Origin of the sequence: Tenacibaculum agarivorans (assembly GCF_001936575.1) — a bacterium.
GTDB classification, from domain to species: Bacteria; Bacteroidota; Bacteroidia; order Flavobacteriales; family Flavobacteriaceae; genus Polaribacter; species Polaribacter agarivorans.
This window is the reverse complement of sequence record NZ_MSMP01000017.1, coordinates 1-57,671: the sequence shown is the minus strand read 5'-3', so window position 1 is coordinate 57,671 and position 57,671 is coordinate 1. Positions and strand designations below refer to the sequence as shown.

Annotated in this window: 48 protein-coding genes and 1 pseudogene (1 of these 49 running past the window's edge); 32 read left to right on the top strand and 17 right to left on the bottom strand. The window is 31.2% G+C overall.

Annotated elements, in window-relative coordinates; all coding sequences use genetic code 11:
• Both BVC87_RS13815 and BVC87_RS13810 read right to left on the bottom strand, forming a co-directional pair.
• A protein-coding gene (locus BVC87_RS13815) for an aspartate kinase (RefSeq protein WP_075342979.1) crosses the window boundary here: on the bottom strand, positions 1-696 show its 5' portion. Its footprint begins 666 nt before the window's first position; only the first 696 of its 1,362 coding nucleotides appear in the window; its start codon is at positions 694-696; the stop codon falls past the left edge of the window.
• A 497-nt stretch (positions 697-1,193) separates the two neighbouring features.
• The gene (locus tag BVC87_RS13810; protein ID WP_075342978.1) at positions 1,194-1,718 is read right to left on the bottom strand and encodes a UpxY family transcription antiterminator; all 525 of its coding nucleotides are present in this window, start codon (positions 1,716-1,718) and stop codon (positions 1,194-1,196) included.
• A gap of 630 nt (positions 1,719-2,348) precedes the next feature.
• Here BVC87_RS13810 and BVC87_RS23430 point away from each other — a divergent pair.
• The 19 genes from BVC87_RS23430 (at position 2,349) to BVC87_RS13725 (ending at position 25,887) form a co-directional block, all read left to right on the top strand.
• A complete protein-coding gene (locus BVC87_RS23430; RefSeq protein WP_159439362.1) occupies positions 2,349-2,507 on the top strand; it encodes a putative periplasmic lipoprotein in 159 nt (52 codons plus the stop codon).
• Between the two features lie 478 nt (positions 2,508-2,985).
• The gene (locus BVC87_RS13805; protein ID WP_075342977.1) at positions 2,986-4,812 is read left to right on the top strand and encodes a glycosyl hydrolase family 18 protein; all 1,827 of its coding nucleotides are present in this window, start codon (positions 2,986-2,988) and stop codon (positions 4,810-4,812) included.
• Positions 4,809-5,150 carry a hypothetical protein gene (locus BVC87_RS13800; RefSeq protein ID WP_075342976.1) on the top strand — a complete coding sequence of 114 codons (342 nt, stop codon included), beginning with the start codon at positions 4,809-4,811 and terminating at the stop codon, positions 5,148-5,150. The genes BVC87_RS13805 and BVC87_RS13800 overlap by 4 nt, the downstream gene beginning before the upstream one ends.
• A gap of 6 nt (positions 5,151-5,156) precedes the next feature.
• A complete protein-coding gene (locus BVC87_RS13795) occupies positions 5,157-5,735 on the top strand; it encodes a DUF4255 domain-containing protein (RefSeq protein WP_075342975.1) in 579 nt (192 codons plus the stop codon).
• 6 nt (positions 5,736-5,741) lie between these two features.
• Positions 5,742-6,770: a hypothetical protein gene (locus BVC87_RS13790; protein WP_075342974.1), complete on the top strand. Its 1,029-nt coding sequence runs from the start codon at positions 5,742-5,744 to the stop codon at positions 6,768-6,770.
• 18 nt (positions 6,771-6,788) lie between these two features.
• The gene (locus tag BVC87_RS13785; RefSeq protein WP_075342973.1) at positions 6,789-8,456 is read left to right on the top strand and encodes a phage tail sheath family protein; all 1,668 of its coding nucleotides are present in this window, start codon (positions 6,789-6,791) and stop codon (positions 8,454-8,456) included.
• A 53-nt stretch (positions 8,457-8,509) separates the two neighbouring features.
• Positions 8,510-8,971 carry a phage tail protein gene (locus BVC87_RS13780; protein WP_075342972.1) on the top strand — a complete coding sequence of 154 codons (462 nt, stop codon included), beginning with the start codon at positions 8,510-8,512 and terminating at the stop codon, positions 8,969-8,971.
• A 5-nt stretch (positions 8,972-8,976) separates the two neighbouring features.
• A complete protein-coding gene (locus BVC87_RS13775) occupies positions 8,977-9,423 on the top strand; it encodes a phage tail protein (RefSeq protein ID WP_075342971.1) in 447 nt (148 codons plus the stop codon).
• Between the two features lie 3 nt (positions 9,424-9,426).
• The gene (locus BVC87_RS23425; RefSeq protein WP_159439361.1) at positions 9,427-9,585 is read left to right on the top strand and encodes a DUF5908 family protein; all 159 of its coding nucleotides are present in this window, start codon (positions 9,427-9,429) and stop codon (positions 9,583-9,585) included.
• On the top strand, positions 9,586-10,266 hold the full coding sequence (locus tag BVC87_RS13770; protein ID WP_083629478.1) for a CIS tube protein: 681 nt from the start codon (positions 9,586-9,588) through the stop codon (positions 10,264-10,266).
• 8 nt (positions 10,267-10,274) lie between these two features.
• Positions 10,275-12,074: a type VI secretion system tip protein VgrG gene (gene vgrG / locus BVC87_RS13765; protein ID WP_075342970.1), complete on the top strand. Its 1,800-nt coding sequence runs from the start codon at positions 10,275-10,277 to the stop codon at positions 12,072-12,074.
• 2 nt (positions 12,075-12,076) lie between these two features.
• Positions 12,077-12,592 carry a GPW/gp25 family protein gene (locus BVC87_RS13760; protein ID WP_075342969.1) on the top strand — a complete coding sequence of 172 codons (516 nt, stop codon included), beginning with the start codon at positions 12,077-12,079 and terminating at the stop codon, positions 12,590-12,592.
• Positions 12,593-12,615: 23 nt separating this feature from the next.
• The gene (locus tag BVC87_RS13755) at positions 12,616-16,254 is read left to right on the top strand and encodes a hypothetical protein (protein ID WP_159439360.1); all 3,639 of its coding nucleotides are present in this window, start codon (positions 12,616-12,618) and stop codon (positions 16,252-16,254) included.
• Positions 16,255-16,277: 23 nt separating this feature from the next.
• On the top strand, positions 16,278-17,030 hold the full coding sequence (locus BVC87_RS13750) for a hypothetical protein (RefSeq protein ID WP_083629476.1): 753 nt from the start codon (positions 16,278-16,280) through the stop codon (positions 17,028-17,030).
• 15 nt (positions 17,031-17,045) lie between these two features.
• Positions 17,046-19,919: a hypothetical protein gene (locus BVC87_RS13745; RefSeq protein ID WP_075342967.1), complete on the top strand. Its 2,874-nt coding sequence runs from the start codon at positions 17,046-17,048 to the stop codon at positions 19,917-19,919.
• Positions 19,916-23,683: a contractile injection system tape measure protein gene (locus BVC87_RS13740; protein WP_075342966.1), complete on the top strand. Its 3,768-nt coding sequence runs from the start codon at positions 19,916-19,918 to the stop codon at positions 23,681-23,683. Before BVC87_RS13745 ends, BVC87_RS13740 begins: the two co-directional genes overlap by 4 nt.
• Positions 23,671-25,020, top strand: coding sequence for an AAA family ATPase (locus tag BVC87_RS13735; protein WP_075343015.1), 1,350 nt, complete (start codon positions 23,671-23,673; stop codon positions 25,018-25,020). Before BVC87_RS13740 ends, BVC87_RS13735 begins: the two co-directional genes overlap by 13 nt.
• Before the next feature lie 10 nt (positions 25,021-25,030).
• Complete coding sequence (locus BVC87_RS13730; RefSeq protein WP_075342965.1) at positions 25,031-25,420, top strand: DUF4280 domain-containing protein; 390 nt, start codon at positions 25,031-25,033, stop codon at positions 25,418-25,420.
• A gap of 230 nt (positions 25,421-25,650) precedes the next feature.
• Positions 25,651-25,887, top strand: coding sequence for a hypothetical protein (locus tag BVC87_RS13725; RefSeq protein WP_143569784.1), 237 nt, complete (start codon positions 25,651-25,653; stop codon positions 25,885-25,887).
• Positions 25,888-25,910: 23 nt separating this feature from the next.
• Here the strand turns inward: BVC87_RS13725 and BVC87_RS23110 are convergent, their stop codons facing one another.
• The 4 genes from BVC87_RS23110 to BVC87_RS23100 form a co-directional block, all read right to left on the bottom strand.
• Positions 25,911-28,292 (bottom strand): eCIS core domain-containing protein, encoded by a 2,382-nt coding sequence (locus BVC87_RS23110; RefSeq protein WP_083629472.1) that lies wholly within the window; start codon positions 28,290-28,292, stop codon positions 25,911-25,913.
• A 108-nt stretch (positions 28,293-28,400) separates the two neighbouring features.
• Positions 28,401-30,761, bottom strand: a complete 2,361-nt coding sequence (locus tag BVC87_RS13715) for an eCIS core domain-containing protein (RefSeq protein WP_075342963.1) — start codon at positions 30,759-30,761, stop codon at positions 28,401-28,403.
• Positions 30,762-31,120: 359 nt separating this feature from the next.
• Positions 31,121-33,595 carry an eCIS core domain-containing protein gene (locus tag BVC87_RS23105; protein ID WP_083629470.1) on the bottom strand — a complete coding sequence of 825 codons (2,475 nt, stop codon included), beginning with the start codon at positions 33,593-33,595 and terminating at the stop codon, positions 31,121-31,123.
• 249 nt (positions 33,596-33,844) lie between these two features.
• Positions 33,845-36,001, bottom strand: coding sequence for an eCIS core domain-containing protein (locus BVC87_RS23100; RefSeq protein ID WP_083629468.1), 2,157 nt, complete (start codon positions 35,999-36,001; stop codon positions 33,845-33,847).
• 277 nt (positions 36,002-36,278) lie between these two features.
• On the opposite strand from BVC87_RS23100, the gene BVC87_RS13700 reads away from it, so the two are divergent.
• From BVC87_RS13700 to gmk, 3 genes are read left to right on the top strand one after another with little or no spacing between them, the layout of a single operon-like run.
• The gene (locus tag BVC87_RS13700) at positions 36,279-37,181 is read left to right on the top strand and encodes a DMT family transporter (protein WP_075342962.1); all 903 of its coding nucleotides are present in this window, start codon (positions 36,279-36,281) and stop codon (positions 37,179-37,181) included.
• A 43-nt stretch (positions 37,182-37,224) separates the two neighbouring features.
• Positions 37,225-38,079, top strand: coding sequence for a YicC family protein (locus BVC87_RS13695; protein WP_075342961.1), 855 nt, complete (start codon positions 37,225-37,227; stop codon positions 38,077-38,079).
• Between the two features lie 2 nt (positions 38,080-38,081).
• A complete protein-coding gene (gmk, locus tag BVC87_RS13690; RefSeq protein WP_075342960.1) occupies positions 38,082-38,666 on the top strand; it encodes a guanylate kinase in 585 nt (194 codons plus the stop codon).
• A gap of 52 nt (positions 38,667-38,718) precedes the next feature.
• Here the strand turns inward: gmk and BVC87_RS23420 are convergent, their stop codons facing one another.
• Positions 38,719-38,865 carry a hypothetical protein gene (locus BVC87_RS23420; protein WP_159439359.1) on the bottom strand — a complete coding sequence of 49 codons (147 nt, stop codon included), beginning with the start codon at positions 38,863-38,865 and terminating at the stop codon, positions 38,719-38,721.
• 137 nt (positions 38,866-39,002) lie between these two features.
• Between BVC87_RS23420 and nadD the strand changes: the two genes are divergently transcribed.
• The 4 genes and pseudogenes from nadD to bla all read left to right on the top strand — a co-directional run.
• Positions 39,003-39,590 (top strand): nicotinate (nicotinamide) nucleotide adenylyltransferase, encoded by a 588-nt coding sequence (nadD, locus tag BVC87_RS13685; RefSeq protein WP_075342959.1) that lies wholly within the window; start codon positions 39,003-39,005, stop codon positions 39,588-39,590.
• Positions 39,591-39,639: 49 nt separating this feature from the next.
• Positions 39,640-40,506, top strand: coding sequence for a M23 family metallopeptidase (locus tag BVC87_RS13680; RefSeq protein WP_075342958.1), 867 nt, complete (start codon positions 39,640-39,642; stop codon positions 40,504-40,506).
• A gap of 54 nt (positions 40,507-40,560) precedes the next feature.
• A complete protein-coding gene (locus tag BVC87_RS13675) occupies positions 40,561-42,054 on the top strand; it encodes a GH3 auxin-responsive promoter family protein (protein WP_075342957.1) in 1,494 nt (497 codons plus the stop codon).
• A gap of 21 nt (positions 42,055-42,075) precedes the next feature.
• A pseudogene (gene bla / locus BVC87_RS23795) lies at positions 42,076-42,804 on the top strand (subclass B1 metallo-beta-lactamase); the annotation flags it as partial.
• Between the two features lie 637 nt (positions 42,805-43,441).
• On the opposite strand, the gene BVC87_RS13665 reads toward bla, so the two are convergent.
• The 10 genes from BVC87_RS13665 to BVC87_RS13620 all read right to left on the bottom strand — a co-directional run bounded on the left by BVC87_RS13665 (position 43,442) and on the right by BVC87_RS13620 (position 51,443).
• Positions 43,442-44,680: an RNA polymerase sigma factor gene (locus BVC87_RS13665; protein WP_075342955.1), complete on the bottom strand. Its 1,239-nt coding sequence runs from the start codon at positions 44,678-44,680 to the stop codon at positions 43,442-43,444.
• Positions 44,680-45,030, bottom strand: coding sequence for a YciI family protein (locus BVC87_RS13660; RefSeq protein WP_075342954.1), 351 nt, complete (start codon positions 45,028-45,030; stop codon positions 44,680-44,682). Before BVC87_RS13660 ends, BVC87_RS13665 begins: the two co-directional genes overlap by 1 nt.
• Positions 45,031-45,157: 127 nt before the next feature.
• On the bottom strand, positions 45,158-45,889 hold the full coding sequence (locus tag BVC87_RS13655) for a DUF4097 family beta strand repeat-containing protein (RefSeq protein WP_075342953.1): 732 nt from the start codon (positions 45,887-45,889) through the stop codon (positions 45,158-45,160).
• A 185-nt stretch (positions 45,890-46,074) separates the two neighbouring features.
• Positions 46,075-46,896, bottom strand: coding sequence for a DUF4097 family beta strand repeat-containing protein (locus tag BVC87_RS13650; RefSeq protein ID WP_075342952.1), 822 nt, complete (start codon positions 46,894-46,896; stop codon positions 46,075-46,077).
• Between the two features lie 8 nt (positions 46,897-46,904).
• On the bottom strand, positions 46,905-47,660 hold the full coding sequence (locus BVC87_RS13645; RefSeq protein ID WP_075342951.1) for a HEAT repeat domain-containing protein: 756 nt from the start codon (positions 47,658-47,660) through the stop codon (positions 46,905-46,907).
• Positions 47,657-48,217: an RNA polymerase sigma factor gene (locus BVC87_RS13640; protein WP_075342950.1), complete on the bottom strand. Its 561-nt coding sequence runs from the start codon at positions 48,215-48,217 to the stop codon at positions 47,657-47,659. Before BVC87_RS13640 ends, BVC87_RS13645 begins: the two co-directional genes overlap by 4 nt.
• A gap of 109 nt (positions 48,218-48,326) precedes the next feature.
• Positions 48,327-49,919 (bottom strand): S41 family peptidase, encoded by a 1,593-nt coding sequence (locus BVC87_RS13635; RefSeq protein WP_075342949.1) that lies wholly within the window; start codon positions 49,917-49,919, stop codon positions 48,327-48,329.
• Complete coding sequence (locus BVC87_RS13630) at positions 49,906-50,340, bottom strand: deoxycytidylate deaminase (protein ID WP_075342948.1); 435 nt, start codon at positions 50,338-50,340, stop codon at positions 49,906-49,908. The genes BVC87_RS13635 and BVC87_RS13630 overlap by 14 nt, the downstream gene beginning before the upstream one ends.
• Before the next feature lie 47 nt (positions 50,341-50,387).
• Positions 50,388-50,969: a HupE/UreJ family protein gene (locus BVC87_RS13625; protein ID WP_075342947.1), complete on the bottom strand. Its 582-nt coding sequence runs from the start codon at positions 50,967-50,969 to the stop codon at positions 50,388-50,390.
• A 12-nt stretch (positions 50,970-50,981) separates the two neighbouring features.
• On the bottom strand, positions 50,982-51,443 hold the full coding sequence (locus tag BVC87_RS13620) for an Lrp/AsnC ligand binding domain-containing protein (RefSeq protein ID WP_075342946.1): 462 nt from the start codon (positions 51,441-51,443) through the stop codon (positions 50,982-50,984).
• 210 nt (positions 51,444-51,653) lie between these two features.
• Between BVC87_RS13620 and BVC87_RS13615 the strand changes: the two genes are divergently transcribed.
• From BVC87_RS13615 to BVC87_RS13590, 6 genes are all read left to right on the top strand, one after another.
• Positions 51,654-54,461, top strand: a complete 2,808-nt coding sequence (locus tag BVC87_RS13615; RefSeq protein ID WP_075342945.1) for a hypothetical protein — start codon at positions 51,654-51,656, stop codon at positions 54,459-54,461.
• A complete protein-coding gene (locus BVC87_RS13610) occupies positions 54,461-54,925 on the top strand; it encodes a hypothetical protein (protein WP_075342944.1) in 465 nt (154 codons plus the stop codon). Before BVC87_RS13615 ends, BVC87_RS13610 begins: the two co-directional genes overlap by 1 nt.
• Positions 54,926-55,014: 89 nt before the next feature.
• Positions 55,015-55,407, top strand: a complete 393-nt coding sequence (locus BVC87_RS13605; RefSeq protein WP_075342943.1) for a hypothetical protein — start codon at positions 55,015-55,017, stop codon at positions 55,405-55,407.
• A 52-nt stretch (positions 55,408-55,459) separates the two neighbouring features.
• Positions 55,460-55,657 (top strand): hypothetical protein, encoded by a 198-nt coding sequence (locus BVC87_RS13600; RefSeq protein WP_075342942.1) that lies wholly within the window; start codon positions 55,460-55,462, stop codon positions 55,655-55,657.
• Positions 55,658-55,823: 166 nt separating this feature from the next.
• Complete coding sequence (locus BVC87_RS13595) at positions 55,824-57,080, top strand: Y-family DNA polymerase (protein WP_075342941.1); 1,257 nt, start codon at positions 55,824-55,826, stop codon at positions 57,078-57,080.
• A gap of 106 nt (positions 57,081-57,186) precedes the next feature.
• Entirely contained in the window at positions 57,187-57,615 is a 429-nt protein-coding gene (locus BVC87_RS13590) for a LexA family protein (RefSeq protein ID WP_075342940.1), read from the top strand.
• The last annotated feature ends 56 nt before the right edge of the window (positions 57,616-57,671 follow it).

Sequence of the window (57,671 nt, the reverse complement as noted above, 5' to 3'; positions counted from 1 at the left end):
AGTCATAATACCATTCACATCTGTCCACTTAGTTATTTTATCTGCTTTTAAAATAGCCCCTAAAACTGTAGCTGTATAGTCTGAGCCTCCTCTACCTAAAGTAGTAGTATCTCCATAAATGGAACGGGCTATAAATCCTGAAACCACACAACTTTTTTTACTTTCACTGAAGAAAGATTTAGTTATTAATGTAGTTAAATCCCAATTCACTTTAGCACTTGAAAATGAATCGTCAGTTATAATAAGATCTTTGGCATCTTTAAAACAAAAATCAAATCCATTACTTTTTAGATATGCTGTTATAATTTGAGCAGAAAACAACTCTCCAAAGCTTACAATTTTATCATAGTTTTTGTCTGATAGTCTACCTGACTTTAGCACAGATGATACATAAACTACAAGATCATTTTCAATTTGCTTTATTTTCCTGAACAAATCGAAAGGTTCATCTTCAAAAATAGTATGTATAAAACTTTTATGTTTTTCAAATATAAAAGCAATTGTCTTTACGTACTCTTGATCTTTATTTGCGAGTAAACCTGTTAACTTAACAAGTTCATTTGTTATTCCTTTTAATGCAGAAACAACGATAATTAGAGGTTCATTATTCAAATCATATTCTCCAATTATCTTTATCATATTCTTTAACGATTCTTCAGAACTTACTGAACTACCGCCAAATTTTAAAACCTCCATTAGGCTATATTTTAATTTATATTATTAGTTTTAGATGCATTCGCTTCTAAAATTTAATTATATCTCATGCTTGTATTAGCAGTCATGAAACCAATAATAACGTGTTTTTTATTTGTATTTAATCTTCTTATTTTTCTATGAGACTTTATCCAATTCTTCTCAAGTAAGATTTAAATAACATTTTAAGTAATAGAGATACCATCAACAGATAAGTTACAACAAAAAGCTAACCACTTACGCAAAAGAATGAGAATTTATATTATTTACTTTCAACAGCAATTGGAACATGAATATTCCCTCATAATAAACAGCTCCAAAAGCAATCAAAAAGTTACAATCATATCCTTAGTAAAAATAACTTTATCTCATCTTTGTTTTTTTGAAGTAGATCTTTTAATACTATCTCTATTGCTTATTTATTTTATAAATTATTGGTAAAAAATAAATCAAAAAACACTATTCAAAAATAAAATAGTGTAATATGATTTATATTTCCACTAGGCATATGCACCCACTTCACAGAAATAATCTGTAGGTACAGTAGCTATAAAATTCTGTTGTAAAGAATCTAATCTTACTACAACTTTATTAAGGTTATTTACTCGTAAAACTTCACATTCAAAATCGCAAAGTGGTCCTTTCATAATTCGTTTAATTTCACCTATTTTAGGAACACGTGAACTGGATTCTATATCTGAAATATTTTCATCGTTTATCATAAATTTTAAACGTTCAATTTCCGTTTCTGTAACTCTAGCATAATCTTTCCCAAAACAGATATATTTGCACGCTCCGCTCACTGATAGAGCTCTATATAATTCTGTTGGCGAGTTTAAATAAACGAAAACATAAGATGGTAGCAATGGTTGTGTTACCTTCTTTTTTCTATCACTCCATTGTTGTATTTTGGTTATTTGTGGTAAAAAAGCTTCTAATCCAATCTCAATTAGTGATTGGAATACCCTCTTTTCCCAACGAGACCTGACATATAGCACATGCCAGCCGTTAGCATAGTTTTTCATTAGATTTATTTTTAGTAAGTTGGTTGGTTATTTTCTCTGACAAATAAGACTAATCTTATTTAAGTGAGGGTTTTCAGAGAAACATGTGTACAAAGAATTAAGTAACTTAATCTTTAAATTAGATAGAGATTAGGAAGAATTCTTTTCTTTAATTGGGTCTAGCATTGGAGAAATGCCAGTTGTTAGCACGTTTTTCATTTGATAGTTACATTTTAGTAAGTGGTTAATAATCTTTTTTTTCTCTTTGAGATACGGCTTCGCCGTTCTCAGTTACATGAGTCATTTTTTAGGGGAGTGATAGTTTCAATGGGGAAATTGAAATCCATCGGTTACGATACAATTTTATGAAAAAAAGATCTTGTCGAAGATATGAAAATATTAACGTAAAGTTAATTTATTTTAATGAAAATCTTCATTTTTACAACGATTTATTCTACCTAAAATCCAATAACATATTGATTTCTAAATAAAAAAAACACTGAGTTACCACAACACATACACATAACCGAACATTAACATATGTTAAAATATTAAGAAAATGTTTTTTTGTTATTCTTGATTATAAGGTGTTTAAATTAAATTATTCATAATTTAAGGTATGGAAATTTGTCTTTTTTGTATATTTGAAGCATGAAAAAAATTTATTCATTCTTAATTATCATTCTCTTTTTAAGTGCTTGTGCTAGTACTAATACCACAACAAAGCAAGCTTCTAAAAATGAAACTAAAAACGAATTACCTCCGAATGTTTCTTCTAATAAATATTCGAAGAAAAGAGGTAAATATTAGGTCTATTTAAGTTAGTTTACAATCTTAAATAATAAAATAAAAAAGAGAAACCATGCTAAAATGAGTTTCTCTTTTTTAATTAGCAAGCTAAATAATTAATCCTCCTCCTCACTCTGACATAAGATTTACTTTTATTATAGAATTTTTGATTTAGTTAGGAAATATTTCAGATAAATGAACCTCTTTATATGATATATAATTACGTTCCTCACTTATTTCTCCTACAAGAATTAACTAAACTTTTCAAAATTTAACTATATTTACTCAGAGTTTCTAGATATATATAGAATTGCCCCTGATTTACAGCCAAATAATATTTAAGACTTCAGAAAATTCTTGAATTTATTGCCCTCATAATTCTTTATCTAGCCATATAGCAATATTATTTGTAGAAATTATTCTACATATATATTGTGTTATACTAATGTATCATGATTCATATTAAGTTAAGAGTTGTGATATATAATGATAATTAATAATGAATTACAGGAACGCTTTTTTAGTTTTTCTTTTGCTTCTTTTTAAGAATATTGACGCATATTCTGCGGGTGATATTGGCGTATTATTTCAAGATACCCCTCAACAAGTAAAGAAGAAAACGAAAGTTGGAAAATTTTTACAAAGCCTTTTTAAACATAACGATTCTGCTAAACAAGCACGAAAATTTATTCACCAACATCATAAGGTTTTAAAAGACAAACAGTCATCAACCTTTATCACTAAAATTGACAAACTAGAATCAAAACTTTTTGAGAGTTCACATGACTTTAAGTTGAAATATGAAGTTTTTGGTTGGTATCCTTACTGGGAAAAAGATTATTATAAAAACATCAATTTTTCTTTACTTTCAACAGTAGCTTATTTCTCTTATGAAGTAAATCCTAAAACTGGACATCCCATTTCAACTCATGATTGGGAAACAACAGGTTTAATAGATTCTATAAAAGCTCAAAAAGGGAAAAGGGTTTTACTTACTGTAAGTAATTTTGGAATTAGAAATAACAAAAAATTCTTAAAAAACCCTGATGCCATAGATACACTTATTGATAATCTCATTAAACTCCTCGCTAAACGTGACTCTGATGGAGTTTGTATTGATTTTGAAGGTGTCTCTAAAAATGAAAAAAGTGAATATACTAGCTTTTTACTCAACTTATCTAATCGTTTAAAAGCAGCGAATAAAAAATACCAGATTTACCTTTCTGTACCCAATGTAAACTGGAGTAAGTCTATTGATTTTAAAGCTATAGATAAAGCAATTGACTGTTTTGTAATTATGGGATATGATTACTACGGAAAAGGTAGTAAAGTTGCTGGACCAGTTGCTCCTTTGGAAAGTGCTAAAACTTGGGAACCTTTTAACTTAACAAACTCTGTAGATTATTATACCAGTCATATTGCTAGTTCTAAAATAATTCTAGCTCTACCTACCTATGGTAGTCTCTGGGAAACCAAAAATTTAGATTTAAAATCGAAAGTAAAAAGTTATTTAGGAAGCAGAACTTATAGCTATATTAAATCTAATATTGAAAAAAATGAAGCGGTTTACATAGATGATGTAAGTAAAAGTGCTTATAGTGTTTATAAAATAAAAGGAAGTAAAAATACCTACAGACAATGTTGGTTCGAAAATGATTCTTCTTTTACTATAAAAACTAATCTCATAAAACAAAAGAAACTCCGTGGTCTTGGAATATGGGCTTTAGGGTATGCTCGAGGATATAATGATTTTTGGGAAGTGATTTATAAAGAATTAGGAGCGCCTAAATTAAGTAATGATCAAACTACCACTGTGGAAGGCGCGTCCTCTACCACTACAACGAACAATAGTAATGGAACTGGAGGAAATCAACAAAATAATACTGTTTCCAGTGGAAGTGGAAATCAACCAGCAAATTCATCATCCAATGCTTCTTCATCTTCTCCTACAGTAGTAACTAAAATTGTAGATGGATTAGGACTTACAGATCCCAATAGTAAAATAAATAGAGTAGAAAAAAAGCTTGTAAAAGTAACAGATTATAAAACAGTACTATTATATATTATGTGTTTTGTTTTGTTTTTTGCTTGTGTTGGTTTTGTGATTGCAATGCTTTCAGAAAACACCAGAAATAACTTTTTTAATAATGCTAACTTAAGGAAATACTATACAGGTGTAGTATTACTATTAACTGTAGTAATCTTTAGAATGCTACACTGGATTAATGATGGAAGTGTATTATTAATTATAGGCTTTTTATTAGGGGCATATTCTTTTTATCTCATCGATAAATTCATAGAACGTAAAGAAAAAGATTTACCGTGAAAAGTAGTTTGAGTACAAAAGAAAAAGCAGTGAAAGATGATTTTGGCAAAGTAAAAAAAGTAGTCAAAATCATAAAAAAAATTATGGCAAAAGAGCTGTTATGGTTACTTTTTGTATTGATCATAAGTATACCCATTTCATTAATCTTAGCTTACGTAGTAAGTTCAGAAGCTCAGATTTTAAATCAGCAATTATCAAAAGATATTGAAGATGTTTCAGAAATTATAACCTTTAGACGTCCAGCATTTACGCTAATATTCTCGATTTGCGTGGTCGGAATGTATTTTTCCAGAACAGTAGTGAATGCTATAAAAACATTAGTAAACGACAAAAAGTAGTAATATATGTTAGATAGGGTATTAATATTTATTCGCGACTTACTAAACAAAGAACTAAAAATGTCTTTCGGACTTACGGAAGATATTGTAATGGTGAGTAGCCTTATTAACCTAGATGGAAGTATTACACAAAACATAGAAAATAAAATTATTCTTTCTGTTATTAACCTTGAACAAGAAAAAGCAGTTAAAAACACTCAAGAATATCATAACACAGGAAGAGGAACATTCAATAAAATGAATCCTCCTGTATATCTGAATATGTATTTATTAATTTCAGCAAATTATAATTCAGATAATTATATTGAAGCATTGAAAATGCTTTCTGCGGTTATAGGTACACTACAAGCAACCAAAGTTTTTACACCAAGTACTCATCCTGATTTAGACGAATCTGTAGAACGTTTAATATTCCAAATCTACAATGTTCCTATCCAAGAACTCAGTCATGTTTGGAGTGGAATTGGTGCTAAATATGTTCCTTCAATGGTATATAAAGTTCGTATGATCAGTATTCAAAAAGGTCGTATCATAGAACAAGTAAGCGGTATTAATAATTCAGGAGCTGGCGCTCAAAAAAAATAGAAAACTATGAATAAAACTTACAAACATTGGTTTTCTTTACTATTTAATCATGATTATTTTCCTAATCAAGAGTGTACTGTTTTTAATTTAATTCCTGTACAGGACTCCTTAAAAACCATAAAAAACTACCGCATTCGTTTTCAAAAGGACAAAAATGAATTCAAATGCTTCATTGAAGTACCAGAAACAAAAGAAATATGGGAAGAATTGGATAATGCAGAAGATTTATTTTTCTATGTAGAAAATACTGATCCTTATTTCTATAACTATTCAGACATTGAACATTTAAAGGATGAACATGTAACCCATTACTTTACGAATGATGATATTACCAATCGATTTAATGAAAAGATTTCTATATCACCAACAACAAAAATCACTATTCAACCTTTATCATTTAATTTAAAAGTTGATAAACTACAATCTAACACCATTGCTGTAAAATATAAAAGTCAAAATATTGTCAACTATACTTCTCAAAAAGGTGAAAGTACCATACCAATTAATCTTAGTGCTTTTGGTAGTGGACAATATGAGTTATGGATCAATAATATTTTGCAAAATAAATTTTATGCAACCTCTACAATGCCATCTCTACATTCTCTAGGAATTTTACATATAAATATGAGAAATATTCGAGAATCACTTAAAGAGAATACTTTACCTAAAATGAATATAAATTTTAGTGCTCGAGCTGCATTTAGAGAATATGTTGTTGTAATTCCAGAATATAAAAAAATAGAAATTAAAAATATTAGCATTGATAGCGGAGGAAATGAAACATATTCTCCTCCAGAAAAAAAAGTAGTATTTCAAGAACATGGAGAATCTTATGTTTTTGTGTCTGAACAACCTTTAAAGTTCTACCAAAAAACTAAAGCGCATCCTCTTCTTAAGATACAGTATATGAATCAGTTTTCTGATGTGCTTATAGAACACGATTTAAAAATCCCTGTTCCTAACGCAAACTCTATTAAAATCAAAAGTAAAAATGACGAGGATACTTATTATTCTCAATCAATAATTTATGTCTAACCTTTAAAAACAAGAAGAATGTCAGTAACAGAAATGAAAACACCAGGAGTTTACATCCAAGAATTGGATGCTTTTGGTAATGCTGTTGTGCCTGTTCCAACCGCGATTCCTGCATTTATAGGATACACGGGAAACACAAGTTACAATGGTAAAGACCTTGTAAACAAAGCTGTAAGAATTACTTCGCTAGCCGAGTTTAATGCTATCTTTGGAAGTAAACCTCCTCAAATTCAATTTAATGTAACTCAAGTACCAGCTAATGCTCCAGCTCCTAAAGCCGCTGCTGCCACAGATCCTTCAAAAAAGAAGGGAGATGCTGCTAAAGCTACTCCGCAAGCTGATACTAAAAGTACGGTAACACCTGATTTCTATATCGGTGCTAACGGTTATGGTTTAGCAACTAGTACTGTAAACTATAGACTATACAGTGCTATCAAATTTTTCTACGAAAATGGTGGTGGTACTTGTTATGTAGTATCTACAGGAGCTTATGATTATTCTTTAACTGGATTAACATCTACTGATCCTTTTACAGATGCCTTAACAGTATTAGAAAAAGAAACTGAGCCTACCATGATTGTTATTCCAGACTCAGTAGAATTAATGGATCCTACTGAAACTGAATTAGCTAAAAAGTATGCTTTATGTTATACATTACAAGGACAATTAATTAATCACTGTGGAGCATTAGCAACAAGAGTTGCTTTACTTGATGTACCTGGTGGATATTCTGAGCCATTGGTAGGTACTACCAGCGTAGAAGCTTTTAGAAATGCAGTTGAACCAACTTTGCCTAAGTTTAACAGTTATGCTGCGGTATATTATCCTTGGTTACATACTACTGTAAATCAATTAACCGATATTTCTTACAACAATATTGCACAAGGAAGTTACACTACAGTAAAAGCGATGTTAAATGCTGAATTTCCAAATGTAGTAGATCCTAAAACAGGAAATAGTTCTCCGAATCCTATTGTAAAATATATCAATGCCTTATTTGCTGCTAAACCAGGAGCAGATGGTATTACCAGAGATAAAGCAGACGCTGTACTTAAAAACTTAAGTTCTTCATATAAGCTTTTATTAAAGCACATGCTAGAGCATTTAAACTTAATGACTCCTAGTGCTGCGATGGCTGGTATTTATACTACTGTAGATAATAATGAAGGAGTTTGGGTAGCACCTGCTAATGTTGGTGTACAAGGTGTAATTGCTCCATCTATTAAAATCGATTTAAAAGCACAGGAAGATTTAAACATGCCTTTAGATGGAAAGTCTGTGTGTGCAATACGTTCATTCCCTGGAAAAGGAGTATTAGTTTGGGGAGCAAGAACCCTAGATGGAAACTCTAATGACTGGAGATATATTAATGTAAGAAGAACTTTAATTTACATAGAACAATCAGTAAAAGAAGCTGCTAGTGCCTATGTATTTGCTCCTAACGATGCTAAAACTTGGGTTTCAGTAAAAAGTATGATTTCTAATTTCCTTTTAGGATTATGGAACCAAGGAGGATTAGTAGGACCAAAACCTGCAGATGCTTTTTCTGTAACTGTTGGGTTAGGTAGTACAATGACCGGAGATGATATTCTAAATGGAAGAATGATTGTTGCTGTAAAAGTAGCTGTTTCTCATCCAGCTGAATTCATTGAAATTACATTCCAACAAGAAATGCAAAAAGGTTAAAAAACGTAAAGTTCACAACAAAAAATAATTAAATAATTTAAAAATATTGAATCATGGCAGATGATGGATCAAAACAAGGCTCAGTTTGGCCACTAACTAAATTTTATTTCACAGTTAGTTTAGGCTCTCAAGATAACACAGCGTCTTTTCAAGAAGTTTCTGGTTTAGATACCGAAACACAAGTGGTAGAATACAGACACGGAGATAGTAAAACGTTCAGCACAATTAAGATGCCTGGATTAGCTAAATTTGGTAACGTAACACTAAAAAAAGGAGTCTTTGTAAAAGATAATAATTTCTGGAAATGGTATGATGCTATTAAAATGAATACCATTAAAAGAGAAACCGTGGTTATCAAGTTATTAGATGAATCAGGTTCACCTACAATGACTTGGACATTAACTAATGCTTGGCCAACAAAAATTACTGGTACAGATTTAAAGTCTGAAGCTAATGAAGTGGCTGTAGAAACTTTAGAATTAGCTCATGAAGGATTAACTATTGCAAATAGCTAAAATTTATGAGTGATTACCCATTACCAGGTTTTTATTTTAGACTTACATTTCCCTTAGAATTAGGCTTAGCCGATACTTCTTTTAAAGAGGTATCGGGTATGTCTATGGAAATGGGTGTAGAAGAAATTGCAGAGGGTGGTGAAAATCGCTTTAAACATAGAGTTCCTACAGGTGCTAAATATCAAAATTTAGTTTTAAAACGTGGAGTTACTTCTAGTATTTCTTTATTATCCTTATGGTGTGAGGCTACAATTGGTGGAGGTTTATCGTCAACAATTATAACGCAAACCGTTATTCTCAGTCTTTTAGATGAAGATAGTTTTCCTATAAAAAACTGGAGTTTTATAAATGCCTGGCCGGTAAAATGGGAGTTTTCTCCTTTAGATTCTATGAAGAATGAAATTCTTATAGAAAGTTTAGAGTTATCTTACGATTATTCATTAGTAATTTAAATCATGCCTATAGAAATAAGAGAATTAATTATTAAGGTGAAAGTTGAGGAATCTATGGCTCCAAAATCTGAAGTTTTAGATACAAATACTATTAGAGAAACTATAGCCAGTCTTTGTAAAAAAGAAGTAAAAAGGCAATTACAAAAACTTAAAGAACGATAAATGTCGAAAGAATTAATGACCATTACCGCTTACTCAGATAATGAGTTTTCAAGCGAAACAGGCGATAGTTGTACTGTACAAATCAATCCTGCTTCATATACACATGAACACACTATTGAGTACAATAAATTTCAACCTGTAGGTTCACCAGGTACTTCTACTTGGTATAAAGGAACACCTCCAGAAAAGGTGTCTTTTGATATTTATTTTGATGCTACTGGAGCAATAAGCACGAGTAGTTTAAGTAGTTTATTATCTTCATCAACTTCTGTTTCAGATCAAATCGATGAGTTTAAAAGTACCTGTTTTACCTATAATGGTAGTATTCACGAACCTAACTATTTAATTCTTTCTTGGGGAACATTAGTTTTTAAATGTAAATTGATCTCTCTCAATATTTCTTATACTTTATTTCAAAGTGACGGTACGCCGTTACGAGCAAAATTAAGTGTAGCTTTTGAAAGTTCTATTTCAGCAGATGACATTGCTACAGAAGCAGATAATCAATCACCCGATTTAACTCACTATATAGAAATAAAAGAAGGAGATACTTTGCCTTTAATTTGCTATCAAATTTATGGTGACAGTAATTATTATACTGAAGTAGCTGCTTACAATAATATTTTAAATTTTAGAGATTTAAGTCCAGGTACAAAATTATACCTACCTCCTTTAAAGTAATTGTAGTTATGGCAAGTTCACCAATCATCAGTGGAAACAATTTAGTTTCATTTACCATTACCTCTGAAGGTGATGCAATTCCAGATTCTTATGGAGTTATGAGTGTGAGTATTACACAAGAAATTGACACCATAGCTCAAGCACAAATTACAGTTAGAGATGGTAATCCATCCACTCAAATGTTTGAAATTGCAGATGCTTCAACTTTTGAAATAGGAAACACCATTGAAATTTCTTTAGGATATGCCAACGATACTACCACCATATTTTCTGGTGAGGTAACCAAACAATCCATTAAAGTAGATGATTCTGGAACTACTTTTCAAATCACATGTAAAGATACGCTTGTTTCTCTTGTAAAAAGTAAAAGTCAAGTTGTACTTTCTGATTCCTTAGATAGTGATGCAATTCAGCAAATTGTAGATAATACAGGTGTAGATGCAAGTATTACTGCTACTAGTGTAACTAAAGAAAAGATTATTCAGTATCAAGCTTCAGATTGGGATTTTATTGTAAGTAGAGCACAACGAAATGGTATGGCGGTTGTGACGGATAGTGGAACATTAACTATTAGTGAAATTTCAGTAGATAGTGAAGCCGTTTTAGAACTCGAATATGGTAGAGATATTATGGAAATGGATATTGAACTTGAAGCTACAGAACAACTCAATTCAATTACGTATAATTCTTGGTCACTTTCGGATCAAGAAACTGTAAGTTCAGAAGCCAGCGAGCCTACCGCAAATGAACAAGGAGATACTTCAGAGTCTGACTTAGAAGCAGTAACTGATACTGATGAAACCATATTTACCTCTGTTCCTTTTACGCAAGAAGAAACTCAAGAAACATCCGATGCTTTATTATTACGCTTACGCATGTCTAAATTCCGTGGAAGCATTACATTTCCAGGATCTGCAGAGGTAAAACCAAATACACTAATATCGTTAACAGGATTAGGAGATTCGTTTAATGGTGATGCTTATGTATCTAGCGTACATCATAGTTTAAGTGGTGGTAAATGGATTACTGAAGTTCAAATTGGAGTACTACCAGAATTTCATGATCAAAAGGTTAAATCAGCCCCTTCTGAACCTGAAATTAAAGAAACATTAATTGATGTAAAAGGACTTCAAGTTGGTATAGTACAAGATGTGTATGATGAAGATGGAGGAGAATATAGAGTACAAGTAGAAATTCCAATGTTAAATGATACCACAGAATTTGTATGGGCGCGTTTAGCATCATTCTATGCTAGCAATTCTTTCGGAGCGTACTTTTTTCCTGAAGTAAATGATGAAGTTATTTTAGGTTTTATAGACGGTAATCCAGCTTATCCAATAGTTTTAGGAAGCATGTACAGTAGTGCCTTACCTCCTGCTTCAACTGTTATTCCTGCTGATAGCGATAATAATCTTAAAGCTCTTGTGACCAGAAGTCAACTTCAAGTGCAGTTTGATGATGAAAATATTGTCATGACTATGCTTACTCCAAACGGAAATACTATTGTATTAAGTGATCAAGATGAAGCTATTACCATCACAGATCAAAATAGCAATCAAATTTTAATGAATAGTGACGGAATTACGATCCAAAGTGCTTCAGCAATGACACTTAAAGCTTCAGATGCTGTCAGCATAGAAGGTGCATCAGTATCTATAAAATCAGATAGTGATGATATTACTATTAGTAGTTCGGCTTCCCTTTCTGGTTCGGCATCACAATCATTAACACTTAGTGGAAGTAGTAGCACAGATGTTAGTAGTAGTGGTACAACAAGTATTAGTGGATCAACAGTAAATCTCAATTAAATATGAAATTTAAAGTAGAAGATGTAAAAAAACATAATTTGTTTTTAGGAACAGGATGGAGCTTTCCTCCTACTTTTCATAAAGAAAGTTCTTTAGGAGTAGAAATGGTTTCCAATGAGAAAGATATTCAGCAATCGTTAAAGATTTTATTAAACACCAAAATCGGAGAACGAATTATGACTCCAAGATATGGTTGTGATATTTATACCTATTTGTTTGAATCTATATCAAACTCTCGGATTCATTTAATTACTGAAATGATTCGAACTGCTATTTTAAGATTTGAACCCAGAATAAAATTAATAAAAGTTTATGTTGATGAATCTCAGTATTTAGATGGAGTAATCAAAATCAACTTAGATTATAAAATTCCCTCAACAAACACACGCTTTAACTTGGTTTTCCCATATTATAAAATTGAAGGAACTGATATACCAGAATTATATAAAAGACCAGTTAAGCAACCTACTAATTTCGCAGATTTACTAGCGCTTCATAAAGCAAAAAATAAACAATAGATAGTTTTTAGCTTAGATTACAGATGATGAAAAGAAGAAAAGGGACTATACAACAGCAAAGAATCAATCACAAACTCCTTAATCCAGATTTTGAGATAGACGATCGATCATTTGAAGATCTCTTGGCTTATGTTGTTTCCTATGCAGAACATATTAATTTTTATACCACTGAAAATATTATTGATGGAAATTGGAGAAGTTTAATAGAACAAGATCCTGTAATTTATATCATAGGAATTATTAAAGAACCTATAGATAGTTTACGTTTTGAGGATAAAATTGCAGAAGAAATTGCTATCACTTTATTAAACTGGTATCAAAAAATAGAGCAATGGTACCATACCCTACTCCATTTCAATGAAACCACAATTGCTAATAAAATAAGCAACGTGCTGTTAGAAGTACTATGGGACAAAAAAGTTGCCTTAGAAGAATTTCTTGAGTCAGTACGACAAGAAGAGTTTATAGAAACTCCTTTTATTAATTCCTTAAAAAACTACACTAATAGCCTTACAAATAGCGAATTCAATTTAGAGGAAACAGCCCATACTTTCAGAAAAATGATTGTATACATTCAAAACTTTACGCGAAAGTATTTACATAAAACTGTTTTTTCTAAACAAAATCATATGCCAAATAATGCAATGTATATTACGTTTGCCATCTTATTTAATAAGATTCAAACACAAATTAATGCCATTGCTCAAAAACATTTGGATTTTTATTATAAAAACATACTACAGCAAACCCCTAATAAAGGAATTCCTACACAAACAATAGTTTGTTTTGAATTATCTCCTAAATCTAAAGGAGTTTTAATTCCTGAAAACACACCTGTTTTAGCCGGGAAGTTATTTGATAGTAAAAAGAATATTGTTCTCGAAACAACAAAACCGCTTCTTGCCTCTCCTGTTGTAATAGATAGTTTACAAAACTTATATGCTAACAAAAGTAACTTTATTAAAATAGGAACAAAAGATCCTACAATTGCTAATATTTTACAGCATACATTTATTAGTAATGGTAAACAACAACTAACGGATAATAAAGGTTTATTTGGAGCAGACGAAAACTCAATTATAGACTCTGAAGTTTCGCCTAAAAATACTGCTGATATTGGGTTTATTATTGGATCACAAGTTTTATTTCTTGGCGAGGGAGAACGAGAAATAAAAATTAGTTTTTTCCTAGAAAAAGACTCTTCTGAACAAACATTTTGGAAATTATTACATGAAATGGTAACTAATCAAGGATTACCATTAGATGTTATTTTTAATGATGTTTTTGAAGAAGCTTTTAATATTTCCTACACTAGTAAAGAAAAGTGGATCGATGTACATCGATATTATGTACAATTTGATCAAATCTTAAATACATTTAGCATTATTCTGGAGTTAGGTAATTCTATGCCTGCAGTTACTTCTTCTACTATAGAAAAAGAGTATCTATGGCCAATGCTTAAAGTAGAACTTTCTGAACTTGCTCCAATTTATGCCTACTCATTTTTTAAAGGCTTACAACTAGAAATGCTTACTATAGATGTTCAAGTAAATGGTATCAAAGATTTATCTGTGTACAATACAATGGGGAAAGTTGCTTTAGCTAAACCCTTTTATGCATTTAGCCCAGCTCCTAAGATTGGGGATACTTTACTCATCGGTAAAAGTGAATTGTACCAAAAAGAAATTACTGAGATCGATATTAATATTGCATGGGATAATCTTCCTTCAGATTTTGGTGGTTTCGACTCCTATTATGAATCGTATTCTCAAGTATTCAATAACAACTCTTTTAATGCAGCTGTTTCTGCTTTATCAGATGGTTATTGGTTTCCTTTAGAAAAGAAAGACAGGGAAGAGTTTTCACTATTCAAAACCCAAAATGTAATTACTCCAGAAGGATATAATGAAGTAAAGCTAACGACTAAAACTAATATTAAATTAAATAATTTAGGAAAATATCAATTAACACGTAACTATAAATTAACCGATCCAATTCCCTATAATATTCATACAAATAGTGGCTTTTTAAAACTTTCATTTTCCACACCAGAATATGCATTTGGAAAAGATCTATATCAAAAAGAGTATACTAGAATAGCTACTTACAATGCTAAAAACAACACAGAATTACCATTACCTAATACCCCTTTTTCGCCAAAAATTAAAGGAATTACACTAAACTATACTGCTAAAGATGTTATTTATTTTAATAATGCTTATGACGGTAATGCTAGTTCTTTAAAAGGTGACTATATTCATATTACCCCTTTCGGAAAAGAACAAATCGTTGCTGATAGTAAAGTATATAAGAACACATTAGTTACTGATTTTGAAGGTGAAGGGTATTTATATTTAAAATTAAAAAAAGTAGCTTCTGAGAATTCAATTTCTTTATTCTTTGATTTAAATAATACTACTCCAACTAACTTTGAAAAAGCAAACAATCTCGTAGTTGAATATAAAAAAGTAGATCGTTGGGTTACACTACCTAAAAAGAATATCATTTCGGATAGTACCCATCAATTAAGTTCTTCAGGAATTATTGAAATCTTAATTCCTCGTCTTTCTGATGAAATGAACAAGGATAATTTTGAACTTCGATTTGTGGCTTTACATGATGCTTACAAATACCCAACATTTAATGGAATTTACACTAATGCTGTAGTTGTAGTTTGTACTAATGAAGATGAAAATGTAATTGGAAAGAAAATTGAAGGTGGTAATATTACCAAACTTGGAAAGAAAATAGCTGACATAAAAAAGGTGGTTCAGCCACAATCTTCTTTCGGTGGAAAAACACCAACTGTTCCTGAATTATTTTACACAGAAGTTAGTGAAAGAATACGCCATAAAGATAGGGCACTAACCATATGGGACTATGAACATCTAATTTTACAACAATTCCATGAAATTGCTGCAGTAAAATGCACCAATAAAAACAACAAGTTTAAACCACAAGCGGGTAAAGTTACTTTAGTTATTTTATCGCAACAATGGCAATATGATAATCATCACTATTTCAATACTAATGAATTATTAGTCATTCAACAATTTATAAAAACCAAATCCAATTCATTCATTAAAATTAATGTTCAAAATCCAACACCAGAATGGTTATTGGTAACTTGCGTAGTGCAATTTGACCTGGAAGATCAAGGTGGATATTACATAGAGCAATTGAATACTGAATTGAATGAATACTTATGTCCTGTTTCCAATAAAAATAAAGAAAAAACAGTTGGAATTGGAGGTAGTATTGTCCCACGAACGTTAAAAACATACTTAGAAAACCTCTCCTATATTCAATCGATTAAAAAATTAGAGATTGAACATATCATAAGAAAAGGGATTGACGATTTTTCTTTAAAAGTTTATGAGGAAAATCAAGAGATACGACCTACATTACCATGGTCTATGTTAGTTCCTAAATTAAAACACAACATATACACTTCATCAATTTTAGAAGATGAAACTATTGAAGAAATAGAAAGCCAGAATTTCAGAATAGGTGTCGACTACATTATTGCTGATGATGACGATGATTTTCCTGAAGAGGAGAATACAGTTTCAACAACAGTTATTACTCAAGAAGTAAAACCAAAAGTTACCACGGTTAAAGAGAAAAAGATCGATACTATTTTAAATTTTAATATAGAATAACCATTCAACAAAATATAGAAACATTGAAAATTAAGTTATTAAACAGACAGAGCCTTAAAGTACTTTTTACTGCTGGTGCTAGACCTAAAGAAAGTAATTTCTTCAGTCTAATTGATTCTATGGTAAACAAAGTAGATGACGGGATTTCTAAAACCGAAGAAGATGGTTTAATTCTTTCTCCTGAAGGAAAAGAATCGAATCGTGTGATGAGTTTTTATCAAAATGTTGAAGATGACATACCACAATGGAGTATCGATTTAAATCAGCAGGATGATAAATCACTTTCAATTATAGCTCCAATCACAGAAAAAGAACATAATAACGTAATTGCTTTTCAAAAAACTGGAGAGGTTGGTATTGGAACTCGTAAACCTAAGACTACCCTAGAAGTTAATGGAACTTTAGGTACCAATACACGAGTAGGAACTTATAAAATAGATACTGTACCCGCTGATGGACAATGGCATGATATCCTCTTCAATTTAGATGGTTGTGTTGCTTTTGAAATTATGGCTCAAGTGGGTAAAGAAAAAACAGGTAGGCATGCATTATTACACGCACATGCAGTAAGTACATTCGGTAAATCACACCATAGAATTCGAAAAACACAAGCACATTACGGTTGGTTTTGGAATAAAATAGCTATCCGATTTACAGGCACTACTTATAATTACAAACTACAGTTAAAAACAAGATCAAATTATGGCGATGATATTGAAATTAAATATCATATCACTAAACTGTGGGACAATCAAATGAATGAACTATTTAAATAGTAGCCTAACTATTTTATGAATAACAAAGGATACATTTCTAAAAAGAAAAAAGGTTCTAGTCTTTATGAAGAATTACATAAAGAAGCTTTGGAAATTCTCCAAAAGCTTTGTGGTGATGTATGGACTGACTATAATGAACACGATCCTGGTATAACCTTACTCGAAAATATATCTTATGCTATTACAGAAGTAGCATACAAAGCAAATTTGCCTGTAGAAGATCTTTTACATTCTTCCAAAAAAGAACCCTTAGTTTCTGGAGATAATGGTTTTTTCACAGCTTCTGACATCTTAACTACAAGTCCTATTACGTTTAATGATTATCGAAAAATTTGGATTGATCAAATTCAGAATGTAAAAAATATTTGGATCTATCCTGTCGATAATTACGATAAAGAACTGAATAACATTAAAGGGCTTCTACATGTATATGTAGAGAAAAGTGAATACCACACCAATAAAGTTATAGAAGAAAATGAAAATGAAAAGATCATAAATGACATCATTAAAATTTATCATCAAAACAGAAATCTTTGTGAAGAATTATATGCAATTGAAATTTACAGGCCATTACTTCTTAACATAGAGTGTGAAATTGTTTTATCTGATACTGTTGATGCGGAAGAGGCTTTGGCTACTATTTTACACTGTGTAAATAATCATTTAGCTCCTGAAATAAGTTATCATTCCTTAGCACAATTACAAGAGGAAGGTTTATCTACTAATGAAATTTTTAACGGCCCTAATTTATCAAACGGATTTATTAAAGATGAAAGTTTAAAAGAGCCTTTGAGTATCGTAAATATTTCCGAAGTAATTAAAGCTGTTGCTACACTTCCAGGAATAGTAAATATCAATTACTTTTCATTGAACTATTATGATGAAACTACACATAAAACTATATCTATAAAAGATCATTTTACAGTTCCTAAAAACACTACAGTAAGAGTTACTTTTCCTACATCAAACAAGAAACTAGTTTTTGAAAATTCTGGGATTACTTTTTTGCCTGATTTACAAGAAACAAAAAAGCAACTTTCTTTTATTCAAGCTTTAACGGCTAGTAAGTTTAAAGCTGCATCAAACTCAGAAAATAACATTCCTATTCCTACTGGGAGGAATTTAGATATCAATTATCATTTTCCAATTCGTAAACAATTACCTGAAATTTATGGTATTGGTGATCGTGGAATTAGTAGTAGCGCAACACCATTACGACAAGCTCAAACCAAACAACTAAAAGCATACTTATTACCTTTTGATCAAATTATAGTTAACTTTTTGGCTCAACTATCAAATATTTATAGTTTATATGATGTTCATGGGAATGTAAGCACCTCTTATTTTACCAATAGTTTGCCTGATGTAGAAGAAATTATTGAATTAATTGAACCTGTAAATACAACCTTTAGCACTGAAGAAACTACTAGATATTGGAACATTGTTACCAACGATTTAAACTTATTCTTTGATAATCATGCTTCTGAACGTTTACATAAAATTGCAGATCAATTATTAGCACGTTATAATGAAGCTTTTCAGTTATACTCTTTAACTAAAATTAATAAGAATAGTTATAATGGAACTATTCCTAATGAAAGTTTTAAAAGTGATTTATTGACTATTAAACAAGATTTTATTAGTGAATACGACACTATAAGCTACAATAGAGCAAAGTCTTTTAATTATATCAATAGTGAAGTTATTGATGAAGATACTATTGTTATAACGTTATCTGGAATATTCAAAAAAATAGCTGTTCTTACGGCTATAAACCATACACATATTACATCACTTTCAGAAATTATAACAAACTCTGGGATTAATATTCATCCAAAACAAGAAGAAATTGATATTGTTTTTCATGAAATTACTATAGAAACGCCTATTGAGTTTATTGAAATTGATGAAATTTCATATTTAGTTAAAAATAGTGAAGATCAAGAAAACCTTTTTGAAACCATGCATTATGCAGGTACAGAGGAAACACTTTTAAATGAAGTTTTAAAAGATGGTATAGCTGTTAGTAACTATACAATTAAAGAAAATGTCGAAGAAGAATTATATTACATTTTATTTAAAGGAGAAACTACAAAGTCTAATGTTGCACATATTGTTAGCACTAAAGTAGCGGCTGTAGAAACCATAGAAAAAACCGTTGAATTTCTTACTGAAGTAAGTCAAGAGAGTGAAGGTTTCTTCGCTTTAGAACATGTTCTGTTACTTCCTTCATATTTTGAAAATCATTTTGGTTTTGAAACGGATTTATCTCTACTAGATGATTCTTTGTCTATTATTCTCACGCATTCTGAAAAAACAACTTTTGCCAATCGAGATGAACTTCTTGACCTATTGATTAATGGATTAATTTCCGACGAACTAACTTTCAAAACTGAAACGATTACAGGGGCGTACAGACTTTCAATACAGTCTATTGATGGGAGAACAATTGCGGTTTCTAGAAATGATTTTATAACCAAAGAATTACTTGAACAAGAAATTCAAAAATTAAAAAACATAGGAAATCAACTTGAAAAGGAAGCTGTAGAATCAATTACTACATGTTATGTCTACTATGGATTAGAACCTATAGATGAAAGTTTCTTCTCATTCCGAATGAGTTTTATTCTTCCTTCTTGGCCAGTTCGTTTTCAAAATGAAAACTTTCAGAAATTCTTTGAAAACACAGTGTATGAAGAAATTCCAATTCATATTAGGTCGGATATCTATTGGCCCTATTATAACGACATACAAGTTTTTGAAACTTATTATTTCAAGTGGTTAAAACTCCTGCAAATTCAAAATCCAGAAGACTCTGTTAAAGAAGAAATTAATGAATATGCCTACGAGCTGATTACTGTATTACAAAAGTTAAATACTGAAGGTTGAAAAATGATCAAACACATATCATAAAAAGTCAACAGTATCATATTGAGTTAGACGATGCTTCTAAAAGTTATGCGTATCAATCTAGAGTAAGTCAACTTCAAGAACACACTATTCAAAATATATTACTTAGCGTAATGGATACTTTCCATTCTCCTAAATATTTAGATCAATACGATGAAATTGTTTTGGATTTGGGTACCATTTCAGCTTCAAATTTTGATCGTGAATTAGGATATAAAATAGAAGAAGCTTTTTCTAATTTCTTAAAAAAGAATATTTATAGCGGAACTCTATTACAAGGAAAACGACAATTTATCCATAAAACATATGCAGATCGTTTTTTATTTTTTCTTAGAAATGGATATTTACAATGGGATGTTCCTTCTTCGCAAAACCCAATCGTCCTATTATCTGAAGCTCTAAAAGAAGATCGTGAAATTTTAATTACTGCTTTAAAAAAAGAAGGAAAAAAAGAAAGTATTAGAAGGCGATTAATATCACAATTACAAGATCCTCCCTTAGAAGAATTGGTTATTGCTATAAAAAATGAAGAAGGCATTTTTATCAATCAATCAAGAAGAACAATTGTTGATTATCAAAAAAAACATCATTTAGTTGAAACTCATCAGAGTTACTTTAGAAATGCCGTTTGGGAAATTATATTGGCATATATTTTTACGGAAGTCACCGGTTACACAAACCAAAAGAGTTTTTTAAAGTATTTGGTTAGAAAAGTAGCGGCTAAGTACAATATGTCGTATACCGTTTTACTTCGTAAAATTGCTTCGGGAATTCAAAAAAAGAATATCAGTAAAGGAGCTAATTTTGAAAAGATTATTTTTCAATTACAAGAAGAACTGACTTTTAATGATATTGTAAAAACAAAGCCTATCTCTAATTTTTTTGAGACATTTTCTTACTTTCTTACTTATAAAAGTTTACCTACTGATAGTGACTTTACTTCTTTACAACATTTTAAAAGAGAACTCCATACTTTACTTAAAGAAAACCCAAGTCAGTTCGAAACTATTTTCTTTTCATTTATTCAACAAGATGAAAATAACATTGAAATATTTACTCAATTTTTTGGGAAAGATATACTCGATTTTTTCATTAAAAAAAGTACAAATACAATTATTCAAAATACGGTAACTTTTGTTGCTGAATTAGATCGGATTTCAACCAATTTTTCCCAACCATCAAATACACTTCAACAACTTATAGCAAAAGTAAACAGTATTATATTACAAACTTTTATTGCCGTAAAAAATAAAACTGTTAGTGCAATTCAAGAATTTTTAAATCAAACTTTACAATCCTTTGTATTTGATGCTACTTTTATTGAAATATTAATTCTCTATGGTCAAAACCCAACATTAATATCAAATGAAATTGTACTTTCTTTTACCCAAGAATTAACCGATCATAAGCCTGATAAAAAACAAGTTAACCACAATACAAATGCAATCAACTCTAAAAAATATATTACAAAATTATATCCGTATGTAAAGGAAAAAAACAATATAGCTTTTGAAGATTTTGAGAAAGAACTCTACGAGCAATATTACCAAATTGCTACTTATAAAGTACTAACTTCTTTTTTAGAAACATACGCTAAAAATAAGAGTATAAATAGTAATGTACTTTTAGTCTGGTTACAACAGCGATTAGATGAATTGCAACAAAAAGGAGAAAATATTTATCTAATCATCTCGGAATTAATCACCATAAAAAACGTTTTAAAGTTAGATAAAAAAGCCAGTGATATATTAATTGTAGTACAACAATCTTATTCAGGTAAAAAAACTGAAACAGAAAATCTAATTCCTAAAGAAAGCAGTAACGCTAACATCCAAAATGATAGTATCATTTCAGAATATGCTTACAAAGAACTAATCTTAACTATTAAACAGCTAGTCTTTAACCGAAGTAACAAAAATTTATATCAAAGTATTAAGGATGTACTGACTGTATTTGCTAAAAAACACCAAACATCATTAAAGGAAATAGCTCTTAAACTGATCGATAAAAAATCGGCTTTTAGTGTCCCTCAATTTATTATTCTTGCTTTAAAAACTCTAACAGAAAATCAGAAGAAAAATACAACTGAAGAAAATATAACGCTTCAACATGCTTTGGATACTGTGGAATACTTTCTTCTAAAAGGAACTTTACCTTGGTGGAACAAAAAGTTAAATGTAAAAGAATTACAACAAAACATCAATCAGGTTTTACATTTTAGACCCGAAAAATTCACAAAATGGTTTGTAAAATCATCAAGTCAAAAAATAGTTTTTGAAATTTTTACTGATGCTAGTTTTGAAATGTTTGTTGAACATATATACCCTTCAAAAAGTAAAAAGATAATTGCAACAAAGAAGATTTTCGAATTAGTATTACACAAAGATATTTTTGGAACAAGGTCTATTTCAAGTACGTATAATAAAACCTTAAACTATATACTCTTTATATTTCTACAAAAAAATCAAAACGTTGAATTACATATATTAGTTGAGTTTCTTATTGAACAGGTCTCAAAAACATTCAATATTTCTACAACAGATTTTTATCAGTTATTATATGTTAGAGTTGTAGATCAAAAAACAGGTTCTGAAATTAATGCTCAGTTAAAAGAAATATTAATTACACAAATCCCAAAACCTGAAAATCAATACAGCTCTCAATTATCAAAATTAGAAAACATAAATTTTTGGAAATCAATTCAATTCGACTCAAAGACTGATGAAATAATTTCAATATTTAAACTAATTCACGAACAGCAACCTAGTGAACTTTACTTTCATTTAAAACGCAGATCTTTCAGAGAATTGCTCACCGAACAGGTAACTAGCCAACAACAAAAACTACTTTTAACCTCTCTTTTTTCTGTAGCTGATCAATCAAAATTGACTACTATTTTTGAAATTTTTACTAATTTTAAAAAGCATATTTCTGTTCTTAAATATCAATCGCTTTGGAAATTCTTTATCAATAAAGTGTTATTAAAAATTGCTTTAGATGAAACTAAAAATTGGTCAATTGAAGATTGGAGTCTTTTAATCTTCACTAGTTTATCCTCTTTAAATGATACAACACTAAATTTAATCGGCTTAGTTGAAAAAGCTACACTAAACAACAATACTATTTCAGAAAAAATAACAACAGAACTTCATCTATTATTAGAGAAAAGTACGACCATTGAAAAAGAAGAAAATAAAGACTTTAGAAGATTAACTTCTACAAAAGAGCGTTCAATGGAAGGTGCTGCTTATATTGAAAATGCTGGAATGATAATTTTAGGCCCGTACATTCCAATGTTATTCTCTCGAATGGACCTAACAGAAAACAGAGAATTTAAAAATGATGTTAGCAAGCAAAAAGGGATGTATGCGTTACAATACGCTGTAACAGGAAAAACAGACCCAGGTGAGCATTTACTTTTATTAAATAAAATAATATGTGGTGTTGATATTTATGAGCCTTTAGGACCTGAGATTCCATTAACTGAAGAGGAACAAAACTTAATAGATAGTATGTTACAAGCTGTTATTCAAGAATGGAGTACTTTAGGAAATACATCAGTAGAAGGATTAAGAATGTCTTTTCTTGAAAGACCTGGAAGTATTATCGAAGAAGAGAAAAAGTTTGTTCTTGTAGTAGAACAAAAATCATTTGATATGCTTTTAGATCATATTCCATGGAACATTAGACAGTTAAAATTAAATTGGATGGAAAAATTATTGGAGACTATATGGAGACAATAACAAAAACAACACGTACGCTTCAGCAAGACATCAATTGGTTAGAAACTATCATTGATGTTGGTTTGGCTTTATATTTTAAAAATGAAACTCCATACCATAGTGTTTTAGAAATTGATCCTCCACAGATAGAGGAAAACGATCACACTGGTTATGCTCAAATCCTAAAAAAACACAATCTGAAATTTGAAGAAAGGCTTATCTTAATTATGGCGTTAGCACGCTATGTAAAGCCACAAAGTTTGGATCTATTTCTGTTAAAAAACAAATCTATAGATAGTAATTTTTCTGAATTTGGAGGAATTAAAGAAGAAAAGCAAAATGGTTTTATTCCTACCTTAGAAACAGTTTGTTTTTTATTAGGAGGAGCTGATAATATTGATATACGCATGCATTTTATGCGTATAATTTATGAGAATAATATGTTGTATAAAGAAGGCATTTTAAAGGCTAATATACACCCTATACTTCTTAATGAACCTCTTTTGTTATCTGACGAGTTTTTAAGTTTATTTATAACACATCGAAAACATGTACCAAAGTATAACTCAAAGTTTCCAGCAGAAGAAATTACTACAAAATTAAATTGGAACGATTTAGTTTTAGAAATTGGAGCTAAAAATCAATTAGAAGAAGTAAAAGAATGGCTAAAACATAGCAATTTAATTTTACGTGATTGGGAATTAAATAAAAACTTAAAACCTGGTTATCGTGTTTTATTTTATGGCCCACCGGGTACAGGAAAAACATTAGCAGCAACGTTGTTAGGAAAATCAATTAATGCCCCTGTTTTTAGAATAGATTTATCTATGATTGTTTCTAAGTACATTGGAGAAACAGAAAAAAATCTTGGACAATTATTTGATAAAGCGGCTTCTAAAGATTGGATTTTATTTTTTGATGAAGCCGACGCCTTATTCAGTAAGCGTACAGAAACAAATTCCTCTAACGATAGACATGCCAATCAAGAAGTGGCTTATCTATTACAACGAATTGAAAGTTTTGATGGACTGGTAATTTTAGCTACTAACTTGCAAACTAATATTGATGAAGCTTTTTTAAGACGTTTTCAAAATACCATTCATTTTGCAAAACCAAAATATAAAGAACGTAAGATTTTATGGACAAATATGCTTACCCAAAACTTTGAAATTGATGAAGGAGAAACTGTACTAGATGAAATTGCTAAAAACCATGAACTTTCTGGTGGAGAAATGATTAATGTACTTCGATACTGCGCTATAAAAGCTGCAAAAAGAGGAGAAAAGAAGATCAGTTATAAAAATATTATGACTGGAATTAAAAGAGAATATCAAAAATCAAATAAAACCTTTAATTAAAAATATACTTATGGCAAATCTTGCATGTAGTGGAGCATCTATTTCGTGCTCTTTTGGTTCAGCATCATCTACGTTTACTGTACTACCTACCAATATGGTTAATTCAGACAGTATGCCGTCAGCAACTATTAATGATTATATACCTTTGGTTAATATTTTATCATTTGGTGAATGTTCATCTACCACAAATCCTACAGTTTCATCGGTTATTGCATCCTCTAGTGGAGCGACTACAACAGCGCCATGTGTGCCTTGTACCGTAACACCTTGGACACCTGGAATTGCAGACGTTTTTATCAATAACATGAATGCTTTAGATGATGGTAGCACATGTAAGTGCCTGTGGTTAGGCTCTATATCTTTTGACAACGCTGGTGAGGAAGATGTGGATATTTCTTAGACTTTATTGATATATAATTTATAAATGATAATTTTGTAATTATATATAGAAGTAAATGCATTGAGACAATATACCTTCTTATACGATTTGTGATGAAAAACTCCGTATAAATTGGTTGAATTATTTTCTTTAAACAATTAAGATGTGCAAAATTTTTAGTTGTAAATCGTATTACTTCTATTTTTACACTAGAAAAACCCCTGAACTACTGTATGAGTATGAAAAAAGTAATGTCCCATATCTCTAATATATTAGAAAACCCATATGTTAAACTGTTTATTTCTATTGGTCTAATTGTTATTGGTATTGAAGAAGTATATAAAGCTGATGTTCCCAATATAGAAATTCATTGGAAACATGGTATCAGCTTTTATGCTATATTACTTTTAATTCAAGCGGTATATAAAATTATAAAGGGTGCTATAAACGCATATAAATGTAAGTGTGAATTAAACGATGGTGAATAACACCTATTAATTAACAGATCATATTAATCCATATGATTTATCTTTTTAAAGCTATGCCTACTATATGCACCATTTAAGTTATTCACTGCTTGAATAAACTTAAAATAGCCTTTTGCCGCACTTCTAACAGCTTCAAACGTCATTCCATCTTCATGACCTTGTGGTTTGATAAATCTATTTTCCATAACAGCTAAAAGATTTTCTTGCTGATTCTCTGCTTGAACTACATTAGAAGTATCAGCGTGTCCTCTAACGAAAATTTTAAATGCTTTTTCATACCTACTGGCATCGATGTCTCTATCATGAAAATACTGCATAATTCCCTCTTTTGTTAAGAAATCAACTCCATCACAAATACCCAACACCCAATCTTTAACCGTCATCTGTCTGATATGTTTATAGAATTGTACTTTTTCAGGATTTCCTACTTGTGCCTGATAAGGACGAACTCGCATCATAGGACGATTTACACGTTGTCCATCTTCGTCTGGAACTTCATTTTTTAACGTATCCTTAGGTATTACCTTATCTATGGCTTTAACCAATGCTAACTTCCCTGCTTGGACTTTTAATGGATTTTTCTGAGCATCTGGCAATTTTTCAAAAAGTGTATCCATTGAAAATCGAGAAAGAAATGGTATAAACTCTTTGATTCCTTTTAAAGGTGTATTGGCTAATCCTTGGATATACATTAACATATACGCAATAAAACCTTCAAGAGCTTTTGTATCGGCATCTGCGTCAAAAATATGATCTTCTTTAAGAGATGCTATGGCTTGCTTTGCTAATGAAGGTGATCTCTTAAGATGCGTAGATTCTGTTTTCCTTGGATTTTCTGTACCATAAACCAATTTTCTCGCATTTTTTCGTCTTCCTTTATCAAAATGTCCTTCATTATCTTCTGCTGCTCCAAAATATTTCATTAAAGTAGGAATATCTGCAAGATTAACTCCGTGAGTTACCTGCATTTTAAAAGTAGGTGTCCCTCTTCCTCCTGCTAAAAAAGCATTTTGATTGTCAAACCCATGTTGAGCAGGAGTTACAAACTCTCCTTCATTAGCATTCTTTTTACCCCCATATAATCTTAGTTTACTAATAACAGTTTGTTCAATAGCTCTATAAGTAGCTATCATAGTGTTATAGCCTGCATTGGTCATTGGAAAAGGTTTAGTCACTATTTCTATATCCATTTTTCCATTATTGTAAGGACCATCAGTCTCTAAAGAATAATTTGTTCCTTGATGGATATTCCAAACTTTAGGAGCTGCTTTTACTCCATGATTAACCATGCTTTTATCGATATGATTAGGATCATCTTGTTGAAGCATACTTGGGAAAACAGCTATTTGTCCATCTTCTGTTAGAGGAAAATAGTAGTCTCCAACGTTTACAGAATTTTTTAATATGTGAAATAAATAATCTTTTATTCCAGCACTTTCATCTAAATGTGCAAGTGATTTAAACTGATCATGAGCTTCTGCATTCTCTTGGAAAATTGAAGTATATTTTTCATAAAAAACTAATTTATCTTCAGCAGCATCTATGGTATCTGCAATGAATTTTAATGCTTCAGGTAATGTATCAAATGTGTTTCCTTTAATTCTATCTCTTAAAGATGCAAACTTAGACACTTTACTCATGTAAGCTTGAACAAACTCAGGCCATTCCTCTTGTTGTTTACCAGAAATTCTAACCTTTTTTACTTCATCTGCCTGCTGTTCTTCTTGATTTTCTTCTACTATTTGTTGTCCTTGAGGTTGTTCAACTTCTTGAGGTTGTTGAATTCCTTCATATACCTCCCAAGAATTTTCTTCAAATTCAAACCCTATCTTTCGTTGAACAGGACCACTTGCAGCAACACTCTTTAAAGACGTCACCTCTCCTGTTGCTCCTTGCATTGCTCGAGCTCCCATAATATCTGCTTCTCTCTCTAAGCCTGCATCATCATTAATAGCGGTTTTCCCTTTTAACTGTTTGGTTGCATTAACACGCCCTTGTTTTTGTTGTACTACATGCCAAGCTTCATGCGGTAGATGTTGCTCTTGCCCTGGTGCAATATGAATATTATTTCCTTGTGCAAAAGCATGTGCTTGTAGTTGTGCAGGTGCTGAGGAATTATAATGCACACGCGTATCACTCATATCAAAACCTGATAAGCTTTCAATACCTGATTTTAATTGATCAGGTAAACCTGTATTATTTTCAACACGTTGTACTGTACTATTTGAAATGGCATCAGCTTTTTCTTTTTGCTGTATTACCTTAGCACTATGATCTAAACTAGTTTGTAATCCACTGTATTTCTGTGAAACAGTTCTATTATCTTTCAATTGAGCTGTTTGAACCGTTCTATTATTAAATTCTTTAACTTTATTATTCTCAAATCTACTTTGGTAAACACTCATGATAAAAAGGAAGTTTGATTAGAAATAAAGATACTGATTTTCCTTGAAACCTTTAAAAATAACTTATTTTACAAAGCAGAACTTATAATTTTAAATAGCAATCATCTTTTAAAGATTATTTACTTTTCTAAACTTATGTGTACTGTAAGCTCCTTGTAATGCGTTTACAGCTTTAATAAATTTAAAATAACTTTTTGCAGAACTTCTCACTACTTCAAACGTAATAGGACCGCCCAATTCTTTCGGGTTGATAAATCTGTTTTCCATGACTGCTAATAGATTGTCCTGAACGTTACCATCCTCTTGAACAACATTTGAGGTATCTGCATGTCCTCTTAAGAATATTTTAAATGCTTTTTCGTAACCTGATACATCAGTCTGTTTATTCTGAAAATAGGTAAGAATACCTTCTTTAGTTAAAAAGTCTACTCCATTACAAATACCTTCTACCCACTCTCGTACAGTCATTTGCCTAACATGTTTGTAGAACTGAGCTCGCTCTGGTTTTACCACTTTGTTAACATACGAATCACCTAAATACATCATAGAACGTTCTACTCGTTGTCCATCTTCATCTACTCCATTCTTTACAATATCACTTGGCATTACACTATCAATTGCTTTTACTAAAGCTCTCATACCATTTGCTTGCTGTAATGGATTTTTTTGCTCATCTGGTAATTTTGCAAATAAGGTATCTATTGAAAAACGCGATAAAAACGGCAAAGCCAACTTAATTCCTTTATATGAAGTTCTAGATAATCCTTGAATATACATAAGCATGTATGAAATGAAACCTTCCAGAGCTTTGGTGTCTGCATCTTGCTCAAAAATATGATCATTCTTTAAAGACGCTATTGCTCCTTTGGCTAAAACTGGAGATCTTCCAATGATAACAGCCAAATCATCATTTGTATCTTCAAATCCAAAACCTAATTTACGTGCATTCTTTCGTTTCTTTGTTTCTGCATGCGTTTCATCGTCTTGTTTTGCTCCAAAATATTTCATTAACGTTGGTAAATCTGCTAAATTTACTCCATGCGTAACCTGCATTTTAAACGCAGTAGTTGCCTGACCAGCAGCTAAATACGCATTCCTATTTTCAAAACCATGATCTGCTGGAGTAACAAATTGTCCTTCCGCAGCATTCTTTTGCCCTCCAAATCGCCTTAATATACGAATCACATCGCGTTCAATTTCTGTAAATGTGCTTACCATAGTTGCATATCCTGCATCTGTCATCTCAAAAGGTTTGGTTACCAATTCTATATCCATTTTTCCATTTTTATATGGCCCATCGGTTTCTAAGGAATAATGTGTTCCCCCGTGAATGCGCCATACTTTTGGAGCTGCTCTTACTCCGTGATCAACCATAGTTTTATCAATATGATTTTCATCTTCTTCTTTCCCCATACTAGGAAATACCACTATATCTCCATCTGGTGTTAAAGGGAAATTATAATCACCAACATTTACAGAATTAGTTAAAATACTCTGTAAATAGTCTTTTATTCCAGACTCATCATCCATCTCTTGAGATGTTTTAAATTCATCATGCGCTTCAGAATTCATTCGGAAAATGGTCGTATACTTCTGATAAAAAGACAATTTATCATCCGATGTTTCAATTGCTTCTGTTATAAGATCATGAGCTTCTTGAGCGGTATCAAAAGTTTCTAATAATACCTCTTCTCGTAATGCTTTAAACTTAGGTACTTCATCCATATAAGCCTTTACAAAAGCTGGCCATTCCGCCTCATCCTTATCCATTATTCGAGTTTTCACTATAGCGTTTTGATCTTGTTCTACTTCATCTTCTGCCACTTGATCTTGAACTTGTGGTATGCCTTCATATACCTCCCAAGAACTATCTTCGAATTCAAATCCTATTTTTCTTTGCACCGGTCCATGAGCCGAAATTTTCTTTAAAGAAGTAACTTCTCCATTTCCTCCTTGCATTGCTTTTGCCCCCATAATATCTGCTTCTTTTTCTAAACCTGCATCATCATTTATCGCTGTTTTTCCTTTTAGTTGCTTTGTAGCTTTAACACGTCCTTGCTTTTGTTGTACTACGTGCCAAGCTTCATGAGGCAAATGTTGTTCTTGCCCTGGCGCAATATGGATATTATTTCCTTGTGCAAATGCATGTGCTTGTAATTGTGCTGGTGCTGAAGAATTATAATGTACACGTGTATCACTCATATCCATTCCCGATAAACTTTCAATACCTGATTTTAGTTGATCAGGTAATCCTGTATTATTTTCCATACGTTGTATCGGTGCATTAGATATAGCTTCCACTTTTTCTTTCTTTTGCAGTACTCTAGAACTTGTATCAATACTACTTTGTGTATTGTTAAATTTAGAAGCTGTTCCTCTATTATCTTTTAATTGAAAAGTTTGATTGTCTTTATTCTGACTATCAATGCCAGCCTTTTTAGGCTCTGCCTTTTGGGAGTATGAATTCATAAAAGGAGAATTAATTTAATTGATATATTAAATATATAATTAGACAGTGAGGTAAGGATCTAATTATTACAAATCTGTGAAGTAAAGTTAATAAAATTTATAATACTATATTAAGCTTTTTGATTGTAAAAATTCAATATTTTTAATGGATATTAGCCAGATCATCAATTATGCAAATCTCCATATGCTATAAGTTCTGCTACTTTTACTTTTAATGCTAAAAGATCTCTCTTATTATAATCCCATTCATATCACGTAAGAAAATTATTCAATTATTATGAAAAACTAGCTTATACCTATTTTTTAGAATCTACACAATTAGACACTGAATTATATTACGTTTATTCAAACCTTTAAAGTTACAAAACAACATTATCAATTATATGATAATGATTTAACTTGTACTGTCTTAGCTCTAATACTTTTCTTTGTAACCCTTGTAACTCTCTCTTTTTAGAAGTCGCCGTAGTATAAGAAAATAATTTACCAGAATTATTTGTAATCTTTGTATCACATGCTGATATTAAATCGTTTACTTTTTGATCAAAAGTTATTGAACCTGCATCAATAGAATCTTTTAGGTAATCTTTAGATTGTTCAAATATATCTAAATAGGCTGCGTAAAAACTTATTTTTGTATTTATTAATATATTTAGTTCTTGTTTATACGTTTGAGACAATATTGCCTTGCCCCTATCTACAGACTGTAGTAAATTCAATGCAGATTGTTGTTCTAATGCTCCGTATCCAACTTGCGGAATACTATCATCTATTTCGGGCATTTCATCTGTTAATTTATGATATCCTGTATTATATAATTCTAGTTTTACTACGTCATATGCATCTCTTTCTTGTTGAGATCTTGTATAAAATTTATGAGCTTTACCCCCACCTCCTTTTCTTAAAACATTAGTAAATGCCGCAGTATTCCTATCTACATTATCTAATTCTAATTTCTTTTTCGTCGTTATTCTAAAATTATCTGGATTATCACCATGTATTGCATCAAGTTCGATTTTTGTATCAGGGAAAAAATCATATCTACTCTCTGTATATTTTTGGAAAGAATCTACTTCTGTTTCATCTCCTCCGTGAAGGAAAAACTCCCACGTATTATCAAAATTCTGATATCCTCCAGCAAACCCTTCCATAGTAACAAAGTCGGTACTATCAGCGATTAACTTAGTGGAGTAATGCTGATGCCCTGTTGAAAGATTTGTTAATTGAAAAAGCATTGTAAAAGTATCTTCAATATCATCTTCCTGTAGTTTACCCATTATACTTGCAGCTGTATAATCACAACCTCTTACCAACATTGCCTCTTGTTGCCTGATAGATTCTAACTGACTATTGAAATGTCCCACTTTTACTTGTCTTTTCGATCCTAAATTAGGTAATGACGTTAATAATTGTGTAATTTCATTTGCTTTTGTTTGTACCATTTCCATTAGTAAAAGATCCGAATCTTCTGGTATACTATTTTTAAATTCATTAAATACCGATAAAACATCTGTTTTATTCACTTGAGGTTTCCTAGCCATATATTCATTTATTGCCTTTTGTTTCATCCCAGTACCTTTATAAGACGCATTACCAAACTTATGCAGATTATAGCGTTCTAGATAATCATTTACCTTTTCTTCATCTAAATATTCCATAATTCTTAGATGAGCAGTTACAAATTTTCCTTTCAATTCAGATACATCACCATCTTCTTTATAATCCATTTGTACCATAGCCTTTCTTATCGTTTCAACCAATAAGCGAAGTTTGTACATATTATTCGCATCGTCTACATTTGTTGTATATTTCTCTAAAACTGCAGCATCCCCACTATTACTATCTTCTGGTAATCTAATACCATCAATGTGATCTTGCTTGATACCTCTATATACTTTATCTTTAATAGTATCATCGTCTTGATCTTGTTGCTCAGCTAAATTAGGATATAACCTTTGGACACTTTGTTTTTCAACTTCATTTATAGGTACCATCTTATTTTCCAAGCTAAATTCAGGAGCTACACGATAATAATCAACATCATTGTCTCCGAAATTAAAAGAAGTAGCTTCTTCACTAGCTACAAATTTTAAAAGCCCCTTTTTAACTCTCTCATTAAGTGAAGCTAAAATACTAGTATCTCTTATATAAAGTTCATGATTGGGATATTCTATCCCAACAACGAAACTATTATTCTGAGATACATTATAAATATGATTACTTCGTTGGTCTTTTTTAGCTGCGTATCGTTGGATCGGTTGTGATGAAGAACTTATACTTTTTTTCTGTACAGTACTTATTTTTTCAGAAGTCCCAACCTGCATTGCCTTAGTCCCCATAACATCTGCTTCTCTCTCTAATCCTGCATCATCATTAATAGCTGTTTTGCCTTTAAGTTGTTTTGTAGCTTTTACACGCTCTTGTTTTTGTTGTACTACATGCCAAGCCTCGTGAGGTAAATGCTGTTCTTGACCCGGTGCAACATGAATATTATTTCCCTGTGCAAAAGCATGCGCTTGTAATTGTGCTGGTGCAGAAGAATTATAATGTACACGCGTATCACTCATATCCATACCAGATAAACTTTCTATACCAGATTTTAATTGATCTGGTAAGCCCGTTTTATTTTCAACACGTTGAACAGGAGCATTTGTAATCGTTTCAGTTTTTTCTTTCTGTTGTATTACCTTAGCACTCGTATCAACAGTATTCTGAGAATCATTATACTTTAAAGATGTTTCTCTATTATTCTTTAATTGGAATGCTTGGTTATTTTTACTTTGGTCATTTGCAGATAATTTTTTCTGCTCAAACTTCGGGGTATAAGAACTCATTACTATAGATTTATTTTGTAAATGAAAAACATTCTTAGAAAACTTCTAAGCTAAGACTTAAGCTAAAAATACACATATTAATTTATTTCTGAATAGTTAACCTATTAGAAACACATTGAAATATAGTATTAATGATATCATATAACTTTTAATTTAAGTTCTGAGAAAGGATTCCAAATACTTGTAGCTATAAGTTAGAAATAATAATCAGCGTTAGCAATCTCACCCTATACATATTAATTGTAACTATTAGAAATCAAGAATACTATCGTAATCTTCAAAATCATGGGATTCTATCTGAACGGGGCCCTGTTGACCTACATCTTGCTGGCCTATGTTTTGTTGATCTTGAGCTGCATCTACATGATCTCCTGAATTATCATTTTCATTTTGATGGGCTATCCTTGCAGCTTCTATCAATGCAGCTGCCGCAGCATTTAAATCCTCTTGCTCCTGCGCAGCATTTTGAGCTGGTTGTGGTAAACCTCCTACTTGTTGAGGTAATGCTGGTAAACCTCCTCCTTGCTGTTGTGCAGCCACAGGATGCTCCAATGCATCTCTTCTTGCTTTTAGCGCTTCTAGCTCGTCTTTAATATCTTGAAAAACGTACTTATGGAAATCTTGTAATCCTACTGAATTATCTCCATCTATAAAACTCTGAACGCTATTTAATTTAACGACATATGATGCATCCCATGCATCTTTTCCAGCATCAAAACTCTCTCTATTTTGTTCCATTTGAACAAGACGCTCCTCTAAACCTGGGAGATCGATACTGTCATTCTTTATAAAATCACGCGCAGCTTTAGGTGTATGTCTATTAGATACAGCGATAGTTGTGGCTTTATTTCCATGGGTTCCCTGAGCTAAATGAATTTGATGAAAACTTGCTCCATTAATATTTCCATTGTCATCTTTTGTTCCGTTTATCGCAAAGTACCACTTATTATCTATATCTTCAGGCTTACCAGTAGACATGCTCTCCAGTGTAGCTATATCTGTACCATCTTTAAAAATGGCACCTCCCCAATGAAACATCCAAGCTTTATCGTTAGGCCCTTTATCAAAATCTGGTAAGTTATTATCTGTACTAATCACATAAGAATCTCCTATTTCTGGCGACGCATAATCATTAATTTGTGCAAATCTATCGAACTCTTCTTTAGCTTCAGGTAATAATTTATTATATATTAATATTGCCTTAAGAGGATCTTGAGTCATATCTGTGAAAGTAGCTTTTGATCCTTGAATGTTATAATAAGATGGATCCAAATTTAATTCTTGGTTTGCTTCTGATGATGATAAATCTACATAAGTATTATAATCTTGATCTTTTTTTGTATCAAGAAAAGGCCCTAAATTAAACATATATATCTGAGCTGTTAAAGCGTGTGCAGTATCCTCAGGTCCGTACATTAATCCTTTCTCAACTTTATTCCCATTTTCATCTAATACCCCATGTATTTTTGTTCTTCTATTTTCATTTACCTGAGTGCCTGTTACTGCTTCTGATGCTTTCTCACAGTCTCTCCAAAGTTTCATTTCTCGATCTGGTCTATTTTGAAACTTTAAATGTTGATGCTTACCATACTCATCTTGACGATCTAAAACAGAAGTGTCTAATTCTGGTTCAACCTTATACATCTTAACATCATTGTTTGGAAATGTATGTTCTCTACCCGCTTCCAAATGAATTAACGATCCCTTTGAACCAGAAAGTTTTAACATCCTATCTGAGTTTTTTATTTGCGCTTTTTTAGCAAAGAGTTCTTTACCGTCTAATGCAAAAGCATAATTCTGAGAAATTTCCCACCCATTATCAGTTATATAGCGTTGTACTGGACCACTAGCTGATACACTTTTTAAAGACGTAACTTCACCTGTTCCTCCTTCCATAGCTTTTGCTCCCATAACATCTGCTTCTCTTTCCAAACCTTCATCATCATTAATAGCTACTTTACCTTTTAACTGTGTTGTTTCTTTTACACGCCCTTGTTTTTGTTGGACAACATGCCAAGCTTCATGTGGTAAATGTTGTTCTTGTCCTGGAGCTATGTGAATGTTATTTCCTTGTGCAAAAGCATGTGCTTGTAGTTGTGCTGGTACTGAAGAGTTATAATGTACGCGTGTATCACTCATATCCATTCCTGACAAACTTTCAATACCTGATTTTAATTGATCTGGTAATCCTGTTTTATTCTCCATACGCTGTATCGGCACATTGGATATAGCTTCTGCTTTTTCTTTTTTTTGTAGTACCCTAGAACTTCTATCTATCATACTTTGTGTATCCTTATACTTAGAAGTTACTTCTCTATTGTCCTTTAATTGGATAGCTTGTTGTTTTTTATTGTCACTATCAATACCTGCCTTATCAAGCTTAGCTTTTTCGAAATATGAATTCATTAAGAAAGAATTAATTTAATTGAAATATTAAATTATATAGCTAGAAGGCGAGGTAAAATCTAGCTACTATAAATATAGACAATAAATTTAATAATTTTTTTTAAACAAAAGAATTAGAAATTTTTATCCCATGCCTACTAAATCATCAATATACTATAACTTTTCTATTTCATAAAATTTTAATCTTTTTGTTAAAATCGTCTTCTAGTTAATATTCAAACAAAAACGCTATTGAATAGAAAAATAGTAAGAACTTTGCGTCTTAATTTTTTAGCAAATGAATACTAGAATTAAAGCACTTTTAGCCGTTTCTATTGTTACTATTATTTATGGCCTAACATTTACTATAGCTAAAGAGGTTATGCCACATTATGTAAAGCCTTTTGGTTTTATTTTTTTACGTGTTTTTGCGGCTATGCTGATTTTTTGGTTCCTTAGTTTGTTTATCAAAAATGATACTATTGAAAAAGGAGATTATAAAATTATTGCCTTATCTGCCTTTTTTGGTATTGCTTTAAACATGCTTACTTTTTTTAAAGGCTTAAACTACACTACCCCAATTAGTGCTTCAGTAATGATGGTAACCTCTCCTATTTTAGTACTCATTTTTTCTAGTATTTTAACGAAAGAAAGACCTACGTTAGTTAAAATATTAGGTGTCATTATTGGTTTAATTGGCGCTGTTGTACTTATAGCGTATGGAGGAAAATCAGGAGCAAACGCAAAAAACATGATGCTGGGTAATTTACTAGTATTTATTAATGCCGCATCTTACGGAATGTATTTAGTTATTGTTAAAAAAGTGGTCGCTAAGTACAATCCCATCACTTTTATTAGATGGTTATACTTATTTGGTTTCCTATTTGTTTTACCATTTGGTTATACCGAGTTCTCTGAAATTCAATGGCAAACCATTCCTGTGTCCGGGTACTTAAGAATTGGGTTTGTGGTTATTTTTGCCTCATGTATCACGTATTTATTCAACCTTTTTGCATTGTCAAAATTAAAACCTACTACAGTTAGTGTTTTTATTTATTTACAACCCGTAGTCGCAAGTATTTATGCATTATTGGTGGGAAGTGATCACTTAAACACTGTAAAAGTTTTAGCCAGCATTTTAATATTTGTTGGTGTATATCTGGTTTCCAAACAAAGTCCACAGGCTAGTAACAGCAAATAACGTATCTTTACGCCCCTATTAAATAGAAAGTATGATTCAATCAATGACAGGATACGGTAAATCCGTACTACAATTACCTACCAAGAAAGTTACTATTGAGGTTAAATCTTTAAATAGTAAAAACTTAGACATTAACACTCGTATTCCTTCATACTACAAGGAAAAAGAGTTAAGCATTCGTAAAAAACTAGCGGCTGCACTTGTAAGAGGTAAGGTAGATTTTTCTATTTACGTTGAAATTACTGCTGACGAAACTTCATCTTCTATTAATAAAGGCGTGGTTGCTGAATATATACATCAACTTAGAGAAGTGATTCCTACTGGAGCATCTGATGATGTTGAACTCCTAGGAATGGCGGTACGTATGCCAGATGCTTTAAAAACTGAACGTGAAGAGTTAGATGAAAATGAATGGAATGAGATTGATAATCATATCGGTATAGCCATTACTGAAATTGTTCAATATAGAACAGATGAAGCAGCTTCACTAGAAGCAGACTTTAAACAACGTATTACCAACATTAAAGCTTGTTTAGAACAAGTACATGGTATGGATGGTGAGCGTATTGAAAACGTGAAACAGCGTTTAGGCAAAGCGCTAGATGAATTAAAAGTAGAAGTAGATGAAAACAGATTCGAACAAGAATTGATTTACTACTTAGAGAAGCTAGATATTAATGAAGAAAAAGTTCGTTTAGCCAATCATTTAGATTATTTTTTACAAACTTTAGATACCAAAGATTCTAATGGAAAAAAATTAGGATTTATTGTTCAAGAGATTGGACGTGAAATAAATACCACAGGATCTAAAGCTAATTATGCCCCCCTTCAGAAAGTTGTCATTCAAATGAAAGACGAACTAGAAAAAATTAAAGAACAAATTTTAAACGTACTGTAATAATGTCGAAAGATTTTAAGGGAAAGTTATTTGTATTCTCTGCACCTTCGGGCTCTGGTAAAACAACCATTGTTCGTCATTTATTAGCTCAAGAACAATTTGGTTTAGAGTTTTCTATTTCTGCCACTTCTAGAGCACCTAGAGGGGAGGAAAAAGATGGGGTTGATTATTATTTTATCTCAAGAGATGAATTCATTCAAAAAATTAAAAATGACGATTTTTTAGAGTGGGAGGAAGTATATAGAGATAATTTCTACGGGACATTAAAAACTGAAGTAGAACGTATTTGGGCACAGGGAAAACACGTAATTTTTGATATTGATGTTGCTGGTGGTTTACGTATTAAAAAGAAATTTCCTCAAGAAACATTAGCTGTGTTTGTAAAACCTCCTAGTGTTGACGAGTTAAAAATTCGATTAAAAAAGAGAAAAACAGAAAGCGAGGATAAGATAAATATGCGCATTGCAAAAGCTTCTGTAGAATTAGCTACTGCACCCCAATTTGATACTATCATTAAAAATTATGAGTTGGATGTTGCGCTTAAAGAAGCCGAAGAGTTAGTTGGTAACTTTATAGGATTGGAATAAAAAACTAAAGTGATTAGCTATATCTTTGATCCATAGCTAATCACTTCAACTCTTATGCTTTAGGCCATCGATTCTTGTGTTCAGCATTAGCTACTGTTATTGTTTCGCTATCAACTCCTCCTTTAATCTTAGATAATGTTTCTTTTTGTAATACAGTTACGTTTTCTCTTAAACCTTTTTTAAATAATTCTTGTTTCATGTTTTTAACGTTTTTTGGTTTTACTAATGGTCTGTGAAATCAAAAAAACAAATAAAATCATCAAGTTTTTAACGGTTATTTAACCTATCTACTTTTTAAGCTTTATATTATCTTTACCCTTTTTTATATAAAAACAAATGCATAAAAACGTTGGTTTATACTTCGGTACTTTTAATCCTATTCATATCGGACACCTAATTATTGCCAACCATATGGTTGAAAATTCTGATCTGGATGAAATTTGGATGGTAGTTACTCCTCATAATCCTTTTAAAAAAAAGAGCACTCTGCTCGACAATCATCATAGATTAGAGATGGTGTATAGAGCTACAGAAGATTATGATAAAATTTCACCTTCTGACATTGAATTTAAATTACCTCAACCTAATTATACTGTACATACGTTAGCACATATTTCTGAGAAATTTCCTACCCATCAATTTAGTTTAATTATGGGTGAAGACAATCTAAAAAGTTTACATAAATGGAAAAATTATGAAACTATTTTAGAGCATCATAACATCTATGTATATCCTAGAATATCTGAAGGAAAAGTAGAGACACAATTCGGTAATCATCCTAAAATACACAAGGTAGCTGCACCGATTATTGAAATTTCTTCTACTATGATCCGGAATGCTATTAAAGATAAAAAAAATAGTAGACCACTACTTACAGATGCCGTATGGAAATATGTAGATGAAATGAATTTTTATAGAAAATAGTTGTCCTTTTTTTTCGTTGTATATTTGAACATTCCAAACTCTATACTACGTGGCTAAAAACAAGAAAAAACCAAGTAAGTTAAAACAAAAACTAACGGATAAATACCGATTAGTAGTTTTAAATGAAGACACGTTTCAAGAGCGTTTTTCATTAAAACTTTCTAGATTAAATGTTTTTGTATTTGGCGGTATTTTCTCGATACTACTGATAACCTTAACTGTTTTTTTAATTGCATTTACTTCATTAAAAGAATATATACCTGGTTACTCTTCTACAGCATTAAAAAAGAAAGCTACTAGAATGACCTACGAAGTAGATTCTTTAAAAACCAAGCTTATGGTTTTAGAGCAATTTACAAAAGCAATTCGCCCTGTATTAACAGGTGAAGTTAAACCGGATGCTATAGATTCTATACGAAGTGAAGCCAACAATACTGTTATCGATTATAAAAAACTATCTGCTTCAGAACAAGATTTAAAATTTAGAGAAGAAATAGAAAGTAAAGATCGTTATGCTTTATCTGCTGGTATTGCCAATAAAGCTAAAATTGTATTTTTTGCTCCTGTTACAGGAAATATTACCCAAACTTTTAATGCTGCAAATAAACATTTTGCCATGGATATTGTAGCTAAAACAGGAACTCCTGTTAAAGCTATTGCTGATGGAACAGTGATTCTATCTGAATGGACTGCAGATACAGGATATATTATCACAGTACAGCACAGTAACGACTTTATATCTGTTTACAAACACAATGGTGAATTACTAAAACAACAAGGAGATTTTGTAAAGTCTGGAGAAGTAATTGCTAGTGTAGGCTCTACTGGTGAACTTACTACGGGACCTCATCTTCATTTTGAATTGTGGAATAACGGTTATCCTATAAACCCAACTAATTATATCGATTTTCAATAATAGTTAGAAGAGGGAAGTAACTTCCAGCTTCGAACTTCAAACTAAACAAAATTTATGTCTTTAAAATCTTTTTTAGCCCTTCCTTTTGCAAAACGAGCTGTAAAAAAAGTTAATAAGTGGGCCAAAAAACCTATAGAAACTCAAGAAAAGGTATTTCAATATTTAGTTACTGAAGGCTGTAAAACTACTTTCGGTAAAGACCACGATTTTGTATCTATAAATTCATATGAAGATTTTAAAAAGCGTGTCCCGGTCAACGACTATGAGGGACTACGACCTTATGTAGATAGAATAGTTGCTGGTGAAGAAAATATTTTGTGGAAAGGAAAACCTATTTACTTTGCTAAAACTTCTGGTACTACTTCAGGTGCAAAATATATTCCTATTACTAAGGAATCTATGCCAACACATATTAAATCAGCTAGGAATGCACTGTTGTTTTATATTAATGAAACCAAAGATGCTTCTTTTGTAAATGGTAAAATGATTTTTTTACAAGGCAGTCCTGTTTTAGAAGATAAAAATGGAGTTAAACTTGGGCGATTAAGTGGAATTGTAGCACATTATGTACCTAGCTACCTGTTAAAAAACAGATTACCGAGTTGGGAGACGAATTGCATTGAAGATTGGGACACTAAAGTAGACAAAGTTGTTGAGGAAACTTTACCTGAAAACATGACGGTAATTAGTGGAATTCCATCTTGGGTACAGATGTATTTTGAAAAACTTATTGATAAAACTGGAAAATCTATTTCTGAACTCTTTCCTAACTTTAATTTCTTCATTTATGGAGGTATTAATTTTGAACCTTATAAGAATAAATTTGAAGCTTTAATTGGAAAGAAAATCGATTATATAGAGTTATATCCAGCATCAGAAGGTTTTATCGCTTTTCAAGATTCTCAGCAAGAAAAAGGAATGCTTTTACAACTAGATTCTGGTATTTTTTATGAATTTATTCCTGCTACAGAATTCTTTGATGAAAATCCGACTAGAATTTCGCTGAAAGCTGTACAACTAGGCGTAAATTATGTGATTATTTTAAATACAACTGCTGGACTTTGGGGGTATAATATTGGAGATACTGTTGAATTTACCTCTCTCGATCCTTATCGTATAAAAGTTACAGGTCGAATTAAACATTTTATCTCTGCTTTTGGTGAACATGTTATTGGAAAAGAAGTAGAAAAGGCATTAAATGATGCTATTATTGGAACTGATATTAATGTTAGTGAATTTACTGTAGCTCCACAAGTAAATCCAGAAAGTGGACTACCTTATCATGAATGGTTTATTGAATTTGAAAATGAACCTGGTAACCTTGAGGAAATGGCGGCTAAAATTGACACTTCCATGCAAGCACAAAACATTTATTATCAAGATTTAATTGATGGAAAAATATTGCGCTCTTTAATCATTAGAAAAGTAAAAAAAGGAGGATTTCATGAATATATGAAATCGATAGGTAAATTCGGCGGACAAAATAAAATACCACAGCTTTCAGATAATAGAAAGATTGCAGATGTTTTAGAGCAGTTTTTGTTGTAAAATGATAGTTAACCTACAAAAATGAAATATGTATTTCAAATTTTAAGTATTTTCTTAATTTTTAGTACTTGTAAACAACCTCAACGAGTATATGAGAATTACACATCTGAAGTATTAAAAATTGAACAAGTGGGAGATCACAGTTTCCAACATACTTCGTATTTAAAAACTAGAAGTTTGGGTATTGTTCCTTGTAATGGAATGGTATATATTAATAAAAATGAAGCTATAGTATTTGATACTCCGGTAAACGACAAAGCATCAGAAGAGCTAATTAATTGGATTGGTGAAAAGCACATTAAAGCAATTGTTGTAACTCACTTTCACATAGATTGCTTAGGAGGTTTAACAAAATTTCATGCTAAAGGAATACCATCTTATGCTACCAATCAAACGATTCAGTTAGCCAAAGAGAAGAATAAAAAAATACTTCCACAACATGCTTTTGATACACAAACAACCTTTAAAATTGGTAGTGAAACAGTCTATGCTAAATATTTTGGTGAAGGTCATACGAAAGACAATATCGTGGGTTATGTTCCTTCTGAAAAGGCATTATTTGGTGGATGTTTACTAAAAAACGTAAACGCCTCAAAAGGAAATTTAGCAGATGCAAATACTTCAGAATGGTCTTCTAGTGTAGCAAAAATAAAGAAAGAGTACCCAGACTTAGAAATTGTGATTTCAGGACATGGAAAAAATGGAGGAATAGAACTACTAGATTATACGATTAAGCTATTCCAGCAAGATCAAAAACCAATTGTTTTCTTTTTACATAATCGATTCTTAGAAGCACATGAATTGAACGATATACATCCTCAATATGGAAGGGTAGCGTACAAAGAGATTTTATCTGAATTTGAAAGGAATGGATTGAAAGTGATTAGTGAAAAAAGAAATGGAAATGTTAATGCTCGTGAATACGCAACTAATGTTGTACAACAAATTGACAGCTTAATTGCTAAAGGAGTTAAACCTGAAAAAATTACAGTAATAGGTACCTCTAAAGGTGGATATATAGCTCAATATGTATCGACTATAGCTAATAATCCTAAATTGAATTTTGTTTTTATTGCTTGTTTTCAAAATAGTGATATCCAAAATATTCCCGAAATCAATTATTGCGGTAATATCCTTACTATTTATGAACAGTCAGATCCTTATGGAGTTTCTGCTTTAGAAAGAAAACAAAAATCTACCTGTGAAATCCTTAATTTTAAAGAGATTGAATTACATACAGGAATGAAGCACGGTTTTTTATTTAAACCTTTACAAGAATGGATAGCTCCTACTGTACAATGGGCTAATGGAAATTACGAAGTGGAAAAGTAGTAAAAAATCAAATCTTCTCAACTTGAAAGCTGCATTCTATTTTTTGATTTAAAATCTAGATAATCAACTTCTCTTTTTTTCGTTTTAAATACTCTTGTTCTAATTGATTGGTCACTTTTTCTAAAGCTAGATTCATAGCCTCTATAGCTTTATTCATATTGCCTGTTGCATAATAGTAGTCAGATTTTGCACTATAGTACAAATATGAACGTTGTTCTAACGCTTCTGGATGTATTTTATCAAAATAAAAACTAGCTTTTACATAATTTTTAAGTTGTAAGCATACTACTGCCATAGTTAAGACATGCGAGGGAGTTGGTTGTAATTCATATAAACATTGATACCAATACAAAATTTGCTTCCAGTTAGTATCTTCAAAATGTGCTGCTTTTAAATGTTCAGCGATAATTGCCGCTTCATAATGATAACATGAAAAATCATCTAGTTCCACTGCTTTATTCATCATAACATTCCCCAATTGAATGAGTGGAAAGTGCCACTTAGAACGATCTTGATTTTTTAAATCTAGCACTTCATTATCGGTAGTTACTTTAGCATCTAATCTCGAAGAATGAAAACACATTAAGGCAAACAATGCGTATGCAGCACCAATAGAAGTATGTTTGTTTTTTAGTAATAGTTTACACAATCGCATTGCTTCTCCACAGAATTCTTTTCTGACTAATTGCTCTTTTGTATTGGAATGAAAACCTTCATTAAAAATAAGATATAGCACTTCTAACACACTTTCTATTCTTTTGGGTAATGCTAAACCTTGAGGAATGGAAAAAGCTAAATTTGACTTCTGAATGACTTTCCTTGCTCTAACCAATCGTTTTTTAATGGTTTCTGGTTTTAATAGTAAAGCTGAAGCAATTTCTTTTCCGCTAAAACCTGATACTGTTTTTAAAGCAAATGCTATTCGATCTTTTGGATCTAATTTTGGATGGCAAGCCGTAAAAATCATACGAAGTTGTGCATCTTCAATTTCATCTTCTAAAAATAAATCTTGAATAGCTATAGATGATAATCCATTAGAGAAATTAGGGGTATACTTTTGCTCTGTTTGTAATTTTCTAAAAATATCAATAACTCTGTTCTTGGCTGCTCGAGTCAACCAAGCTTCAGGGTTTTCTGGAATTTGATTTCTCCAACTTAAGGAAGCTTTTATAAAAGTATCTTGAATAGCATCTTCTATCAATTCAAGATTAGATAATCCGAAAATTCGAGTTAAAACAGCAACCATCTTTCCGCTATGATGACGGAAAAGATGGTCTATAAGTTTAGTTTGCATTAGTTATCAAACACCATTACTTCTCTAATCTCAACAGTTCCTCCTAAATCGTAATCTGGAAAACCTTGAGCGATCTCTTGAACTTCATCAAAATCTTTTGCCTCTACAATATAATACCCTCCAACAAGTTCTTTAACTTCTGCAGAATTAATATCTGAAACGGTACGATTTTCACCTACAATTCTTCTAATACCAGAAGTTAAGGCATTTCCTCCTTTGATTACAACTCCGTCTTTCTCCATTTTTTGACTCCAAGCAAACCATTTCCCCATTCTTCCCTGAATTTCTTCAGGAGATAGTCCTAAATCACCATAATCTGGGCCAATAAAAATCATCATAAAATCTTTCATATTTTTTAAATTTTAAAGTTATTCAACTATAAGACGTTACTCAATAATTGATAGGGGACAAATTTTTTATTTTTTTCTCTCCTTTTTTATTTTTCATCCTGAATATACTTTAAAATGCTATACGATTTTAGATTTTCCTCAAGAAAATATTACCACTAATGGTTTTTAAATATAGAGATGCTTTTCCATTCTTTATCTTTCCTTTAATTGTACTTCCTCCGTAATGTCTTTTGCCTTTATCAAAATCTATATCCAAATTAGAATATACTGTTCCTGTAAGTGTTTCTGCTTTAAATTCAGCATCAGAAACTAATACATCTATATCTCCACTGATAGTTTTCAAATGCATATCTTCCGAATGTTTTTTTACGGTAATACTACCACTAATTAAATCTAATGTAAGATTACCATCATAGCTCAACTCATCCACATCTCCAGAAATACTCTTAACTGATAAATCCATCTTTTTAGGTACATAAATTATATAATCGACATGAATTTTGTTATCTCTTTTACAATCATCCATACTATCATATGTACTATTTTCATTCGTTTTATCAATACTCTGTTTATACTTTTCGAAAAAATCACCATAATCGGATTTAACAAAATAAATATTATCTGATTCAGAACTTTGTAATGAAAAATAGTCATTGTCTTTGTTCTTATTTAAATTCACAGTAGCAATCACTTCAATTTCGTTCTTATTCCAATTTTTTATGGTAATGCTTTTCGCGAATTTCACATGTACATTTACTTTCTGTATTCCTACAGCAGTGTGAGAATCTACAACTTTTTTTTGTCCAGTTAGGTTCGCATAAGACAATAGTAGCCCTATGAAAAAGAATATTTTTTTCATTTTTAAATAGTTTTAACGGTTAAAGTATTTTGTGCAAATTATGATTAAGAACTTTGTAGAAAATGTCTTTGCGAAGTACGAAGTAGTCTATTATTTTAATGTTATTTCTATCTAAAAATAAAGAGATTACTTCATTTCATTTCGTTCGTAAAGACAAATTTTTAGTAACTAATCATATTACTAGCTTATTTCCTTCTTAGGTAGATATTCCCTAGTGAAGATTTTAATTTGATTTGTACACCTCCATTATTTAGAGTACTTACAATATTTTGACTCCCTCTTACAGCTTTTAGATTATCCTTTTTAGGCATTTCAATATCAAAATTTGTATACACGGTTCCTCTAGTATTCAGTTTAAGATTTGCTTTAGTACTTTCTGGTAAGGTAACATCTATTTCACTAACACTAGTAGAAACTGTTATTGGAGAGGCTTGGCTTACTTTAGAAAACTCAATAGTAATATTTCCTGTATTAGAATGAGCTGTTATAGGACCAGTTACATCTTTCATTACAATGGTTCCTGTATTTGTTTTTGCTTCAACTTCTGAAGTAAAACCAGCTATTTCTAATGCTCCTAAATTTCCAGTGTCTACTACAATATTCATACTTTTTGGTAATGAGATAGATAAACCATGACGTTGCATATGTGATTTTAGATCTGTAACGATTAATGTTTTTCCTTCTTTATCTATAGCCAAACCAAAACCATTGGTATCATCTTTTCCTCCAGGATATATTGCTGTTAATCCTTTGGTTTTGTCTTCTAGCTTTTTGGAATGACTATGCTCATCTTGATCATGTCCACAACTTCCACAATATTCATCATCATGATGATTTGAAAATTCAGAAATTGATAACTCCTTAGAGGTATTCGATTCTATTTTAATTTTTGTATCAGTATCTATTTTTACTGTGGTAATTCCCTGTAAACTATAAGTGAATTTTTTTGATTGCGCATGTATGGTAAGCGCTATAAATGATAATGCTATTACTAATATTGTTCTCATAATTTTATTTAAATTAAATTAGGCATACTATATGCTAATTCTTGTTTGACATAGTTTGGAGTTTCTTCGTTATCTAACAGTTTTTGCATTGGAGTGAGCGCTCTTTTCTCCTGAATCTCTGCTAAAATCTGAATCAACTCTATTTGAATTGACGGTTCATTTTCTATTTCTAATGCTTTTAATAAAGCGTCTCTTACTTTTTCCAATGATGAAAATTTTGCTAATGCTTCTGCTGCTGCTAAGCGAACATTGACATTTTTATCTACAAACATTTTATTAATTAAAGCATCTATTATTCTTGTATCTTTTATAGAATAGCTGTTCGTTTTAGAAATGGCTAAAATTCTTTTACTTGCTGACTGATTTTCTAATAATGCTAGTAAAATTTTTTGTTGCTGTTGCTGGTTTGAGGCATTTGTATTGGAAACTTTTCCTAAGAAAAATGACCCCAAAACAACTAGAATACTTGCTGCTACTTTTACAAAGGTTGTCCACTCTCTAGTAAAACTTAATCGTAGCACTGGTCTTTCTTCCTTATTTATTTCGTCTTCTAATAAAGCTTCAAAATTCTCTTTTAATTGCGTACTTGGTTGTTCTTCTTTTACAGTATTCAGGACATTTAAAAAGGCTATTGTTTCTTCTAACTCCTGAACACATCCTTTACACGATTCAATATGATGATCAATCTGTTGTTTTTCTTCTTCTGATATTTCATCCATTGCATATGCCATTAATCTATCTTTTATTTCTCTACACTCCATCATTCATTAATTGTATTACCTATTGTTTTCGACGATTGAAAATAAATTTCTTTTAATTTTTTTAAAGCTCTATGCGCCTTAACCTTAACAGCATTCTCAGAACTTCCGATAATTTCTGCTATTTGTTCATATTTAATTTCTTGAAGCTTATGCATTACTATCAATTCTCTATCTGTTGTATTTAGTTTCAATAGTGAATTTTGTAAATGTTCTAACGCCTCATCATTAGTTTCTGTATATAATTTTTCTCCAGAATGCAATACATCATCTTCAATTACATTTGCTCTCTCTTTTTTTTGTTTTTGATAATAGCTTGAAAAAATATTCCTAGCTATAGTGTACAACCAAGAGGTGAAATTTCCATTGTTATAAGAAGCTCTATATTTTAATACCTTAATAAAAACCTCTTGAGTTAAATCTTCACTAACCATTTTGTTTTGAACCATTTTATTAAAGAAATTATAGATTCTAACATGATACCTATCAAACAATATCGATAGTTTTTTTAACTGCCCATCAGCAACTGCTTGCATTATTTCTTCATCTGTTAAATTTTTCAACGTTTTGATTAGTTTTGATTAGCTTCTATTATTAATACCAGCATTTTTTTATAAGGTTACATCTACGTGTTTATTTTTTATAAAAAAACTCGCCAAATGGCGAGTTCTATTATTTTTTTTCTAGTTGTAATACTTGTTGAATCATTTTATCATCCAGATGATTGAGCTTATACCAGCCTTCATCATTAAATAATTCCCTGGCAATACTAATCTTTAAAAACTTCTTTAACCGTTTTTTAGATCTTGCTGATACATTAAAATCTTTGATCTTATCAAAAAAGCGATTTGAAATCTTATTATTCTGATCAAAATCCTTTACAAACTCATCAAATGAAAGTTTAGATAATTCTTTTCTATTGTTATCTACATATTCAAAAGCAAATGAATTTAATGGTGTAAAATAAATAGCTGGTAAATATGCTGTAGTATCTATCGATACAAAAACATCAGGTACAATACCACCTCCTCCGTATACTATTTTTCCTTTTGGTGTTTTGTATTGTAAACTATCTACTGTTTTTATACTGTCTTTATTGAATAACTCTCCATTCCTATATCGACTTTCAACTTCATCATCATATTGTAATTCAAATCTTTCGCCTCCTTCAAGTTCTCCTGCTAAAGATTGCCCTTTAGCTTTATATGGCTTTTGAATAGATCTTCCTGTAGGTGTGTAATAACGTGCTGTAGTTAAACGTACTGCTGAACCATCACCCAAATCCATTTCTTCTTGCACCAATCCTTTTCCAAAAGATCGTCTTCCTATAATGGTTCCTTTATCATTATCTTGTAAAGCTCCTGCTACAATTTCCGAAGCTGAAGCAGAGTTTTCATCAATTAAAACATATAAACCTCCATTCTCGAAATCTCCTTCTTCTGTAGCAAAAGATTCTATAATTTCTCCTCCATTATTCTTCGTAAAAACAATTAACTTTTCATCTTCTAAAAATTCGTCTGCTATTCTATTTGCAATATGAATAAATCCTCCTCCATTTCCACGAAGATCTAATACTAAATCTGTCATTCCTTCTGATAACAATTCATCTAAAGACGCTTTAAACTCTTTGTATGTATTCTGTGCAAATCGATCTAACTTAATATACCCTACTGTTTCATTTAACATATAAGCTATATCAACACTTTTTATGTTCACCTTACCTCTATTTATGGTAACATTAAATAAGCTATCATTAGTTTTTCTGTATACTTGAAGATCTATTTCCGTATTAGGCTTACCTTTTAAAGTTCTTAAAATTTGACCATTTTTTAAATTCTTACCATACAAAGTATCCGTATTTGCCATAAGGATTCGGTCTCCTGCTAAAATCCCCTTTTTTATACTTGGGCCTCCTTTTATAGGATGAATTACTGTAATAGAATCTCCAATCATTCGAAATTGCACTCCAATTCCTACAAAATTCCCTTGCATACTCTCAGTAACTGCTTGTAAATTTTCTTTTGGAATATATACAGAATGTGGATCTAGCTTAGCTAACATTTGTGTGATTGCTCCATCTAATAACGCATCGGTATCTACCTCATCTACATAATCTTTTTGGATATAGTTGATCAGACGTTTTACCTTTTGTTCATTAGCGGATACTTTACTCAAAGTAGCAGATCTACCATTGAAAAAATAGCCAATGATCACACCAAACGCAACAGCTATAGCGAAATATATGGGTAAATTATTCTTGTTCATCAGGTAAATAAATCAATTCTACACCTGCTTTTTCTAAAAATTCTAATCCACTTTTATCTTTATACTCATTAGAATACACTACTCTTACTATACCCGATTGGTGGATTAATTTACTACATTCTCTACAAGGAGATAAGGTTACATATAAGGTTGCTCCTTTACACGATTGCGTAGAACCTGCTACTTTTAAAATAGCATTTGCTTCAGCATGTAATACATTCCACTTTGTACGTCCTTCCTCATCCTCGCAGATGTTTTCAAAACCTGTTGGTGTTCCATTGTATCCGTCTGATATAATTTTTCTGTCTTTTACAATTAGGGATCCTACTTTTTTTCGTTGGCAATATGATAATTTCGCCCATTCCTGTGCCATTTTTAAATAGGCACGTGCATATTTTAATTCTTTTGTTGTTAGCGCCATAGATTAGCTAAAATAGTTAGAAAATTGTGTAAATGGAAGTTAATATTTTACCAAAAAACTCTGTCTATCATCATTTGTACGGCAAAACCAATCACTATAGACGAGGCTACTAAAATCCAATCTCTACGGTTCACTCCGAAAATAGATTGTACTAATGCACCTACTATTAGTATTAAACCTACAATAATAACTTGAGCAGCTTCAACGCCTAAAGCAAATTCTAGCAATGGGAAAAGTTTCTCTGCATTTCTACCTATCATCGCTTTAAAGTAGTTGGAAAACCCTAATCCGTGTACTAAACCAAAGAAGAATGCAAAAAATAAGTTCTGATTTTCTTTCCCTACTGAGGCTTTTCTAGCTGTAATTACATTTAATAACCCTGTAATAAAAATGGTTAATGGGATTAAAAACTCTACTAAGTCTGCTCTTACATTAATCACGTTATATGCAGACAGCGCTAAAGTAATAGAATGCCCTACAGTAAATAATGTTACTAACCACAATACTTTTTTCCATTGTTTAAATTGGTATACTACTGCTAAAACAATAAGAAATAGAATATGATCATAAGCTTTAATATCAAGTACATGGAATAAACCCATCTTGAAGTACAGAATAAAATCGTTCATAGAAAAAGAGGATTAAATTTTAATTTGTCTATCTATTTGTTGATCCAAAGATATAAATGTTTCTGTTCTTGACACGCCTTTTATGCTTTGGATATCTTTATTTAACAAGTGCATTAAGTCTTGGTTGTTTTTACACATGATTTTTATAAAAACCGCATAGTTCCCTGTAGTGTAATGACTTTCTACTACCTCAGGAATCTCTTTTAAGCGTTTAATAGCCGAGGAATACAAACTTGCAGATTCTAGGAAAATCCCTACAAAAGCTGTTGTAGTATACCCTAAAGCTTCTGGATTTAACACCATTTTATAGCCATCAATCAGATTAGAATCGTCTAACTTACGTAAACGCTGGTGAATAGCTGCCCCTGAAATTCCAACTTCTCTCGCAATACTCAATATGGGGGTTCTAGCATCTTTAACTAGTCGTTTGATAATAATTTTATCAATTCCGTCAATTTTTAATTTTTTCGACATAAAACAAAAATAAGGAAAAGTTTAACGCATATCTTTTTACTTTCTGAATTAAAAACTGAAAAGAAATATGTACATTTACATGCCATTTTATATGAAATGGTATTGCGTGAATATAAACCTACATTTTAAAATTATATAGATAATTAGGCATTTTTTGTCTACTACTTAATTTGTGTATGCTTATTAATTAACCAAAAAAAGAAAAAGAAAATGAGTGACGTTATTATCACTACAGATGATTTACTAGATTATCTAAAAATTCCGGATTTTGATAGTAGACAAAACCAAGAAGTTAACATCTTAAAAATTACTCAACAAGCCACATTTACGGAAGAATTTAAGGAATTTACTACGTTTCAAAATACGTATGATGAAGTAAGCATACCTCAAACTATTTATATGGATGCTGATAATGTTGGGTATATTATACATCGCTTTAGTGATGAGGACATTTATTATAAACTCATTTCCTATCAAAAAGACGAGCGTGTATTTTCTGGTGCCAGTTTTTCTTCACCCTTAGTAGAACTCTTCATTCCTGATGAAATTTATAATGGAGGTTATCAATTTTATATCAACAAAGAGTACCAGCTAGTTGCTTCTGTAGAAGCGGTAACTATTAGTAATACCAAAAACTATATATCCTATAGTCCACAAACTTTCTCTTATCTAAAACAATATCCTTCTTTATCATATACATACCAAAATGTATATGGAGCTTCAGTGGCTGAGAACATCCAAATTACATCTTATGATAAAAAAGGACCTGTACATCGGTTTCCTATACTGAGTAGAACAGGTTTAGGCGCATATACATATCGTTTATCATATTATTATAAAGAGAACAGCGCCGAAATACGTAATATCCGTGTTGCTGAACAAGATGGATCTTTTATAGGCTTTAGTATTCTTTTAAAAGACATCACCTCGGTATTAAGTATTTTAAACAATACTATATTTTGGTTTTATAATGAGTATAACGATTATAGATCGTCATGGCGTAATCGTTTTTTAAATACGTTGACCTCCTATGTGGTTGAACCTTTAAATGCCTCAGGAAATAATAAACAAAAAGTGTGCATTATTTATCATTTGCCACAACCGATGTATTTTGCTTTTGATCGTATTGAATCGTTATGGGTTTTGCTACATAAACTTGCCAAAGGATACGTACGCAACAACCTAAGCATTAATGAAGAAGACTTAATCTTAAAAGTTTTACGTATTCTCTATCATAGAAAAATTCACAGACGTAGCGCATTTTTAATACATGGTACCGAAAGATTTGAAGAAGTAACCCAAGCAAATATTAAAAGTAACAATGAATTTATTGCCAATTTAATCACTAGAAAAGTAGACAATACCTTACTATTGTATAAATTGATTACAGGTTTAGATGGACAACAGTTTAGAGCCTACATCAATTTTATTTGGAACATTTGGAAACATAGTTCTTACAGTGTTATTGACCCTCAACAAAATGAAAAAATTAAAATCACAGAAAAAAGTCCTGTGTTATTGGATTATCGTTCTAACAAAACTCTAGGTTTTTATACCGATAATGCTAGTATTGTATGGGAAGGGGTAGAACCTGACATTACCATTAGCGTAAAAACAAAAACAGATACAAAAGAAGAAACAGAAACGTTTAATATTGGTGATTTTGAAAAACCATTACTTCTGATTGAAGTTCCTAAAAAAGAAGCATACGATATATATACATATCATTATCATCCTTTTTCACCTATACTGATACAAAACAGTGAAAACCCAAAGTTTTTATTAAAGGATAATGACGATCAGAATATTTTTGTTACTAAATTACCTGCTTTTGTACTGTTTGCCAATCAAGAAACTGCGTTTTGGCAGAATATAATGACAAGTTTAGAGTATGGAATAGATATTATTACTACAGTATCTGGATTCGGAAATATCATAAAAGCTGGACGAATTTTTAACTTGTTGAAAGGAAGTAAAACTCTTTTTTACAGAACTGCGCAAGCTACAAAAGTAATTGGGGCAGTAAAAGCTACTGTTGGAATTATAGAGGTCAGTTCTGGTACTGTAAATGCACTATTAAAACTTACAGGTACTAATGACACTAAGCTTGGTAAAAGTATTTCTAAATATCTATTTTATCTGGAAATGTTAGCTTTAGCTGGTGAGATCACAGCAGCTATACGAGATGGTTTACAAAAAAGTGCTAAAGAGTTATTAGAACAACGAAAAGAATTAGCTAGAAAATTAGATGAAGCTATAGCTAATAGTAAAAACTCTCCATTTCCATTTACGGTACAAGATAAAAGAAGACTATTTAGAGAAATTGAAAAAGTAAATGGTGTAGAACTTGGAGCTTCTCTAAAAGAATATGTGAAATTCAGACCTAAATTTTTATTTAGTGTAGCAGAAACTACTCGATTGTGGAGAGCAAAATCATTGGTAAAGATTACAGAAGTTGAATTGGTAGATGTGTTTACCAAACGATTAGATGATTTCCCTGGATTGGTTAAAGGGCATAACCAAGCTGAATTTAATATTAAGTTTTTAGACAATGGAAAACCTTTTGATGAAGTGGGTGAATTCTCATTTTCAGGTAGTAGAAAAGATATTTTTGAACGATTTGGAAATCCTCCAAAACTACCTGAAAATACAATTGATATATTTGAAGACTATGATGGGTTTACTAAATTTGTTACAGGCGTCTTTGATTTTGGTGGACGCCCTAGAAAGTTTGACAGCGAAATTAAATTCATCTATAATTTTTTAAGAAACCATATCAATAAAGCCGATGAATTTGTAATTGAAACTAAGAATATTTTTGCTACCTGTTCTAGCTGTTCCCGTGAGTTTGTGATGTTAGAAGAGTATATGAAATCAATAGGTAAAAAAGTAAAGTTCATAGTGAAAACAGATGAAGATGTGTCTGGAATGACTTCATTAATGAGGAACTACCCAGAATTAAAACCAATAAAAAAGAAATTTGAGAAGATTTATAGGAAAAATAAAAAGAATAAATAATGGAACTAAAGTACATGCAGCAGTTAAGAGACAATCCAAGTTTGAGTAGTAGACTTCCTCTTGAAGGGTTAAATCTAGAAACTATATCAAGCATAAGAAGTCAATTTAATGAAGGAAATAATTTCCCTCTGGCTTTTGAAGAGTATTTACTGATTGGTGGTAAAAATGAAGCAACTGGAATGGTATGGGAGCATGACGAATTTGAGCAATTAAGAGAAGATTGTGAAGAGTCTTTGGAATATACGGGGTACACTCTAGAAAGACCCTTTTTTGTATTTGATATGCTTGATGGTATTTATAGTATTTTCTTTTTAGATGAAGACAAAGAAGATCCTGATATATATATATTATATCCTTCAGGAGCTTATGAAGAGCACGAACCTTTACTAAGAGATGTAAAATATACATTCAGTAAAATGATAAATGATGCTATTTACAGAAAATTGAATAATATTCCATTATAATTATATGTAAATAATGGAATTAAAATACATGCAACAACTAAAAGATAGTCCTAATCCAATAGGAAAAAAAATGGTCTAAAAGCCTTCCTATGTCACAAGAAGAAATCAAAAATTTAGCTGAAAATTCTGGAGGAATAGAATTCCCTTTATCTTTTATTGAATATTTGTCAATAGCGGGAAAAAGTAATGGTTTAGATGTAGTAGTTGTTAGTGAAGATTTCGAAGAAATTCGTGAAGATTGTGATGAAGATTTAGAATATACGGGGTATACAGTAGAGAGACCTTTTTTTGTATTTGATAGGCTAGATGGACAGTACAGCATTTTCTTTTTAGATGAAGATAAGGAAGATCCAGATGTTTATATTTTATTCCCCACAGGAGCTTATGGAAGTGGAGAAGAGTTTCTAAGAGATGTAAAATACACCTTTAGTAAAATGATTAACGATTCTATTTACAGAGCAAAAAATAATATTCCGTTGTAACAGAAGTATAATAACCTTACAAACAATACAACACATAAAGAAAAAGTAAATAATGGGAATAATTACTTGTAAAAATTGTGGAGATAAATTCTACGATTATAGAAAACACTGTCCAAATTGTTCATTTGAAAGAGAAGACGGCAAAGGAAAAGAAATTAATGTACAATCTAATACTTGGAAAGTATTAAAAGCAATTATAGGAATTATAATTTTTGTAATAGCTGTAATTCGTTTTATAGCATGGTTCTGACAATCATAGTCTGTAGTTGATACTATATTTACTGTATTTTTTTCAGAAAACGCATATATAAAACTGTTCATTACGAAATTGGTTTTAAATTAACAGACTGCCTTTTCTCTACACTCTACATAGAGTCCATTACAATTAACTAACAAATGTTTTGTATTTTTGTACAATGTTTGCTTTAGTTGATTGTAATAACTTTTATGCTTCTTGTGAGCGGGTGTTTAATCCGAACTTACAATACAAACCTATAGCTATCTTAAGTAATAATGATGGTTGTGTGATTTCCAGGAGTGATGAAGCTAAGGCTACTGGTTTACCTATGGGTGCTCCTATTTTTAAGTGGGAAAGTTATTGCAAACATCATGGTATTAAAGTCATTTCTTCCAACTATCCTTTGTACGGTGACATGAGCGATAGAGTCATGAAAATTTTAGGTCAGTTTACACCTGATGTTGAAGTGTACTCTATTGATGAAGCTTTTTTACAATTTAAAGGTTTCGATCAGTTTGACTTTCGTGATTATGGCACTCAAATGAGAACAAGAATACTACAATGGACAGGCATTCCAACTTGTGTAGGTATTGCTCCTACTAAAGGACTAAGCAAAGTAGCCAACAAAATTGCCCGTAAGTTTTTAAAAGAAACTCAAGGTGTTTATGTAATTGATTCTGAAGAAAAACGCATAAAAGCACTCAAATGGACACCCATTGAAAAAGTTTGGGGTATTGGTCGTGGTTTGCAACAAAAATTAAAAGCGACAGGTTGTGTAAAAGCGTACGACTTTACACAAATGAATAGCGAATTAGTTCGTAAGAAATACTCCATCACCGTTTGGAAACTACAACAGGATTTATTGGGAAAGCCCACCATTGAGTTAGACGAAGAACGGAACAAAAAAGCCATAGCGACCACACGAAGTTTTGAATACACATATGATGACATTGAAAATATTAAAGAACGGATAGCTACTTTCGCCGTAAACTGTGCTGAAAAGCTGAGAAAACAAAAACACAGTTGTCATATGATTATCGTATTACTACGCAGCGATCGACATAAAAAAGATGTGGAACAACATAGAGTGAGCAAAACGGTAATTTTACCGCATCCTACAAATTCTTCTCTGATTATTAGCAAATGTGCTGTTGAAGCAGTAAAAACTATTTTTAAATCGGGAATTAAATATAAAAGAGCTGGTGTAATTGTAACAGGATTGGTACCTGAAGACAATTTTCAACTCGATTTATTTAGCAAGCAAGATCCTAAGCATAAACCTTTAATGGATGTTATTGATCAGATGAATCAAAAATATAAGTCAAATCGTGTTAAATTAGCAAATCAAGATTTAGAACGCACTTGGAAAATGCGTCAAGAACGCTTAACACCAAAGTACACTACAAATATTAATGATATTATTGTGGTAAAATGATAGTTGAAAGCGGAAAGATAAAAGAATTAAAAATTAATTTCTCTTAATTCTTAACTTTATAGGTGTAACAAAATAGTGCACTTTGAAAAGTAAAAGTTAACATAAGATGAGTATAACACTAACATTTTTTAGTCCGAAAGACATCGATAGTAACGGGGCTATTTATATAGACACAGGAATTTCTGCTGGATTTCCTTCTCCTGCGGATGATTTTAAAGAATCTAGAATTTCATTAGATGAGGAACTCATCAGAAATAAAGAAGCTACTTTTTTTGCTCGTGTAAGTGGACAATCTATGATTGGTGCTGGTTTAGACGATAATGATTTGTTGGTAATTGATCGAAGTATTCCTCCTACGAATAATAAAATCGCGGTTTGCTTTTTAGATGGGGAATTTACCGTGAAACGTTTGCGTGTAGATAACAAAGAGGTTTGGTTACAACCTGAAAACCCTGATTATCCTATTATAAAAATTACAGAAGAAAATAACTTTGTGATTTGGGGAATTGTAACGAATGTAATTAAGAAGGTTTAGTTTTATTTCGATAAAAATATTGGTGACCTCACAATTGCTCAGCCACCAATTTAAAA

What these genes read in the sequence shown, in the direction of transcription:
- BVC87_RS13810 (WP_075342978.1), bottom strand. Translation starts at nt 1,718, where the DNA reads ATGAAAAACTATGCTAACGGCTGGCATGTGCTATATGTCAGGTCTCGT.
- BVC87_RS23430 (WP_159439362.1), top strand. Translation starts at nt 2,349, where the DNA reads ATGAAAAAAATTTATTCATTCTTAATTATCATTCTCTTTTTAAGTGCT.
- BVC87_RS13805 (WP_075342977.1), top strand. Translation starts at nt 2,986, where the DNA reads ATGAATTACAGGAACGCTTTTTTAGTTTTTCTTTTGCTTCTTTTTAAG.
- BVC87_RS13795 (WP_075342975.1), top strand. Translation starts at nt 5,157, where the DNA reads ATGTTAGATAGGGTATTAATATTTATTCGCGACTTACTAAACAAAGAA.
- BVC87_RS13790 (WP_075342974.1), top strand. Translation starts at nt 5,742, where the DNA reads ATGAATAAAACTTACAAACATTGGTTTTCTTTACTATTTAATCATGAT.
- BVC87_RS13785 (WP_075342973.1), top strand. Translation starts at nt 6,789, where the DNA reads ATGTCAGTAACAGAAATGAAAACACCAGGAGTTTACATCCAAGAATTG.
- BVC87_RS13780 (WP_075342972.1), top strand. Translation starts at nt 8,510, where the DNA reads ATGGCAGATGATGGATCAAAACAAGGCTCAGTTTGGCCACTAACTAAA.
- BVC87_RS13775 (WP_075342971.1), top strand. Translation starts at nt 8,977, where the DNA reads ATGAGTGATTACCCATTACCAGGTTTTTATTTTAGACTTACATTTCCC.
- BVC87_RS23425 (WP_159439361.1), top strand. Translation starts at nt 9,427, where the DNA reads ATGCCTATAGAAATAAGAGAATTAATTATTAAGGTGAAAGTTGAGGAA.
- BVC87_RS13770 (WP_083629478.1), top strand. Translation starts at nt 9,586, where the DNA reads ATGTCGAAAGAATTAATGACCATTACCGCTTACTCAGATAATGAGTTT.
- vgrG (WP_075342970.1), top strand. Translation starts at nt 10,275, where the DNA reads ATGGCAAGTTCACCAATCATCAGTGGAAACAATTTAGTTTCATTTACC.
- BVC87_RS13760 (WP_075342969.1), top strand. Translation starts at nt 12,077, where the DNA reads ATGAAATTTAAAGTAGAAGATGTAAAAAAACATAATTTGTTTTTAGGA.
- BVC87_RS13755 (WP_159439360.1), top strand. Translation starts at nt 12,616, where the DNA reads ATGATGAAAAGAAGAAAAGGGACTATACAACAGCAAAGAATCAATCAC.
- BVC87_RS13745 (WP_075342967.1), top strand. Translation starts at nt 17,046, where the DNA reads ATGAATAACAAAGGATACATTTCTAAAAAGAAAAAAGGTTCTAGTCTT.
- BVC87_RS13735 (WP_075343015.1), top strand. Translation starts at nt 23,671, where the DNA reads ATGGAGACAATAACAAAAACAACACGTACGCTTCAGCAAGACATCAAT.
- BVC87_RS13730 (WP_075342965.1), top strand. Translation starts at nt 25,031, where the DNA reads ATGGCAAATCTTGCATGTAGTGGAGCATCTATTTCGTGCTCTTTTGGT.
- BVC87_RS13725 (WP_143569784.1), top strand. Translation starts at nt 25,651, where the DNA reads ATGTCCCATATCTCTAATATATTAGAAAACCCATATGTTAAACTGTTT.
- BVC87_RS23110 (WP_083629472.1), bottom strand. Translation starts at nt 28,292, where the DNA reads ATGAGTGTTTACCAAAGTAGATTTGAGAATAATAAAGTTAAAGAATTT.
- BVC87_RS13715 (WP_075342963.1), bottom strand. Translation starts at nt 30,761, where the DNA reads ATGAATTCATACTCCCAAAAGGCAGAGCCTAAAAAGGCTGGCATTGAT.
- BVC87_RS23105 (WP_083629470.1), bottom strand. Translation starts at nt 33,595, where the DNA reads ATGAGTTCTTATACCCCGAAGTTTGAGCAGAAAAAATTATCTGCAAAT.
- BVC87_RS23100 (WP_083629468.1), bottom strand. Translation starts at nt 36,001, where the DNA reads ATGAATTCATATTTCGAAAAAGCTAAGCTTGATAAGGCAGGTATTGAT.
- BVC87_RS13700 (WP_075342962.1), top strand. Translation starts at nt 36,279, where the DNA reads ATGAATACTAGAATTAAAGCACTTTTAGCCGTTTCTATTGTTACTATT.
- BVC87_RS13695 (WP_075342961.1), top strand. Translation starts at nt 37,225, where the DNA reads ATGACAGGATACGGTAAATCCGTACTACAATTACCTACCAAGAAAGTT.
- gmk (WP_075342960.1), top strand. Translation starts at nt 38,082, where the DNA reads ATGTCGAAAGATTTTAAGGGAAAGTTATTTGTATTCTCTGCACCTTCG.
- BVC87_RS23420 (WP_159439359.1), bottom strand. Translation starts at nt 38,865, where the DNA reads ATGAAACAAGAATTATTTAAAAAAGGTTTAAGAGAAAACGTAACTGTA.
- nadD (WP_075342959.1), top strand. Translation starts at nt 39,003, where the DNA reads ATGCATAAAAACGTTGGTTTATACTTCGGTACTTTTAATCCTATTCAT.
- BVC87_RS13675 (WP_075342957.1), top strand. Translation starts at nt 40,561, where the DNA reads ATGTCTTTAAAATCTTTTTTAGCCCTTCCTTTTGCAAAACGAGCTGTA.
- BVC87_RS13665 (WP_075342955.1), bottom strand. Translation starts at nt 44,680, where the DNA reads ATGCAAACTAAACTTATAGACCATCTTTTCCGTCATCATAGCGGAAAG.
- BVC87_RS13660 (WP_075342954.1), bottom strand. Translation starts at nt 45,030, where the DNA reads ATGAAAGATTTTATGATGATTTTTATTGGCCCAGATTATGGTGATTTA.
- BVC87_RS13655 (WP_075342953.1), bottom strand. Translation starts at nt 45,889, where the DNA reads ATGAAAAAAATATTCTTTTTCATAGGGCTACTATTGTCTTATGCGAAC.
- BVC87_RS13650 (WP_075342952.1), bottom strand. Translation starts at nt 46,896, where the DNA reads ATGAGAACAATATTAGTAATAGCATTATCATTTATAGCGCTTACCATA.
- BVC87_RS13645 (WP_075342951.1), bottom strand. Translation starts at nt 47,660, where the DNA reads ATGATGGAGTGTAGAGAAATAAAAGATAGATTAATGGCATATGCAATG.
- BVC87_RS13635 (WP_075342949.1), bottom strand. Translation starts at nt 49,919, where the DNA reads ATGAACAAGAATAATTTACCCATATATTTCGCTATAGCTGTTGCGTTT.
- BVC87_RS13630 (WP_075342948.1), bottom strand. Translation starts at nt 50,340, where the DNA reads ATGGCGCTAACAACAAAAGAATTAAAATATGCACGTGCCTATTTAAAA.
- BVC87_RS13625 (WP_075342947.1), bottom strand. Translation starts at nt 50,969, where the DNA reads ATGAACGATTTTATTCTGTACTTCAAGATGGGTTTATTCCATGTACTT.
- BVC87_RS13620 (WP_075342946.1), bottom strand. Translation starts at nt 51,443, where the DNA reads ATGTCGAAAAAATTAAAAATTGACGGAATTGATAAAATTATTATCAAA.
- BVC87_RS13615 (WP_075342945.1), top strand. Translation starts at nt 51,654, where the DNA reads ATGAGTGACGTTATTATCACTACAGATGATTTACTAGATTATCTAAAA.
- BVC87_RS13610 (WP_075342944.1), top strand. Translation starts at nt 54,461, where the DNA reads ATGGAACTAAAGTACATGCAGCAGTTAAGAGACAATCCAAGTTTGAGT.
- BVC87_RS13605 (WP_075342943.1), top strand. Translation starts at nt 55,015, where the DNA reads ATGTCACAAGAAGAAATCAAAAATTTAGCTGAAAATTCTGGAGGAATA.
- BVC87_RS13600 (WP_075342942.1), top strand. Translation starts at nt 55,460, where the DNA reads ATGGGAATAATTACTTGTAAAAATTGTGGAGATAAATTCTACGATTAT.
- BVC87_RS13595 (WP_075342941.1), top strand. Translation starts at nt 55,824, where the DNA reads ATGTTTGCTTTAGTTGATTGTAATAACTTTTATGCTTCTTGTGAGCGG.
- BVC87_RS13590 (WP_075342940.1), top strand. Translation starts at nt 57,187, where the DNA reads ATGAGTATAACACTAACATTTTTTAGTCCGAAAGACATCGATAGTAAC.